Raw genomic sequence first — 50654 nt, 5'->3', positions numbered from 1 at the left:
ACATCTTTATAAAATATCAGTTTTCCGTCCTGCAGGTAAACAACATGACTGGTGATATCATCGAGGTCGCTCAGCACGTGCGAGGTGATCAGGATCAGCTTACCATTATTCCGTTCTTTAACGATCTTATCCTTTAACAACTCGCTTGACAGGGGATCGAGCCCTGCCGTGGGCTCGTCCAATATCAGTATATCCGGTTTAAACAAAAATGCCAGGCAAGCGCTTACCTTTTGCCTTGTGCCGCCAGAAAGGTTACGCATGGTTTTGTGTTGAATGGAAGCTATCCCAAAACTTTCGATCAGCTCTTCATCGTAAGCCTCCCGGTCGGCCCTGATCTCCTTCAGCATATTGATCACCTGTTTGATGGTCATATTTTCCGGATAGCGGCCTATTTGCGGCATATATCCGATACTTGAACGGTAAGCATAGTGAGTTTTTACTTCTTCATTATTGATCTTGATGGTTCCACTTTCAGGTATAACCAAACCCAATATAGACTTGATCAGCGTGGTTTTGCCAGACCCATTCGGTCCTAATAACGAAACCGTATGCCCGCGGTGAAAATCGAGGCTCAGATTGTCCAGCGCCTTAAATTTCCCGAAGGATTTAGTGAGGTTGGTGATAGAGATCATAGTTTTATTTTTTTCATCATGGGGTGATCGTCCTTCAATTTATCAGGGATGATGGTGGGCATTACCTTTTCTACCTGGTCCATGATATCGGTAAGCAGGCTATGGTAAAGGATCATGGCAGACGGGATCTTTTCCGTTACCACCGAATAAACGCTGACCGGGTAATAAGGAACATCGCCGATATTGTTTTTATCAAGGTCATACCCATCGTATTTATCCCAGTAATTGTTATCAAAAGTATTGAGCATCATAGAGCCGTTGGTAGACATATCAAAAGAATTCCCAATAAAATTATTCCCGGCAAAATTACTGCCGCTACAACTGGCTTGCACACGTGCCGCCCAGCCGTTGTCCTGGAAAAGGTTCTGAATAACAGTTACCCTTGTTGTGCCTTCCATGTGTAGCCCGATCGTGTTTTTTACAAATTGATTACTCTCAATATGGCTGTCGGTAATTTCTTTTAGCAATAAGCCATAGGAGGCCTCTCCCCAGTTATGGAGAAATATATTATGGCGCATGATTACGCCTTTGGAATACATGACGGCCACGCCAGCGCCATTATCCTGGAAAGTATTTTGCGTGTAAATATCATTGTGCGAAAACATGAAATGCAGCCCATAACGTGCATTACCGGATGAGCGGTTACCGGTTATTCTCGAATCGGTAACAAATTCAAAATAGATACCGTCGCGGTGGCCAGATATGGTATTTCCCTGGATCATTAAATGATCGGATTTCCAGGCATGAACGCCGTTTCCTCCATTCAGTTCATCTTTGATATCGCAATGGATGATGTTGTTTTTGATTGTACAGCGAGTTCCATTTTGCAGGTAAATACCAAATGTGGTATTGATGAGCCGGTTATTTTGAATAACCACATCTTTAGCATTGACCACCTTAATGCCCGCCATATCCGTCATGCTCGCCTTTCCGACGTTTTGGATCTGCAATCCTTTAATTTGAACAGCATCACAACGAATAATGAAGATCTGATACTTACTTTCCCCATCGATCAAGGGTGTTCCCATCCCGGTAAGGATCAGTTTTTTGGTGATCATGATGTCGTGTTCTTTATACAAGCCCGCTGTAATTAAAAGGGTGTCCCCATCTTTTGCAGTTGCGATCGCCTTGTGTATACTGTTGAAGCCGGGCTTAACTTGTATAACTGACGCGCGGGTTTCTTCCGGTCTGTAAAAGAGGAGGGCACAAAATGCCAGCAAAAGGATCACTTTTTTCATTTGTTCAACGTTGTCCAGTATAAAACCCCGTGAGGGATAGGAGATGTTACTTTGGCCACCGAGGCATACGCCGCAATATTCCCATTCATCGGCGATCTCAGGTTTTCATCGTGTACGAACGCGGCCTGCTGGGCGTTTAAAAACTGTCCATCCGGGTGTTGGTAGTCTGCCACGAATATGCGGATGCCCGCATCGTTCATATGTTCATCCTTCATGTATTTGATCAGGCAGCTCAAATCATCGAATTTGAATGCCTTACCCTTGCTTGTCAGTAGTTCCGCAGCGAACCTTTTATCCATGATCGTCATGCGGCAGTGCTGACAGCCTTCATGACCGTAATTGATCGGGGCGAATTGCTGTTCACAAGCCGATAGCGAGATCACTGCGATGATTAGCGTTAAAAAGATCAACTTCCTCATTTTGTGTTATTTTTTTTCCATTCATAAAAAGTGATCACGACCAGTAACACACCGGCGCCGATATAAAACCAGCCCGCGATATCCGGCTGCGACAAAACCTCAAAGTTTAATAACTTTTTATAACCGAATAAAGGCGGCTGATAGGACATGCCCGGGACTTTAATGGGTGCAGCAGGATCAAGGTTGTGTCCGTAGTTATATTCCCATTTATAAAAATCATAAAAAGAAAAAATGGCGATAAACGTGAATAGGAAAGTCCAGATATAATAACCGATCTTACGGTTCAAAAGCAGTACGACAATACCCAGGCCCATAAATATCAGGAGTGCAGCAGGCAGATAAATAAATTCAAGAAAATCGCTCTTATGTATCGTTTTCATACCAATATAGTGATTCAAACCATTAATGATATCAACGTCGCCTTTGACGTCATTGATCCATATTTTCATGGATAATCCTCCAGGATATTGTGGCGCGCGAAGATCGATCCGCCACATCGGAAATATCCAGAGTGTAGCCAGAAAAAGGATCACGAATAAGATACTCGCTTTACCGGCAATGGTTAATTTTTTCATTTTTTGGTTGAATAAAAAATGGCAATGCCGTATATACGGCACTGCCATTCTATGTTTAAAACTATTTAGATGCGGTTTCTGGTGTTACCACGCCGGTGCCAAATTTAAGCGGCACATTAGCCCCTTTTGGAGATACCCTCAGGTAACCCGACATCTCCTGGTGAAGCGCGGAGCAAAAGTCGGTGCAATAGAAAGGATATATCCCTTGTTTGTTAGCATTGAACTTTATTGAAAGCGTTTCACCCGGCATGATTAAAAGATCAGCGGTTGGTGAGTTCTTAACTGCGAAGCCATGAGGTACATCCCAATCCTGTTCAAGGTTGGTAACGTGGAAATAAACCTCGTCTCCTACAAACACACCTTCTATATTGTCAGGGACCAGGTGTGATCTGATAGCGGTCATATAAACGTCCACTCTATTGCCGGTACGAACCACATTAGCTTTCTTTTCGCCCATGGTGACATATTGATTATGGTTTTTATTGATATCGTAGAATTTAACTTGCTGATCTTTTATTACGCTTGCAGGTATAGCTTGCCCGTAGTGTGGCTCTCCAATAGTTGGAAAGTCAAGCAACAGTTGCATTTTATCCCCTGTAATATCAAAAAGCTGGGCGGATTGACACAACTCGGGACCTGTTGGTAGATATCTGTCTTTCGTGATCTTGTTATAGGCCACCATGTATTTACCATAAGGTTTTCTGGTATCGCCCCCTGGTACCATCAAGTGGCCGGTTGAATAGAAAGTTGGCGTGCGATCCAGTACCTTAAGGTCGCTAAGTCTCCATTTTACAATTTCGGATGATAAAAACATAGAGGTATATGCATTTCCTTTGTCGTCAAACTCGGTGTGCAGTGGGCCAAGGCCCGGTTTTTTTACTTCACCATGCAATGCAGCTTCGTACTTGATCACCGGGATGCCATAATAATTGCCTTCAAACTGTTTATCATGTATGGCTTTAATTATTTTAGTAAACGAAAGCACGGGGATTAAAGCTGCTAATTTACCACTGCCGACAATGTATTCTCCGGTTGGGTCAACATCGGTACCGTGAGGGGATTTTGGACAAGGTATCATATAAACCATACCAGGGCAATCTTTCGGATCTAATACCAAAACTTCCTTTTCCATTACCGATGTAGCGGTTTGCCTATCCTCGTCAAAAGTATTATGAGCATATTCTGTTGCCATTTTGTGGCCTTTACCAGCTTTAGCGTATTCTTCCGCTTTTTTCCAGTTTACCGCAACAATAAAATCTTTATCTTTTTGAGACGCATTTACTTCGAGCAATGTATACGCTTGTTCTGTATTATAGCAAGAGAAGAAAAACCAATCATGTGAAGGCCCTTTTCCGGCATGGCTCAGGTCAAGATTCATTCCTGGCAATACGATCTGGAAAGCGATCTTCATGTGCCCGTTGTTTTTATCGACACTTATAAATGAAGCTGTACTTTTAAAATTCTTTTTAAAAGAACTTATCGGCACATCTGCATTACCTAAAGGGACTGAAAAGCGTGTCCCTGCTACCAGGTATTCCGTATTCTCGGTAATAAAAGGAGAAGAGTGATTACCTGCGCTATTTGGTATCTGCAGGATCTCCGTCGTTTTAAAAGATTTCAGGTCGATCCTGGCGACACGGGGCGTATTGTTTGCATTGGCAAATAACCAGCGTCCATCGTAATTCCCATTGGTTTGGGATAGTTCAAGGTGATGCTGGTCATCCCAAGGGACAGGACCGTTTGTTGTGTTCAGCATAGCCTTGGTTTCCTCGCTGTACCCGTAGCCATTTTCTGGAAAAACAGAAAAAACAGGTATGACTTTTAATAGTCGTCCTGAAGGAAGCCCGTACACAGAAACCTGGCCGCTAAATCCACCGGAGACAAAATTGTAGAATTCATCATATTTGCCTGGAGCTACGTACACTTTTTGTGCGGCATCGCCCGCTACAGCGGAGTCCGTTGTTTTCATTTTACAGCTTTGCAGGGAAGCAACCAATGCAACCGAGCCAAGCGTTAATAGGAGTTTATTCATGATATTAACTTTAATGTAAGGTGGTTTATTTTTTACCGTCGTTATTCCGCATAAATTCCAGGATATGCCTCGCATCATCATCGCTTAAGTGCTGATTTGGCATACGGACCATACATTTTTCCAGCATGGCCTGCGCCTCCGGATCTTTGTCGATCATTTCATCGGTGTTGGTCACAAAATTCATGATCCATTCAGGTTGTCTCCTGTCCGTAACACCTTTCCATCCGGGGCCAACGAGTTTCTCATCGGTCAGTTTGTGACAACTACCGCATTTTACATCGAAGATCGCTTTACCCTGTCCGATCATAGCCTGATCAAGCGGGTGCGTAAGTTTTACATCGGTAAATTTTCCTGTTCCCTTAGGATTACCGGCAGCAGGTGCCGCAGCTTTGTCGGGAGTAGCGGCCGTTGTGGCTTCGCTGGATGATCCGTCGGAGCCGTTGCCCGGCCCGCAGCTGTAAATAAATAAAGTAGTTATAACCGCTATAACTGCTGTTGCTAATGTGAGCTTTTTGTTCATCATTTTGTTTTTGATTTTTGATGGATACTTTATTTGTTTGATACTTTAAAGGTTTCTACCATCAAGCGATCTTTATAGCTGGTTAACAGGCAAGAGCGCTTACTCATAGATCCGATAATTATTTAAGACAAAAGTGTCTTTAATAGCCTGGACGAAGATTGATACGGCTCACTTAAATAGATGATGCTAATCATTTTTATGAGATACATTTAAAGATAATTTTGTCTTTAATATGTTTTAAATCATATATCATTCGATCTGGACATGATCTGTAAAAATTGTAATAAACGCATGAGAAATATTTTAGCCATATTTTTAATAGCCGCAGGCTTATCATCTTGCACCAACGATAAAGCGGTTGAGAAGGCAATTGTGGTAAACGTGGAGGCAGATGAACAGGAAGAAAAGGGCCAAAGCCAGGAATTGACATTGAATAACGGAAACAAATGGAAAATTGACCGATCCACACATAACAACGTTGTGAACCTGCAGAACATTCTTAACGCATTTACCGAGGATGGTTCCCGGCCTTTGAGTGATTATCAGGAAGTACAACTTGATCTTAAAAACGGGATTGATAAGATGATCAAAGAATGTCATATGACAGGGCCGGATCACGAAGTTTTACATCATTGGTTAAAGCCCTTGATCAACAAAGTAGCCGATCTGAAGAAAGCAAACACGGTTGCTGATGCATCCAGGTCATTAAAAAACATCAGGGCACAGGTCAAATTGAACGCTCAATACTTTGAGTACAACTAAATCAGCGAAAGCTTTTATTTTGAACTTTTATGAAATTAAAATTGAGATGGTAAAAACATATAAATTATTGGGAGGTGCTGTTTTTGCTGATATGGGCGCAATGCCAAAATCGCGTGGCCATCATTCCTTCTCAGGGACATGTCAGTCTGATGATGTAAACACAGACAATATTCGGTTATTTTGATAACTTTAAGTATCATAGTCATATCTAACAGCCGCTATCTTCAAGGGTGACTTGGCATTAAAAAACATTAAATTGAGGTATAGGTTTATAATTATAAGGAGGTAAAGCAATGTCAAAAAGCAAATTACTACGAATGGACAACGTCCTTATCGTCGTCAACGATCTGGAAGCCGCGAAAGCCTTCTTTCTTGAACTCGGATTTGAGTTGGAGGGCGAAACAACCGTTGAGGGCCCCTCTGTAGATCGCCTCATCGACCTTCAGAACGTCCGTGCTACCCTCGCGCTAATGCGTACTCCGGACGGCCACGGGCGGATCGAGCTGGACAAGTTCCACACGCCGGAAGCGATCAGAACCGGACCTGAGAAAGTTGCGGTGAACGAGCTCGGAATGCGCCGAATCATGCTCGCTGTCGATGACATTGATGAGGTGGTCGCGCGCCTGCTTGCTCACGGCGCTGAACTGGTAGGCGAAGTGGTGCAATATGAGAACACTTATCGGCTCGCCTACATACGCGGCCCGGAGGGCATCATCGTCGGTTTAAGCGAGCAGCTTAAATAATAAATCAATGACTGATGTTTACCAAAATCCTGCCACCATGTTTTCAAACAAGTCATCAACCTCAGGAAGCAGAGGTTAATGACTATATCCGGATAATTTTTTAAAGTAACTTCAATCGTAGCTAACCAATTTTGAAGAAACTATTTAAACGATAAGTTGTAAAGGGAGGGAAATGCTATGAGAAATATAATAGTCTTATAATGATTGCTTTAGATGGCATAATGCAAGCACCGGGCGGTACTGAAGAAGATACATCAGGCGGTTGAGATTTGGGAAGGTTATTGGACAAATATAAAAAGCAATTCTCCGGGGAATGTTACAGCGGTGTCATAGTACACATGCAATCATTACGTAATTAACTCACATTATACGTTACGTTCATTTATAAGAATACCTAAGTTAATTAATAATCCATGTAATCGTTGCCGGCGAGAATGAGCGGCTTTTTTCTTGCTTAAAATGCTTTATGCTTGTATAATTCACTCCAGGTATGCTATCTTTAAAAATGCAACACCAAGAGTTTGAACCTTCCGAAGAGCTACGGGATACCATAAAGTGCTTTTGGTACAATAGTAAAGATTTTGGGGAGCTACAATCCAGTTTTGAGGTACAACCTGATGGCTACGCCGAAATTATTTTTCATTTTGGAAGCGGCTGTAGTATTTCTCATAATGGGAGTTTGCAGCCATTGCCATCACCGTTTATGATGGGGCTCCTTAATCAGCCTGCTATTTTTTACGCCAGAAACCGTTTAGAAATTATTGGTATCAGATGCTTTCCGTGGACGGTGTTCGATTTGCTCGGACTGCCATCTGGTAAAAACGGAGTACGCATATTTGAGCACCCCATCGCCCAACTTCAATCTACATTAAATAAGTGTGTTGAAGCTGGTGAGATAGATGAAGCGCTGGCGAAGGTAAAACAGTATTTTTTGAATGCACAGTTGCATGTTGCCACCAACAGTATGCTATTTAAAGCAGGAGTTGCTATGAGGGAAGCAAACGGCACCATGCCGGTAAGCCAGGTAGCGGCGGCAGCTCATGTTACGATTCGCACATTGGAAAGGAATTTCAAGCAATCATCTGGCCATACGGTTAAAGACGTATCGAGCCTGATTCGCTTTGAGCAGGTGCGAAACCAATTGTGGCTTTATCCAGATTCCAACCTTGCCAGTATAGCTCATGAGTTGGGCTATACGGATCAATCTCACCTAAGCAGGGAATTTAAGCGCTACAGCGGTGCCACACCAGCAGCATTCGCGCGAAAAGCGAAGAAAGGGAAACAGGCTGTAGGCAACGATTTTGTCGCATTTGTACAAGCCTAACGCAAAAGCATTCCAGAAATTTGTGTTTCAATCATTTAATATGAAAGCAACACTTAAAAGTAATAAATACGCGCAACATAGTTCTATTTACGATGTGATCATTTCTGGTGCAGGGCCTGTAGGGCTATTCCTCGCCTGCGAATTGGCATTGGCTAAATGCTCGGTACTGATACTGGAAAAGGCGGAGAGCCCGAACTCACCCCTAAAGCAACTTCCTTTCGGAATACGCGGACTATCGGCGCCTACAATTGAAGCGCTTTATCGCCGTGGATTACTGAACGAACTTGAAATTCATAAACGCCTTAAAAGCCCTCACCAAAATGCCGGGCAAGGGGCGCGTCGGCAGGTAGGGCATTTCGCCGGAATTCCATTTTATGAAGGTGATATTGACACCTCACAATGGAAGTATCGCTTGCCAGGCTCGACTGAAACCAGTTTGATATCTGAAATGCAAGAGCTTGAAACGGTATTTACCCGCCGCGCAGAGGCCTTAGGTGTAGTGATCAGTCGCGGGCTTGCGATCACCAATTTTCATCAAACTACAGATGGAGTAACTGTTCAGTCGGGTAACCAGTCTTTCAATGGTAAATGGCTGGTGGGGTGTGATGGAAGCCGTAGTGTCGTTCGCAAATTAGGTGGTTTTGAATTCGCCGGTACGGAGTCGGAATTTACTGGCTATACTACCCGGGTTGATATTGCTGACCCGGAGAAGCTTAATTCAGGTCGAAACGTGACACCAACAGGCATGTACTTGCAATCGCAGCCCGGTTATTTGATGATGCAGGATTTTGATGCCGGGGCATTTCATAATTCAAAAAAGCCAATTACGCTTGAACACGTACAGCAATTGCTACGCCACATCTCGAACACCGACGTTACTATCAGTGCCCTGCATATTGCAACCACGTGGACCGACCGGGCACGGCAGGTCACAACCTACCGCAACGGCCGGATACTTTTAGCCGGTGATGCCGCGCACATACATTCGCCGTTGGGAGGGCAGGGGCTTAACCTTGGGCTGGGTGATGCCCTAAATTTGGGCTGGAAGCTAGCCGCAACCATACAAAAGAAAGCGCCCGAAGGTTTGTTGGATAGTTACTATACTGAACGACACCCGGTAGGCGTACAGGTTCTGGATTGGTCACGCGCTCAGGTTGATATTATGAAACCAAGCCCGCAGGCGCGCGCGCTTAATGCAATCATCCGTGATTTGATGAATACGCGCGATGGCGCTACTTATATTGCGGGTAGGGTATGGGGTATTTTTACACATTACGATCTGGGTGGTAATCACCCTCTGGTGGGCTACAGCGTTCCCAATTTCGAGTTCGAAAATGGAGCGACAATTGGGGATCTGATGCACAATGGTCAGGCGGTATTGCTTGATTTTGATAACAATGAAGCACTTAAAACTTTGGCGGCTGAATATGGCGATCAAATAAAATATGTTTCGGGCAAGGCCAAAGAACAATTAGGCTTGAACGCTGTACTCATACGGCCTGATGGGATTATCGCCTGGGCTTCTGAGTACAACGAACCTGATAGCAGCGAACTCCAAAAGGCTGCCGCCCGATGGTTTAAAACAAAAACCAGGCAATTGTAGTTACCTGGTTTTTGTTCATTGTAAGATCAATATTACCAGCCCGGGTTTTGATAAGCCTTTTTCTGATCATTACTCATAGCCTGGCCGCTAAGTGTTGTAGCATCTATTTGTATTTGAGGTATAGGTCTTAACTTATCTCTCGGAATAATACTTGTGGCATCTTTGTTAAATAGTTTGGTTCTGTCGTATAAGGTTTCTGTACGCACTAAATCTTCAAACCTGTAAAACTCGCCACATAACTCGCGTGTGCGCTCGTTCAGCATAAAGTGAATAAAGCGGTCGGCGGTAGTAGTTACCGTTGGCGGGTAGTTTTCGCTTGCCGCGTTGGTAGTAAACAAGGTTGTGGTAGCCTGTAAGTTTCCGTAGGTATCGCTCACATCGCCGGGTGTACCGCCGTCAAACATATAAATTTGAGGGTTTTTAAATTCGCCTGCATGGTAGGCTGCCCTTTGGCGTATTTTGTTAATGTAAGTAAGCGCTGTGGTATAATCTGCCTTGCGGCCGTAAGCTTCGGCAGCAATCAGATATGTTTCCGCCAAGCGGGCAATTATACCATTACGTATCCCTCTTTCTTCGTTATAATCACTGGTTAAACGTACGGGATCTAACATTTTTACCAGGGTAAGATACTTGTTGTTATTAAAGCCCTGTAATATTGGCCCGCCAGCGGTTGCCTGGTAATAACGTGCATATACAGTATAGCGGTATTTAGCTATTTGTGAATTTAACAAAGGGTTAGTTTTGCTGTTCGCGATAAATAAGGCCGCGGTGTCGCCGGTTCCAAATTTAAACTGGCCAACCAGCGCGGGCGTTGGCGCATCCGCGGCGGTGAATTTTGGAACACTGGTATTGGTATTGGAATAAAACACCGTACGGAAACTTTTGTAAAAGCGCGAATCGTTTTTCCTGTCAAAAAGATCTATTGTATAATCAGACGGACCTAAACGACGGAAGGGGCGACCGTTAAAGTTATCAGTAGTACGGGCAAGGCCAGGTATGCCCACATCGTATTGGCAAATATAATACTCATGGGTACGGTTACCTGTAGTGCCGTCTAAAGTAAGATCTTTAATAAACTGGGCGGCAAAAATGATTTCTTTACTTGCTTGCGCAGTTTGAAATTTACCGATATCGCCGGCAGGTGTAGCACCATTCTGACCGATAGCCGGAGTAGTAACCTTAGGATAATTTGCAGGGTAAACGCCGTTCCATAAGTTCATATAATCACTTTCTAAAGCATAGGTGCCGCTGTTTATTACCTGCGTAGCGTAATAAGCCGCGCTATCAATATCAGTTGGTTGCTGGCCACGCACATCGGTAACGGCGCTTCCGCGGGTTAAGTAAGCCTTAGCTAAAAAGTGCATGGCTGCCCCCTTGGTTGCCCGGCCCTGATCAGTATTGGTAGCTGACAGGTTATCGGCCGCAAAACGCAGATCGGCAAATATCAGCTTATAAACATCAGCCACCGACGCCCGTGTAAAATCAGTTTGTTTATTTATTGTAGGTTGTGTTACAAGGGGTACACCTGCAAACTGCTGCACTAACTGAAAGTAATAATATCCACGTAAAAATCGTAATTCGGCAATACGCTGGGTTATTTGTGCCGGTGTGCTTAATGTTTTTGATGTGGTGCTTTTAAATAATGGCAACTGTTGAAGACCTATATTGCAACGCCCTATAGCATAGTAGTTGTTTGTCCACAAGCCGTTTAATAAACCCTCGGCCGGGTTATAGCTGGCAGCGTAACTGTTGTAATATTCAAAGTTAAACTGGTCGCCCTCTATAAATTCGTCAGTACCAAAATTGTACAAAGCATAAGCTTGTTCACCCTCAAATTTATTTCGCAACGGTGTATAGGCCGATTTTACCAGGTCTTCAAGCCCTTGGTCAGTAGTATAATAATTCTGCGTGAGCGTACTCACCAGGTCTTCCTGCAGATATTTTTTACATGAGCCTATGCATAAGGCTAACATGATCGTAATAACCGGTATGATATATTTTTTCATTTTCGTTTATCTTTTTTTGTTATCACTTAATTATATACCCGCTTTTATACCAAATACCCAGCTACGGTAGCTAAACGAAGTTGGCCCCGGGTTAGCCGTGCTGCTTGATGGGTACGAGCTTGTGTATTGCACCGATTCCGGATCATAACGTTTATAGTTGCTGAATAGGAAAGGGTTAACTGCGTTAACAGAAAATGTAAGGCTGCGCATTTTGATCTTGTTCAATATCGATTGCGGCACCTTGTACGATAGCAGGATACTTCGCACCCTAACAAACGAGCCATCCCTGAAACCATTGGCTTGCCAATAAAGCGGTATATCGCTGGTTAAGTTAGCTTGCGGATACTCGTTAGATGGGTTTGTTGGTGTCCAATAATTTACGTTGAAGGTTTGATAACGTCCTACCAATGACGGGCGCGGATCACGTATTAAACCGCCGTGACTAATGTAAATAAAGGTGCTTAACTCAAAACCTTTATAGGCGAAGGTGCTGTTAATGCTACCTGTCCATTTTGGGTTGGGTGAACCTAAAAGTACTTTATCAGCCTCGGTTATGGTTGTATCGCCATTGGTATCTTGTACACGTATGCGGCCCGGTTGCAGGGCGGTGTTAGCTTTATTCCCTGTTTTTTTCCAATAGTAGTCATACAATATTCCGCCGGGCTGCGCATCGCTGTTTTGGAATATACCTTGAGAAGTATAATCATAGTACGACCTGATAGGCGCGCCCAGGAACCAGCCACTCGGTATATTGTTGGAACCTGTTGGATCTAAGTAAACAATGGCTTCCTTATTGCTTGAGAATACAAAATCGGTTGTCCATTTAAATTTGCCTGTATTAATGTTTACAGTTGATAGAGCGATCTCTACACCACGATTCCTAACCTGGCCAACGTTAACGGTTATACCGCTATAGCCTGTAGCATCGGGGAGTTTTTGAACCTGTATCTCGTTAGAGTTTGATTCATAAACATCAATAGATCCCGATACCCTGCCTTTAAACAAACTGTAATCTATACCCAAATTTTTAGTGGTTGTTTTTTCCCATTCCAGATCGGGCAATGGTAAACCGGTAGCACTCGGTGCATATCCTTGCGCCGGTGTGGCACCAAAATTATAATAGGTAATGGTTAAAGGGCCGTTGGTTGTATAAGCCGGTATCCCCGCGTTACCAACCGAGCCTATACCACCGCGAATTTTTAATTGGTCAATAAAATTAACTTTCTTTAAAAAGTCTTCCTGATCTATACGCCAGGCTATTGATCCCGACGGGAATGATTTGCCCTGATGCTCGGCAGAGAGTACTGATGAACCGTCGTACCTTTCGGCTACGGTTAAAATATATTTTCCGTTGTATGAGTATATCAACCTGCCTAAAAATGATGCCTGTTGTGATTGTATAAACCCGCCGGTATAAGTAACCACACCGGTGGCGTTGTTCTGTAAGGAATACCATTTTTGAGTTTCGTAAGCAAGGCTTGCTGCCGAAGCGTTTGAAGTTTCTACCCTGCTTTTTATTAATTCCTGCACAGCAGTGGCAGTTATATCATGCTTTTTTGCAATGGTAGTATTGTACGATAACTGGTTCTGCAATGTCCAGGTGAGCCCCGAAGACGTTGCATACGATGCCGTAGCCGCTCCGCCAGCCCGGGACGAAGAGATGGCACCACTAAAAATACCTACACGTGTGTTAAGTACATCAGCACCAAAGGTTGTTTTAAAAGTTAAACCTTTAACGGGGTTTATTTGAGCATAAACGTTGCTCAGCAAATGGCTATTACGTGTTTCGTTCAACAGGCTGTTCGCATCATTCAATGGGTTGATGATGTTACTATCGTTTCCGGGGAAAAGCACGAAGTTGCCGTTAGCATCATAAGGCTCGGCCAGGGGTAATTGGCCCGACGCGGCACCATAAACGTCTGATCCTTTATTTTGAATAGCATTTGAATAGCTTAGGTTACCCCCTGCCGAAAAGTAACTTACAGGCTTGTAGTTCATGCTGTTTGATAGGCTGTAACGGGTATAATCCTGGCCGGGTTCAATACCTTTTTGCGTTAGGTAACCTAAAGAAAATGCATTGGTAAATTTTTCGGATCCACCGGTGATCGATAGGTTGTGGCTTTGTGTAATACCGGTTCTTATGGCATCTTTTTGCCAATCGTATGTTGGTATTTTTGATGCATCAAAAACCGGAATATCATTTAATACCGGGTAACCTAAACTTACAAGCAAGGCTTTTTCGGCATCAGTTGTGGGGCGGGTAACTACGTCAAATATGTTATTGGCCGGGTCGTACTTGGTGAAAGTGTATCCCGCCATAATTTTGGCCAAGATGTTCGGATCGGCACCAAAAAGCTTATAATCCGACGCCGGGTCCGCAAAATATCGTTGTGCTGTACTGGTTGTACTCAGGCCCGAATTGTACGATTTGCCGCCAATGTAGGCATCTCTTTTAAATTGTGTATAGGTTGGGCCATCAAATATATCCAGTTTCCTTAATATATTATCCGCTGATGTGCTTCCGGCATAGTCAACCGTTATTTTGCCGTTCTTTCCTTTTTTGGTAGTTACCTGTATAACACCGTTGGCGCCTCTCGAACCATAAATTGCTGTAGCAGATGCATCCTTCAATACGTCTACCGATTCGATATCAAGTGGGTTAATGTCATCAATGCTATACGTTACGGGTACTCCATCTACCACAAATAACGGATCGTTGCCAGCCGTTAAGGACCGGCTACCCCTAATGCGGATTGCCGAGCCCGAACCTGGCGTAAAACTGGTTGGCGACGAAACTAAGCCAGGTGTTTGCCCCTGTAAGGCTGAACTTAAGTTTGTAGCCGGTATTTTGTCCATTTTTTGTACATCAACCGATGATATGGCGCTTGTAACATCGCCGCGGCGTTGCGTGCCATATCCAATTACTACTACTTCGGTAAGCGATTTTGGCTCAGGTATTAATTGAACGTTTACTACCAGTTTTGCACCGGCAACAATTTCCTGCACTTTATACCCCACAAAACTAAATACAAGTGTATTAGTGTGACTCGCGTCGGGAATGGTTAGTTTGTACTGACCGTCAATATCGGTAACCGTTACTGATGTTGTTCCTTTAAGTTTTACACTTACCCCGGGCAGCGGACTGCCGGTTTCGTCGGTAACTTTACCTGTAATTGTAGCTGGCGGTATAGGTTTTTCGGCTTCAAGTGTGCTTTTAGGTTTGATCAGAATGGTTTTATCAAATATTTGATAAGTGAACGGCTGATTAGCAAAACACTCAGTTAAAACTTTCTCCAGCGGAAGATTCACTGCTTCTATGGATACCTTTTTGGTTTTTTGTAATAATTCGTCAGAGTACAAAAAGTTGTAATTGATCTGCTTATTAATTTGCCGGAATATTTTTTGTAATGATGCGTTCTTCTCGGATAGGCTCACTGTTTGCGAGTAAGAAGTAGCGCTTACATGAATGCTGAATGCAATAAGTATAACAGCGGTAAGTTTCATAATTAAGAGTGGTCTAAACACCGGCCCCGTTTTTCGGGGAAAACATTCGTTGTAAAAATTAAAATCCATACTTTTACTTCATATAGGTTAAATAATCAATTGGTTAGTTATCGCATACGCCAGCTATTGATCTATATTTCAACCGGAGGCGCTCCAACGCTTCCGGCTTTTTTATCAAAGCTTTATTTGTTATTTGAATTTGCTTTTTCTTTTTAAGTGCTTATTTGGTCACAGTAACTTTGCGGCCATCAATGCTAAAATGAACCCCTCCTGTTAGTTCGAGCATATTTAGTATTTGTGAAATATTGTTTGATCGGGAAATGCTGCCAGAAAAGTGGATCTGCGGAATAGGGTCTTTATATTCCACGTCTACATTGTACCAACGGGCAACCTCGCGCATTACACTCTCAATGCCTTCGCTGTCAAACACAAAAAGATCATCTTTCCAGGCCACTATTTCTTTTACATCAATAGTGTTTATTCTGATGTTTTTTGAGTTTGCCATAATGCTGGCTTGCTGGCCAGGTACAATAAGCTTGCTATGTTGTTTATTGAATATTTTTACCGAACCTTCCAGCAGGGTGGTTTTTTCGGCGCCTTCGTTTTTGTAGGCTTCCACATTAAAGTGAGTACCTAATACCTGTACTATAGAGTTATTGGCAAACACCTTAAATGGTTTGTGTTTATCTTTAGCTACCTCAAAATATCCTTCGCCCGTTAAGTAAACCCGGCGCTCATGTTTGCTGAATGCTACAGGGAACTTTAACGAAGATTCGGAATTGAGCCAAACCAAACTTCCATCGGGTAGCTCTACTTTATATTTACCGCCTTTGGGTGTGGTGATGGTATTGAACTGATGATTGCTAACTTGTTGGATACCCGCAACCGATTTATAGGTAAGCAAACCATGCTCTGAAATAATCTTTAAGTTTCCATAAGTTTTAACCATACCAGATGACTGGCCGTTAACATTCATTACCGAACCATCTGCCAGAATAAGTTTGGCCTTTTCGGAGCCTGGGGGAACATCGTTTTTAAACCGGCTTTTTTTAGTAACCGCTGTTTGTGGGTTTAAAACTGTGATAGGCTTAAGCTTATACCAAACACCGCCTGCAGCCAAAGCCATCAATAATACAGCTGCATATTTCCATTTCTGAATAAGTAAGTATACCTGATTGGCAAACGATGTTTTTTGACCTCGTAAAACAATATTTTGCCATGCATCTTTTTGATCAATAGCCGAGAAAAAATCAAGGTCGGTTTGCACCAGGCGCTCATCCTGTAGCTTTTCCAGCAGGTGCATGTTTTCAGGGCTTTCTTTTAGCCATGCATTCAGCTTAATTTCTTCAGTTACTGATAATTCGCCTTTTAGTTGCTTTAAAATAAGCACTGCATATTCGTACGCTTCGTAATTATTCTCCATGAAATATATTTAGGCGTGCCGGGGCACATCAACTGGTTATAACATAAAGACACGCTGATGTAACAAAAGGGTGACAAGAAAATAAAATAAATAATTGTTAACCGGGCGGTTAAACTATAGGTGAGTGATTGTAGCCAAAAGCAGTACAAACAATTCGGGCTTTAATTGCCCCCTGAGCACTTTTAGGGCCCGTTGCTTTTGAGTTTTTACGGTATTTACAGATATGCCCAACATATCTGCAATTTGGTTGTTTTTCATTTCCTCCAGATAGCTCATCCGGAATATTTGCTGGCAACTACCCGGCAGTTGAGCAATAGCCACATGAATTTCGGCCATTACTTCTGAGCGGATAATAGAATGAAAAACGGCTTCTTCAACCGGGGTACTATTTAAACTATTGATATGTTGCTCGGCTACCTTGTTATGCCTGATCACGTTAAGTGTGGCATTTTTTACTGTACTGTACAAAAAATTTTTAATAGCAACAGGATTGCTGGAAACAACATCGCAGTGATCCCAAAATTTAACAAAGGCATCCTGAACAATGTCTTCGGCTTGGGTTTTATCGTGGGTTATCTGATACGAAAAATACACTAAACGATTATAATACTCGTTAAATGCGGTTTTTACGTCCGCCTGAATACAGGTTTGACCAGAATTGTTTACCATTGGCAAGGAGTATAATTTTAGGTGTTAAACATCCTGATCGGCGATCGGGATATATTAACATTTATTAAATATAATCGGAATTATAAATATCAAAACAAAAATACCCCATGCCAACCCGGTCTGTCCTGTATTGAAAAGCCTACACATCGATACGGGGGCGTCTTGGTTAGTATTGAGCAGGAATGTACAGGACAGATGTAGTGTTTTTTTTCGTCAATTTAGACAATCAATTAGAAGCCGATCACCGGCTATACCAATATAAACTTATCAATACCAATGAATAAATCAATTATTAAAAAGCATTGTAAAGGCGCATTTATACTTTTTGGTTGTGCCTTACTATTACAAATTACCACTAAGCCGTTACAGGCGCAAAGCACACCGGCAAAAGGTAATGATGTAACCACACCACTGCATTTGCTAAAACCAGCGTATGTTACACCTTATGGCGAAACTAAGCAAGCCGACGTAAAAGCGGTACTTGATCTCATTTACAATTATCTGAATACCGCCACGCCGTATGAATTGGAAGATTCGAAAACCAAACAGCCTGTTACCGATATAACTAAACTGAACGCCACAAGCATATTTAAACCCGGCGACTTCAGGCTCATTAGTTATGAATGGGGTATTACCTATACTGGTATGCTTGAAGCAGGCGCTGCCACCGGCGACCCTAAATTCACGGCTTACACAACTAACCGGATGAAGTTTTTAAACGATGCCGTTAATGGATTTAAAACCTATTTGAAAGCATCGCCGCAAACCATTACACCGGTGCGTTCGGTATTGGAACCGCATGCGTTGGATGATGCAGGTTCGATGGCTGCTGCCATGATCAAAACCATGAGGTCGGGTACATCAAAAGTAAATCTAAGGCCCATGATAGATAATTACATCAACTACATTATGACCAAAGAATTCCGTTTGAGTGATGGTACATTTGCTCGGAACCGCCCGCTGCCAAACACTTTATGGCTCGACGATTTATACATGAGTTTACCCGCTTTGGTGCAAATGGGTGCCCTTACCGGCGATCACAAATATTTTGACGAAGCGATTAAACAGTACCAGTTATTCTCGAAACGCATGTTCAATCCGGAACGGGGGCTTTACATGCATGGTTGGGTTCAGGATATGGATCCGCACCCTCAATTTCACTGGGCAAGGGCAAATGGCTGGGCATTCTTAACCAAGATAGAACTGCTTGACGCGCTTCCGCAAGATCATCCGGCACGGGCCGAAATACTGGCTATGCTAAAGAAACATGCCGCAGGCCTTGCACAACGCCAGGATGCCACAGGCTTTTGGCATCAATTGCTGGATAGGAACGATTCCTTTTTAGAAACATCGGCTACAGCCATATATGCTTACTGTTACGCACGTGCCATTAACAAAGGTTGGTTAGATGCCAAAGCCTATGGCCCGGCGGCATTACTGGCCTGGAACGCCGTTAGTACCAAAGTAAACAGCCAGGGGCAGGTTGAGGGTACTGTAGTAGGCACTGGCATGGGCTTCGATCCGGCATTTTACTGCTACCGCCCGGTAAATGTGTTTGCGGCTCATGGTTATGGCCCAACATTGCTGGCTGGCGCCGAAATTTACCGCATGCTCAAAGATCACCCTTTTGTGATCAACGATAGCGCGGTGCAAATGAATAAATAACCCTCGGGCTAACCAAACAAAACAAAACCATGAAAAATATTATACTGATTGCCGGTTTGCTTTTATGTGGCGCAACCGTAAGCGCGCAAATCGGCAGGCGTTTCCCATCGGAGCGAAAAGTTGTGAAAGATCCGGTAACGGGTACCATGCTTACCTTTTTAACCAGTACGCCTACGGGCGATTCCAAAATTTACCAAACCCATAACCAGTGGACCTCTGATCTGAAATGGCTCATCTACAGAACCGGGCGTGTAAAAGGCGAGGCTATGGCAGTGAACGAAGAAACCGGCGAAATGGTGCAGGTAACCGAAGGTGGATACGTAGGTATGCTAAACGTTGCCCGCAAAAGCATGAAACTGTATTTTATGCGCAAGGTGGGTGGTACGTTGTCTGATAATGAAGCTAATGGGCCACTGGAAATTGTGGAAGTTGACCTGGCTAAATTATTTGTGGATAGTAAAGCGGGCAAGGTACAGGCCGCCAATGTTTATCAGCGCGTTTGCGGAACCCCTGATGCAAAAATAGGTGCCGGTGGTGATATGGCTCTGGACGGGGCGGAAGAATGGGTTTACTTTCGTATTGGTAAGGAAGAAGCAGCAAGAAGGCTTGCACCGGGAACTAAAATAGATTCGGCTTTTGGGCCGCGGCATATGGGTGCAGGGCCTTCGGGAATTGCCGCCATGAATATTAAAACGGGCCAGGTTAAGCATGTTGTGGCTGTTCCATTTCAGGTGGGCCATATCCAGACTAATCCGTGGATGCCCGGCGAAATTATTTTTTGTTGGGAAACGGGCGGTAAATCGCCGCAGCGTACATGGATAGTTAATGCCGATGGCAGCGGATTGCGCCCCCTATACCCTGAAGCGGATTATGAGTGGGTAACGCACGAAGCTGTAATTACTAAAGATGAGGTGGCATTCGCGTTAATGGGGCATCGGCAAATACCCGGAACGACTACAAAGGTTGCAGCCGGAACACCAGTAAGTGGAGTTAACCCTGGCCAGGAAGCGGCGTGGGGCCCAGCTGGCACGCGCGAAAAGCCTACAGGGTTGGGCATCGTCAATATCCGCACAAGGGAAATAACCATTGTTGGCCAAACTTCATCGGGTAGTGGGTTGTGGCATGTAAGCGGATCGGCCGATGGGCGTTTTGCTGTGGGTGATGATTTTGAGCGTAATTTATATTTAATAGACCGCCACACCCATGAAATGATTTTGCTAACTACGGGGCACAAACCTACCGCGACAGATCATATCCATCCAACTTTTAGTCCGGATGGTACACGGATCGAGATCCAGTCGGCAATGCTTTCAGCAGATGATCATTCCATGAATATTTGTATCGTTCCTGTGCCGGAGAGTTGGTTGAAGCGGGTTTACACCAAGTGAACGTAATCGTAAACCAATAATTACCAACTAAAATTTAACCATATGAGTTTATTAAAATCAATAATCGGTACCACAAATAAAGCGCTATACTTAAGCCTGGTTTTAACATTTTTTTGTTTTAATAAAGTATCAGCGCAAAAACCTGTAGATTTCTTCCCCAAAAAAGATCTGATGCCTATCGGTTCATATTATTATCCTGAGCAATGGCCGCATCAATATTGGGCTCGGGACATTAAAAAAATGGCCGAAGTTGGTTTTGATTTTACGCATTTTGGCGAGTTTGCCTGGGCATTTATTGAACCCGAGGAAGGTAAATTTGATTTTAAATGGTTGGATGAAGCGGTAGAGCTTGCACATCAAAATGGCATCAAGGTAATTATGTGTACCTCATCGCCAACGCCGCCCCTTTGGCTGGAGCAAAAACACCCCGAAATTTTAATGGTGAACGAATATGGTGTTACCATGCAGCATGGCTCAAGGCAGCAATGCAGTTGGTCGAGCCCGGTTTATCGCGAATATGTTTCTAAAATGGTAGAAGCACTTGCTAAACACTATGCTAACGACAAACGTATCTGGGGTTGGCAACTGGATAACGAACCATCGCATTATGGCCAATACGATTACAGTGCGGCCGCGCAAACCCGCTATCAGCAATGGCTGAAAAACAAATATAAAAGTATCGACACCTTAAATAAAACCTGGGGTACGGCGTTTTGGAGCATCCGCTATAGCGACTTTACCCAAATTCGCTGCCCTAATGGAAAGGAACTGATTGCGCAGCCAAACCCGCATTCCGTACTCGATTTTAAACGTTTCTCGGCAGATGAGGCGAACGATTTTTTGGGTATGCAATATGGCATTCTGCGCAAGCATATCCTGCCGGAGCAATGGATAACTACCAACCTGATGCCCGAACATGTTGATGTTGACCCGACTAAGATAACCAGTCTGGATTTTGTGACTTACACCAAGTACCTGGTTGCAGGTTATGATAAAGGTATAGGTGCACAGGGTTTCAGGATGGGCTCGGCAACGAGTATTGCCTTTGCTAATGATTTGTTCAGGCCGCTTAACGGAATAACCGGCGTGATGGAGTTGCAGCCGGGGCAGGTTAATTGGGGCAAGTTTAATTCGCAAACCATGCCTGGCGTGGTCCGCATGTGGATATGGCACGCTTTCGCGGGAGGTAATAAGTTTGTGTGCAACTACCGTTTTAAGCAACCTTTAACCGGAGGCGAACAATATCACTATGGTATTATCAGCACCGATGGTGTTACGCCGAGCAGAAGCGGATTGGAGTATATCAAGGTCATCAACGAATTAAAATCAATAAAAAAAGAATATGACCCCAATGCCAAAATGCCGAAGGAATATCAATCCCGGTTAACGGCTGTATTATACAATCCGGATAACCGCTGGGAGGAGGATAATCAACCTCAAACCAACCAATGGAATTTTATGGGGCATTTAATGCGCTACTATGGCGCGTTAAAAGAATTGAATGCTCCGGTTGATGTTATAACCGAGGATAAGGATTTTTCTAAATACCCGGTGATGATTGCTCCGGCATATGAGTTGCTTGATGCTAAATTGGTTGAACGCTGGAGACAATATGCCGAAAATGGTGGACATCTGGTGCTGACATGCCGTACCGGGCAAAAGGATCGAAATGCCAAACTTTGGGAAATGAAGTTTGCCGAACCAATTTATCAATTGATAGGAGCAAAAATTTCGTTTTTTGATATGCTGCCTGATACCACACAGGGCACCATTAAAATGGGATTGAAGAACTACAAATGGAACAATTGGGCCGATGTGATAGAACCTATGCCGGGCACCCAGGTTTGGGCAACCTATACCAACCAGTACTATGCAGGTAATGCTGCCATTATTCATCATAAACTTGGCAAAGGCACTGTAACTTACATAGGACCTGATACTGATGATGGCGCTTTGGAAAAAGCAGCTTTGCAACGGGTGTATCAGCAGGCTGGAATACCTACGCTAAACCTGCCGAAGGGCGTGATATTGGAATGGCGCGATGGCTTTTGGGTAGGAGTTAATTATTCGGATAAGGCTTATACAGTATCGGTCCCGCCAACTGGCAAAGTGCTGGTCGGAAAAACACTGCTTGAACCAGCGGGAGTGCTTGTATGGAAGGAATAGGATATAGGTTTCTTTCAGGTCATTTTGTCGAACTAAAAATTATCTTTATAAATGCTTTATAGACTATTACTGATATGCTTGCTGCTATCATCGTGCGCTGCAAACCGCATGGTAGAAACTGATCTTTATTTTGGGATGTCGAAGCCAGACGGTGGCTCGGTTACCGATAAAGAATGGGAGAGCTTTAGAGAGAACTACATCGTCACTGCCTTTAAACAGGGGAGCACAATAATTAATGCTTCGGGAAGTTGGCTTGATCCGGTAAGTAGAAAACAGGTTACCGAAGCAAGTCACCTGGTTATTTACCTGCATAAAAAATCAAAAGCTGTTTCTAAGCAAATAGATAGTCTGCGTAAGCAATATCAAACCCAGTTCCAGCAGCAATCCGTTTTGAGGGTTGATAAAAAAGTAACTGTCGCTTTTTAATGTTGCGCAGCTTTGAGTTGCAATTTTTCTGACAGTAGTTTACTTACCGGCCCTGCATAACCATCACCAACAACACGCCCGTCAATTTTGGTTACCGGGAGTATATTTTTTGTTGAACTGGTAATAAAGGCCTCCTTACAGTTTTTCAGATCGTCAAGTGTGATATCCCTGTGCTGTAATAGGTTAAGGCCACCAGCAATTTCAAGCACATGTTTCCTGATAATACCCTTCAATAAATTTTCTCGTGTGGTAACAACATGGCCGCTTTGGTCAATAATAAAAAAGTTAGCCCGGGGGCATTCGCTAACTATGCCATTGTTGTGATACAATACATCATCGGCACCTTTTTCTTTAATAACCGGCTGTAGCCAAACGGCCATCAAATAATCTAAAGTTTTAGCATACGATAGTTGCCGTTGATACTGATGAGTGATCAAACTAATGCCTTCCAAACTGATTTGTTTGCTCAATATCATTTCGGTTTGGGTGATGATCATGTTAGGCTTGGCTATACCATAACCATCGGGCGAGTAACCACCTGTAAGGGTGATGCGTATGCCCGAATCGGCTATACCGTTCTTTTCTATCAGTTTCAGCAAAAGTGTTTTCAATTCTTCACGACTTAGATCAACAGTTAAGTGCATAGCGGCAGCCGAATTATAAAAGCGATCCAGATGATCTTCAAGAAAAACAGGCCGCCCATCTATCGTTTTAAAAAAATCGAAAATGCCATATCCCCTTTGTATAGCCAGGTCTGTAATTAAAACAGAGGCTGTTTCGGCTGGTAAAAACTCCTGGTTAACTATGGTGAACTTGCTCATGGTTGATAAAATTAATGCCGGTATTTACACTATCCTATTACAAATATATTGGAGTTTAGTATGCCTTTTGTAATACCGAAGCCAAAAAATCCAGATCGGCAGGGGTATGCAAGGCGCTCAATACAATACGCTTTAATGTTTTTCCTTTCGGATCAGGATAAGCAAATGACGAGATCAGGATACCTGATTCAAAAAAGATGTTCTCGTTAATATCCGTAGGGAGTATAAAAGATGGCAGTCCGGCGCTATGTTGTATGCCCGGCATCGCCTTTATACAGTTTTCAAAATAGCTGATATTGCTCAATAATTTATGCCTTTGCCGATGGTAAATGTGCTGCCCTTTATTAAAAGCGAATATTTGTGCCGGTGAAGATGGAGTAACGCCCGAATACTCAGGCGTGTGCTTAAATTTAGCCACCCAATTTTTCGAGGCACTTATGGCGCCACCAGAAATACCGTAAGCCTTAGATAGCGAGTAGCTAAACAAATACTCAACGTTGTTGCTCTGCGGCACCAACCCACTCGCGCCGCTTCCGTTTTCGCCGATAAGGCCGATGCCATGTGAATCATCTATTACGGTGACAATTTTACTACTGGCATCATTCAAAAAAGAAAAATTATTAATAGTTGATGTTAACGGATTTACCGAATCGCTGGCAATGGTTAACGGTGTATCCGATCGGGATTGTTCTGTTATCCAATTACCCCAATCTTCAAAATCGGCAACGGCTGGTTTGTGCTGAAGTATGGCAGGGTGAGAGTCCGGCGCATTGTGTACAAAATTTTGATGATATGATGTAGCAACACGGCCCGCGATAAAACCTGATGGTAATAATATGGTATCCTCGCTGCCGGTTAGTTCAGAAAGTATGGCTTCGCACTCTTCGTAAACGGCCAGGCGGGTGTTTGATATTCTTGATGATGGGTAGAGCCAGCCATACCTATCCGTACCCTCTAAAATCAGTTCAATAAATTCGGCATCGGCATTAACACCTAAATAATTATAGCCCGAAAAAAACAGATATTCTTTACCGTTCACACTGGTGGTGCGGCTCGGCTTACGGTCTAAATACAGGTTGTCAAATTGTTGATCCATTGCCTTATTTAATGATTATATGCTCCAGCTTATCTAAATAGGTTTGGTCAACATCGGCGCCAATGCCTGGCGCATCGGTAATTTCCAGTTCCATGCCCTTGTATTTAAAGCCGCCGATAACCGGGTCGGCCAGTTGCCCAAGCAGGCAGGTATCCAGGTCAAAATACTTAAGGTTTGTAAACGCCATAGCAAAATGTACGTTGGCGGTTAAAGCCAACCGGCTCTCCATCATGCTACCCAGCATACATTCTACGCCTTGTTGTTCGGCAACCTGGTTTATCAGGATGGCCTCGTTTATCCCGCCGCTTTTGGCAAATTTAATATTAATGTATTTAGCCGCCTTATTCCGGATGATGCGTTGCGCATCGCGATGGGTATAAACGCTTTCATCGGCCATAATGGCTATAGGCGATAGTTTGCCAAGTTGGGGTAAAAGCTCGTCGTTATAAGTACGCATGGGTTGCTCGCACCAGGCTATGTTAAATTTGGCCAGTTCGGTAAGTGTGTAAACAGCTTCATCAAATGTCCAGCCCTGGTTGGCATCAACACGTACCTGTGTTTCGGGACGTATTGCTTTGCGGATGTGTGCCATCCGCTCAATATCAGCTTCGGGTTTTTTACCCAGTTTTACCTTGATGATATTGAAACCTTGCTGCTCAAATTTCGCTGCCGATGCTGCCATGTTTTCCGGCGTGTCTATCCCGATGGTAACATCGGTTATTATCCTTCTTTTTTTGCCGCCTAAAAACTGGTAGAGGGGCTGGTTAGCCTGTTTGGCTGCTATATCATACAACAGCATATCGAAAGCGCTTTTTATGGTGTAATTGCCAGCGGTGTATAAATGCATTTCCGCAAGGCGGGCTTCAATATCGCTGGCATCTTTACCTTTCCATATGGTGGCAAAATCTTTAGCCATTTCGTAGCCCGTAGCTTGTGTTTCACCTACGATCATCGGAAATGCGGAGCACTCGCCCAATCCGGTTATCCCTGCATCTGTATGCGCGCGAACCAATATGTTTTGCGCAAACTCCATGGTACCGGTGGCAATAGTGAAAGGTTCTATCGGGATGGAATATTTATAGATCTCGAAGGCGGTAAATTTCATGGCATTGTTATTTAGATAGCAATTTTCTTTTTAAAAATTCGGCTGTAGCCTCGCTTACGGTTAACGCGTTTGAGTACTTCATCCAATGGTGTGTATCATCCGGGATAGACAGGTACTCAAACGGAATACCTTTGGATTCTAACCTTCGGGTTAAATCAACGGTTTGAGTAAATTGTACATTACGGTCGTCATCGGCATGGATGAGTAACACAGGTGATGTCCAGGTGCTAACCCAGGCCGCGGGTGATGACTGAAATGCTATTTTAGTAGCCAAGGCAGCATCGGGTGCTGATTCCGGGATACCCGAGCTTGCTTTAAGCCAGTTATTCACACCATGTATATCAACCCCGGCAGCAAACAATTTGGAATCATGGGCGAGGCCCAATCCCGTTAAAAAACCACCGTATGACCCGCCATAAATGCCAATGCGTGTGCCATCAATTTGTGGCTGCGTTGCTAGCCATTGGCCAGCAGTTTTAATATCCTGGTATTCTGATGCGCCTTTTGCACCCGCATTTGCAGGCTTGTTAAACTCGTAGCCGTAGCCAACCCCGGTACGGTAATTTACCGATAGCACATCAAACCCCAAACTTACCAAATATTGGTTAAGGGCATAATCTATTGAGTAATAATCCATAAAGTGCCAGCCTAACACCATTTGCCTTTGCGGGCCACCATGTATATAAACAATAGCCGGCCTTTTGCCTTTTACGCCGGCGGGTTCAAACAATTGCGCGTGTACTTCGGTACCATCTGGCGCATTAAATATAACTTGTTTGGGGATAGCTAATTGCCTGGGAAAGTTCGCCGGGATCAATTCTTCGCCTATCAATTTAAAATTTTTGCTGCGCAATTGCATGTGAGCAGGTATGAGTGGCCTTTGCGCTGTTGAACTTAAAAAAACAACCGCCGCGCTATTTTCGGTAATAACCGGATAAGCTTCTATACCATTGCCGGATGTGAGCATTTGCATATCCGGCTTATCTGCAGATACACGAGCTAAATGCCTGCGGTCAATATCTTGTTTATCGGTGCCTGTGTTCGCGCTAAAAACGATGAACTTTTTATCATCACTAAATTCAATTTGCTCCACCATGAAATTGCCTGGAGTAAGTAATGTAGCTTGACCACCGCTTGCCGGCAGAGAATACAAGTGAGGCCAGCCATCCTGATAAGATATAAATACGATGCGGTTACCCGCAGCCCAGTTAAGGTTTACGCCGCCATCTGTTGTGGGGATTGATCCGGCCAGGGTTTTAGGTGCTTCCCATAATCGGGTTGATTTGCCGCTGGCAACGTTTGCTGTCCAGATGGCCCAGGGTAAATGCTTCCGGGTGAGTATAGAATCGGGCTCGCCACCTGTGCCTGGTGTGCGTACAAAAGCGATCTGGCTGCCATCAGCCGACCAGCGAGGCGATGCATCTTTTGAAAAGGAGGGAGCCAGCCATTGGATGGGCGTTGCCGTATCTGTAAATATGCCAATGAATGCATGATCAACCCTTGAGGATACAAAGGCCAGCTTATCGCCATTTGGCGACCATTGTAAACTGCCGTTGTTACCACGTGTGCTAAACATGGGCTTTGCTGCTGCTGATCCATTTATCGGTGCCAACCAAACCTGCCCACTTTTAACAAAGGCTACATTATCGCTTTTGGGCGAGATGACCGGGTAATCACCTTCGCCAAGCAGATGTGGTTCACCACCGGCAAATGGGATGGTCCAAACTTGCACCTTGGTTCCAGCCGGGTCAAATCCCGGATTTACCGGAACACCGCCCTCGCTTGAACTATGATCGCCACCTCTAACATACACAAGTGATCGCCCATTGGCAGATATGGACAAGCTGGTTATCTCCTGGCCATCGTCAGTACTATAATGGCTTAACTGTACCGCATTATAATATGGGCCGGTAGCAACGTAAATATTGCGTAAACCTTTTTGGTTTACCGCCCATGCAATTTTTGATTGCTGTGCACAGGATGTTAACTCTGTAGGGAAAGGATAGCTCAACACTTCGTCAAGCTTAAACTTTTGCGCGCTTACACGGTTAATGAGCAGTAAAAGAATAAAAATGCAAAGGAAATTTTTTTTCGTAATAATATATCTCATATATTGCATAATATTTCAATTAGTTTTAGTTGCTTTCACTTTTAACTAATATGCAGCTAACTTATTCAAATTAGCTTTTTAAAGCATTGTTTTTTTGTAAAAAATGCTTTACTGTATTTGTTCTGATACCCGGTTTACTAAGCGCCATTTCAAGGCCGATCAATAACGACAACGAATGCCCCCTAATTTACAATTACTGATTAGTGATAATTAGTTTAATGCCATTTGAATTAATTACTCATTAATTCAGAGAAATCGCCCTTTTCCTATTTAAACTAATATATGTCCGTATTAATCACATTTTCAACACAAAAACTTATGAAGAAAATTGTTACTCTCGCATTATTATCGTTCTTATTGCTCTTTGGCCCCAATGTGATGGCCCAGGGTATTGAAATTACGGGTAAGGTTGTTGATGCTACAGACGGATCGGTGTTGCCTGGCGTTACCGTATCTGTTAAGGGTACAGCAACCGCTATAGCCACAGATTCGAATGGCGGCTATCGTATCAAAGCTCCCGCTGATGCTACCCTGGTATTTAATTTTATTGGTTATACCAGGCAGGAGGTAGCTGTAAAAAACCAAACCACTATCAATGTTAAACTGGTAACCGAAGCAAACCTTTTAAATGAGGTTACTGTAAATACCGGTTTAGGTATTGCCAGGGAAGAACGTTCGTTGGGCTATGCGGCTCAGGGCGTTAACTCAGGCGATCTTAATGCAAATCACCAGTCTAACGTGGTTAATGCTTTGCAGGGTAAAGTTGCTGGCGTTACCATTACCAGTACAGGTGGTGGCCCGGGGCAGGGTGCTAACATTAAAATAAGGGGTGTTAACTCTATTGATATCTCCCGGGATAACCAACCTTTATTTGTGGTTGATGGTATTTTGATCGACAACAGCACATCAAACATAGGTGCGTATGGTACATCAGCCGCTGGTACAACTGCCAGCAATAGTTATAATGAAAGATCGGTAACCAACCGTGCATCTGATATTAATCCTGAAGACATCGAAACTATTAACGTTTTAAAAGGTGGTGCCGCAACGGCGCTTTATGGTTTACGTGGTGCCAATGGTGTAATTGTTATTACAACTAAAAAAGGTAGCGGAAACGGGGTGCAAATTAATTTCAGTAGTTTATATGGCTTTGAAAACCCCGATAAACTACCTGCTGTACAATCAGAGTACACGGCAGGTATTTTGGGTGTTTACACTCCGATAGGCCTCGGACCTGCATGGGGCCCAACCGTAGCCGAAGCCATAGCTATCGATCCAACTCATCCGGCTCAACTTTATAACAACTATAAGCAAGCTTACCAAACAGGTCACCAGGCGCGTAATACGGTAACTATTGCCGGCGGGAGCGATATTGCAAGGGTATATTCGTCAATATCTTATTTAAAACAATCAGGTATGCTGCCTTTTACTGATGATAAAAATATATCTGCAAGGTTAAATGCCGATATTAAACTCAGTCCGAAATTGCGAGGTAGCCTAAACCTAAGTTTTACCAACTCTGGCGGTTTAAAATATGATGCAGATCGTTTTGGCGAAAGTTTAGCTTATTTCTCGCCTCGTTGGGATGTAAGTAATTTTATGAATCCCGATGGTACGCAAGTATGGACAGGTACAAACAACCCTATATTTGGCGCAGCCACCAACCAGTATAAAGATAATGTTAACCGCGTAATTGGTGGCATGACCTATACTTATTCGCCTTTTAAATGGCTCGACCTAAGCTATAGGTTAGGTATTGATACTTATAACTTAACCAGTTTGCGTACTGCACCGGCGGCATCAAATTTACCCAACGAACATACTTATGATAACGGTTTAGGTTTTGTTGGCGAGTATGGTACCAAGTTTCGTACGTTAACATCTACATTGATAGCTACTTTCACGCATAAAATAACCAATGATTTGAATGCGACTGTACGGATAGGGCAAGATATTTATGATAAGCGGCAAGTAGATAACGGCGTTACCGGAACAAATTTGGCGGTTTATAATTATTTTAATCTGAAAAATGCTCAAACGCTTATCAATCCTGTAGATAATTTAACTGAGTATCACCTAAGCGGTGTTTTTGGCGAAGCCGATTTTGATTATAAAAAATACCTGTATCTTACTTTAACTTTAAGAAACGATATTACCTCAACCTTGCCTGCCAATAACAGGAGCTTTTACTACCCGTCGGCAAGTTTATCTTATGTGTTTTCTGATAATTTCAAAATGCCCGAATGGATCTCTTTTGGTAAACTAAGAGCATCATACGCCCAGTTAGGTAAAGATGCCGATCCATACAGTTTTACCAACGGATTTGCAGCGTATACAAACCTTGCAGCTAGTTCTACAGGTACTACCCGTAGCTCTACATTAGGGAACGCTACATTAAAGCCCGAATTTACCAATACTTATGAAGGTGGTTTAGAAATGAGTTTCCTGAATAAACGGATAGGTTTTGATGTTACATACTACTACTCGTTAAGTAAAGATCAGATCATTCGTGCTGATGTATCATCGGCCACGGGTTATGTGCAAGCTTATATTAATGCAGGCACTATGCGCAATAGGGGTATAGAGTTGATATTAAAAGGCTCACCTGTTAGATCTAAAACTTTTAACTGGGATGCCAGCGTAAATTTCTCGGCTAACCAAAACCTGGTACTAACACTTCCCGAAGGTCTTACATCAATTCCATACGGTGGTTCAAGTGGTGGTTATTTAAATTCTCCGGCTACCTTAAAACTTATTGCAGGGCAGCCATATGGTAATATTTACGGTACAGTTTGGCAACGTTATTATGGTAGTGATGCGGAAAACGCGACTTTTACCGATAAAAACAGACCGATGTTAATTGGCGCTAACGGTTTCCCTGTTTTGGCCCCTGCTTCAACTCAAAAATTATTAGGTAATTCGCAACCAAAATGGATAGGTAGTTTTAGCAATACATTTAGTTATAAAAATTTCAGCCTAACAGCATTGTTTGATGCCCGCTGGGGATTTCAACGGTTTAATCGTTTAGATAACTTCTTTGCTGCCTTTGGTATTGCCGATTACACCAGTGATCGTCGCCAGTTTAAAGTATTTGATGGGGTTACCGCTAACGGCCAGCCAAATACAAAATCGGTTTATTTAGGCCAGGCTGTTGGGCCCGATGGTGTTAACTATGGCGAGGGTTATTATAGAACATATTACAGAGCCATATCCGAACCTTTTGTTGAAGATGCATCATGGATACGTTTGCGTGCGGCAACTTTAGCTTACTCTATACCTGCTAAATACTTACCTAAAGGTTTACGCAGCACTACAGCTTCGGTAACGGGCAATAACCTTTGGCTCCATACCAAATATTATGGTCTTGATCCGGAATCTGTTTCTTCGGATAGCGGTAGTAACGTTGACGGTTTTTCGGGTTTTACTTATCCTGCTGCGAGGCAAGTTATATTCACACTTAATGTTGGATTTTAATATTACAGACAATGAAAAAATTAAATAAATATATTACGATCGCATTCATTGCAGCAGCTACGCTTGTATTTCCTGGCTGTAAACACTATTACGACCTTGATGTTAATCCAAATTACGTTCCAGATCCGCCACTGTCGGTAATGCTAACTACGGCTACCTATAAAGCAGGTATAAACAGTTACAATGTGGGTAGCGCCGTAGCGCCGTATGTGCAATATATTGCTAACCCTACTGCAAGTGCTGCATCGGATACCTATCAGCAAGTGGATTTTACCGGTACATGGGACGCTTTGTATTTTGCCATGGCCGATGTTACTGATATGAAAACCAAGGCCATCGCCCAAAACTCAAGCGAGTATATTGGGGTGGCTGATGTGCTTTTATCTTACCAGCTAAGTTTGGTTAATGATTTATGGGGAGCAGCGCCATTTAGTGATGCATTTAACCCTAAACAGTTATTTCCGAAATACGATTCGGAGCAAACCGTGTATGCTACCAGCTTGAGTCTGATAAACGAAGCCATTACGCAGTTAACTAAAACAGATGCCGTAATTAAGCTAGTGGGTACCAGCGATTTTATTCATGCGGGTTCGCGTATCGCGTGGCTTAAAACAGCTTATGCTTTAAAAGCACGCTTGCTTAATAAAGTAAGTAAAACAGCTACTTATGATCCTGCTGCTGTTTTAACAGCTTTAAGCAGTTCGTATGCCAGTAATGCTGATGATGCGGGTATGGCCTCTTTTCCCCTCAATAATCCATGGGCAAATGTGGCTACTGCTAATGCAGGTAATAGTTTAGGCGGGTGGCTGTCTGAGCAATTGATAGATGCCATGAATGGAACAACTTATGGCATAGTTGACCCGCGTCTCCGCAAATTAACCGATTCAACCGTAAACAAGGTCTATATTGGCACAACAAACGGTGCGGGTAACAAAGGGCCTGCTAATAATACGGTTAAGGATGAATGTTATGTTTCTATAAGCTCACCCTGGACAAGCAAAACTTCGCCACTGTTATTAGTAACTTATGCCGAAACTAAATTTATTGAAGCCGAAGCTAACTTGCGCATTAATACAACAGCCAGTCGTCTAACGGCTTACACTGCTTACCTTGCAGGTATCAATGCCAATATGGATAAGTTACAAGTACCTCCTGCAGCTATTGTTCTTGCAACAGGTCTTCCGAATCCGCGCATGGCGTACATGACAAATGCATCAGTAGGGGCCGCAGCTTTAACTTTAGATTTAATATTCAAAGAAAAGTACATTGCAACCTACCTTAACCCCGAAGCATGGAATGATGCCCGCCGGTACGATTATAAGTACAAAGATTTTACCTTGCCGGTGAATGCTGTATTGACAGACTTTATCCGCCGGTTAGCTTACCCCCCTGCGGAAAGAAGTAAGAATGGTGCGAATGTTCCGCCGCCTGTTCCATTAACGGATAGGATCTTTTGGGATAAATAATCGCTTTTATAAGGGATGTTCTGTAAAGAGCATCCCTTAGTCATAAAACTAAGTTTAATCACGGTTCAGTTTTTAAATTATACATACTTGCATAGTTTATTAGAATAAGCATATAACATGGTAAAATTTTACAGATTTTAGGTTATATCATACAATAAAGGAATTTAGTCAGCAAGTAAATTTATAATGCCAATTATATCGTTGCCTTTCGTTAAATAAACAGCATATCCCGTAGGGAGATTTTAATGCACTGGCGTAAGCATTGGTTGCAAACAGAGTTTTTTGTTGATCTACCTATATGATGTTAAACTATGTTGATTTGAGTGAGAGCGATCTGCTGGTTCTGCTAAAGAAACGGGATCATCGGGCTTTTACCGAGCTGTATGAGCGAACATGGCAATCACTTTTTAAAATTGCTTATCAAAGGCTTAAGGACAAAGAAACATGTAAAGATATTGTTCACGATGTTTTTGCCGACCTATGGAATAAAAGTGATGTAAAAGAAATAGGATCGTTGCTTCCTTATCTGCACACTGCGGTTAGATATAAAATATACAGCTGGCTGGCCAAAGGAAACCAATCAGCAAACTTCATAGAACCATTTGAGCATATGGCTGTATCATCTGTGGGCGCGGATAGCTGGTACGAATTAAAAGAACTGGAAAACCTGGTTAGCCTTTGGATAAAAACTTTACCCAAAAAACGCCGCGAGATTTTCTATCTGAAGTATATGGATAACCTATCCAGTAAAGCCATCAGCCAAAAACTTAATATATCACAAAAAACGGTTCAAAATCAGCTTTTAACCGCTTTTAATGGTTTGCAACTTTATGTGAGCCATTATCTTCCCCTCCTTTTAATAGCCTACGGGTTGCTGTAAAATGCATACTTAAATTTTTTCAAATTTTTTTTAGGAGAATTTAAAATTCTGCAGACTATACTATTAAAGGCGCCGAAGCCTGGTATAAACCATTATAAACATTTACTAATTGATAAAGCTATAAACAGGATACCTGTATTGGCTTTTCGTATGATTCAATGAAGATAAAAGGTCATCATAATAAGCAATTGCAACAACTTGCCAAAAAGGTGTTGAATGGTAGCGCGTCTGAATCGGAGATCAGTTATCTTAAGGCATATTATGATCTTTTTGATAATCATAATGAGGCAGAATTGAGCGACACGGATGCAGAAGGGATTAACCGAGACATAAAGGCCAGATTGCTGGCAAGTACCCACCAACAACCGTTTAAGCAAACGAAAATTATAACCCTCCCACGTATTGCAGCTGTACTTGGCCTGTTTTTAATGGCGTTGGTATGTGTTTATAAATATAGGAAAGGCGGCCCGGATAAAGTAACTATAGCTGTTATAAAGCCAAAGGCTCAACCAATAGCTTACGGAAGTAATAAAGCTATCCTTACGTTGGCTAATGGTACACAAATTATTTTGGATGGCCGTTCAAAAGGCAAACTTGCAAAAGAGGCGGATGTTGATGTTACCAAAGCAGCAAACGGCGTGCTGACCTACTCAAACGCGCCCAAACCTCGAGGTGTTATGCCGGAAATATTCAACACGATGCAAACACCCCGCGGTGGTATCTATCGCGTTCAACTGCCTGATGGAACCAACGTGTGGCTTAATTCGGCCACAATATTAAGGTATCCCGTTGCTTTTAATGGAAAAGAGCGTAAAGTGACCTTAGATGGTGAGGCTTATTTTGAGGTAGCTCATGATGCTAATCATCCATTTATGGTTAGTACCCAAAATCAAACTGTGGAAGTATTGGGTACTCACTTTAATGTCAATTCTTATTCAGACGATGATATTGCCAAAACAACCTTGCTGGAAGGAAGCGTGCGTATTGCCGCTTTAGGCCTGAACAAATCGGGTATTTTAAAGCCGGGGCAACAAGCCATTATAAACCAGCAGAAGATCAACATCAAAAATATAGATACTCAAAATGCCATTGCCTGGAAAAATGGCTTGTTTGTGTTTGATAACGAGAATATTCAAGCCATAATGAAAAAAATATCCAGATGGTATGATGTTGATGTTGAATATATGGGTGAATTGGATAACATCAGGTTTGGGGGGTCGGTATCCCGGTTCACAGATATACAGCAGCTTTTAAGAAAATTGGAACTTACCAATACAATTCACTTTAAGATAAATGGAAGGAGAATTATTGTTATGAAATGATTTTACAAGATATGAAAAAGCAAAATCGCGGGCGCTTGCAACACCCGTGATATGCTTGCCCAAGGGCAATTGTCAAGAAAAACGTGGTTAAACAATTCACTTAACAATCAAATGTACACATTCAACACTGAATTTCAATGCAGGCGTAATACGCCGCGCTCTTTAAAACCTCTGATTATTATGAAATTAATTATAGCATTGATCATAATAAGTTTATTCCAGGCCTCTGCAATAACGCGCGCCCAAAATGTTACCATATCTGCAAATCCGGCAACGCTGGAGGATATATTTAGTAACCTGCATAAGCAAACAGGTTATAATTTTATTTATAATTCGCTGATGCTTGAAAGCGCTAAACCGGTATATATTGAGGCCACAAACAAACCGCTGAAACAAGTATTGGATTATTGCTTGTCAAACCAATCTTTTACTTACGTGATCGAAGATAAAACTGTGATCATAACTCAAAAAAACAATTTGCCTGTAATGAAGCTGGCTCAGGTGGTAAAGGGTACCGTGGTTGATGCTAAAGGCAATTCTATACCGGGGGTTACAGTAAAGGTTAAAGGCACAAATACGTTAACAAGTACCGATGTTGATGGCGTTTTTACGTTGAGTTTACCAACAGGTAACGAGATACTGGTATTTACTTTTGTGGGTTATCAAAGCCAGGAGGTTTCTGTGGCTGGTAAAACTTTGCTCAAGATAGTTTTAGAAGAGGGTATTTCAAAACTTGATGAGATTGTGGTTGTTGGTTATGGTACAGTTAAAAAACGTGACTTAACAGGTGCGGTATCGTCTGTAAAAGGTGCCGATATTGTCAGTAACCCGGTAAGCAACCCCCTCGAAGCATTGCAGGGCCGTGTTGCAGGTTTGGATGTGCAAAGGAGTAGCGGGCAAGCCGGATCGAGCCCCGCTCTGCTGGTACGTGGTACGCGTTCTTTAAACGCAACCGGTGGCAGCAGCGATCCGTTGTATGTTGTAGATGGAATACAACAAAGCAACGTTGCAGCTCTAAACCCCAACGATATCGAATCTATAGATGTTTTAAAAGACGCTTCGTCAACGGCAATTTATGGTTCACAAGGTGCAAACGGAGTTATTATAGTAACAACTAAAAAAGCAAAAGCCGGCAAAACCCAAATTGATGTAGATAGCTATTACGGTATTAATGGGTTCGCCAAATATCCTAAAGCTTTGCAAGGCGATGCTTGGGTACAGTACCTGAAGGATAGATTTTTCGCAGCTAATTTGAGGCAGCCTACAGATTTTGTAACCGATTTAGGCATAACTACCGCTGCAAAAAATGCCATTGATGCTGGCCAGTATGTAGATTGGGTTAACGAAACCTTGAAAATGGGAAATCAACAAAACCATCATGTGGCTATTCGCGGTGGTTCAGAGAAGGTTCAGGGTTATTTGTCCTTAGGTTTTATTAATGAACAAGGCATTTACCAAGGTGATGAATTAAAAGCGTATAACACCAGAGCTGGCGCTGATGTTCAGTTCAATAAAATAATAAAGGCCGGTGTTCAAAGCAACCTTAACTGGCGAAATGATAATACCACCAACAGTCGTGTTAACAAAGCATTTGGTATAGCACCGCTTGGCTTAGCTTACAATGCCGATGGATCTGTAAATAAATTTCCACTAAGCGACGGAACTGTTAGCCCCATAGCAAATTATGCGCCAGGCGTATTTGTTAACAATACCAAGGACCTGTACCTGGCCATTACACCATACGTTGAATTAACTCCGCTAAAAAATCTGAGTATTCGTTCAAATTTTGGCGTAACATTGGATTATGCACGCAATGGAGCTTTTGATAGCGAAAACTCATATAATGCTCTATCGGTAAACCAACCTTACAAAGAGGCTACTTATGGCACTAATTTTAACTATAACTATATATGGGAAAATATCATTAACTACAATTTTACCTTTAAAATGGACCATGCATTCGCCTTTACGGGTATAACATCGTTACTTAACTTTACAACAGAAAACTCATCGATTTATGCTCAAGGGCTTGATTATGATGCCTTTTTGTATTTTAACCAAGGAGCGGCAACAACAACACGTAGCTCTACCAAATATACAGGGAAAGATTTGGCCTCATTTTCGGGCAGGTTTAATTACAGTTATAAAGGTAAATATCTGTTAACTATTACTGATCGTTTTGACGGTGCTTCGCAATTGGTAAAAAAATGGTCTCAATTTCCTTCGGCAGCTGTGGCCTGGCGCATTAGCGATGAAAACTTCATGGCGAGCACTAAAAACTGGTTGAGCAACCTAAAATTACGTGGCGGTTACGGTGTATCAGGTAACTCAAATATTCCACCATATGTTAGCCAAACTAACGTAGTATCAAACAGTATATCTACACCGGTTACTTTAGGAGGTAGTGCCACCCTACCAATCTATATCTTATCGGCTACGGTTGCTAATCCTGATCTTACCTGGGAAAAATCATACAACACCAATATAGGTTTGGATATCTCGTTGTTTAACGAGAGAGTAAATATTGCCACCGAGGCTTATTACACCAATACTCAAGGAATTTTGTACAATAGAGTTTTGCCATCAACAGCTGGTGGCTTTGATGCTAAAACACCGTACGTTAAATATCAAAACATTGGAACATCTGTTAACCGTGGTTTTGAGGCAACTATTGATGTCAGAGTTATCGCAACGCAAAAATTCAAATGGAATTCGATCGTAACCTACACCCGTACCGACGAAAAATTAACCAGCCTGGATTTAGGTAGTTCAGTAAGTGCCGCTTCGTTGATATCATTAAACTTATTCACCGGTAGCCCTATACACCCAACTTACGATTGGAAAAAAATAGGCATATGGCAAACTGATGAAGCAGTTGAAGCCGCGAAATATAATCTAAGGCCCGGTGATGTTAAATTGCAAACTAATCCCATTCTAACCAATGGCGTATCTGATAACGGTATACACCCTTACACTGCCAATGATAAAACCATTGTTGGTCACCCTAACCCTAACTGGACCATGGGATGGCAAAACACCTTTGTTTACAAAAATTTCGATCTGAATATTTTTGTGAACGCTCGTTATGGTCAAACTATAGTGGCGCAGCTACTGGGCTATTACAATGGTGTTAACCAGCCGGCTTTTTATAACTACTGGACACCCAATAACCCAACCAATGATTTCCCTCAGCCATATCAAAGTAGCACTTCGAGGACAAATAATAATACCGCCTTCATCAGTTCGCTGCCGATAGTTGATGGATCGTATATCAAGATCAAGAATATCACTTTAGGATATACCTTACCGGGAAAAATTGGCAGTAAGGTGGGCATCTCCAAATTAAGATTTTACGGTACGGCTTACAACACATTCATTTACTCAAAAAGTCCATTGTTAAAAAATGTTGATCCCGAAACTGGTGGGTCCGATTCATTCCCACTGTATAAACAAATCGTGTTTGGTATGAACTTATCTTTTTAAATTTTAAATAACACAAAATGAAATCATCATATAAAAAATTAAAGATCGGGCTTATCCTCACTTGTAGTTTGGTAACTTTCTCTTGTAAAAAAGCACTGGAAGAATACAATCCCAGTACAGTTACGGTAGATTTAGCTTATAATAATAAAACGGGTTACGAAGGCCTTATTAACGCCTGCTATACCGATATGTATTTCTTTTACGGAAAGGTGGACTATATAGGCCCATCAGAAATGGGTACCGACCTTTGGGTGAGCTATAGCGGACAGGATAGCGGTTTAACCAACTATGATGCTACACTCATCCCAAGTTACGGAACGTTAAAAACTATTTGGGGCGGATGGTACTCATGCATTAACTTGTGTAATACAGCCATTTACTACGCTCCGTCTGTACAGGGATACGCAACCCCGGCCGATGTAAATGCTAAAGTAGCCGAAGCGTATTTTATGCGCGCCTGGGCATATTTTGGATTGGTGGAGCAATTTGGTGGTGTTGTACTTAAAACAACTCCAACGTCACAAGCGGGTATTGATATAACACCGGTACGCAGTAGCGAAACAGCATTTTATGATCAGATCATATCCGACCTGCAATTTGCCTGTGCTAACCTACCTATGATTCAACCTTTAAAGGGCAGAATTGCCAGAAAAGCTGCTTTTGCCATGCTGGCGAAAGTTTGCCTACAGCGCACACGCCTTGGCGACGTTCAAAAATATGCGGCAATGGCGCTTACCGCCGCTAAAGAATTAATTGACAATCAGGCTAAATATAATTGCGCCCTTTACCAAAGTGATGCAACAGCATCTGGCTTTGCCAAGGTATTCGACGGTAAAAACAACAAAAACAACACTGAATTTTTGTGGGCCCAAACTATTGATTTAACAGGTTTAAATCCTGATGGATTTAACAGAGGCCGTACACGCCAATACTTTTTACCTGACCTAACCGGTAAAGGTGTCGACTGGGGTACAAACGGTACCGGTGTTTTATACGGACGTGCCAATGCTAAACAATATAAGCCGAGCAACTATTTGCTAACCAGCATTTTTGAACCCAACCAAAACACGCCAGATACCCGGTTTGCAAATACTTTTACCTACAAGTATTACGCCAGCGCCGCCAAAACCATTACAGCGGCAATTGCTACTGCTTATCAAAAAGATCCATCAGTAGTTGGTAAAACTATACCTACATCAACTGCCTTTTATAGCGGCCCCGATTATTTTTTAGCGGCTGGTACTACGTTTGAAGGCGAGATCAATACAGTTAATGATGCGGCGCTTTCTATCTTTACACCAAACTGGACCATACCTGTAGCTACTAAAAAAACGCTGCCATACATGGTAGCCGATCCGAGCGATTTGTTTGACCCTGCCACCGGGAATTATAAAGTTGCATCCAGCTTTCCTAATGATGTTGACTACAGCGGTATTTTCCCTGCGTTGAAAAAATTTTCGAGCAAAATGTACGTATATACCAACCAAGATTGGATGGGAGATTTCCCTATTATCCGTTTAGGTGAAGTTTACCTAATAGCCGCTGAAGCCGCTTTGTTAAACAATAATGATCAGTTTACCGCAGCGCAATATGTAAACGTTATCCGCGCCAGGGCTGCTATAACCAGTCGCCAATCAGAAATGGTTGTTTTGCCTGGGCAGATGACAGTACGCTACATACTTAACGAAAGAGCCCGTGAGTTAGCTGGTGAACATACCCGCTGGTATGATTTAAAACGCACCGGATTTTTAACCAAAGCTTATTTGCAGGCAACAAACCCTACCGTTGCTGTAAACTTTGATGCTGCTAAGCATACTGTTCGCCCAATACCACAGTCGTTTTTGGATGCCATAGTTAATGCTAAAGATTTTGGAACAAATGGATATTAATAATACCTCATTGTAGCCAATTGTATATCAAGATTATACAGGGTGATTGGTTTCCCTGTATTAGTTTCATATTTGGTTACAAAGCCCGCGATAATTGCGGGCTTTGCCTTTTATTATTTATTGTAGCGGATGGCTGTATACAATTCGTTTGGTTTTTGGGAGTGAATTTTTGAATAAAAATATCTCAATTACAATGGTTAATTTTACGGCATGAAACACGAAGATGTAGTTGCCGCGCTTAAAGTTATTGCAGATACAGGTATTGCTACAGGTTTAAGTAAGGATGATTTGCAAGACTTAAAAGCATATAACCTGATTGATGAAGATAAAGGTGATAAGGCCACAAAATACACCACCTTTTTGTTAACTAAAAAGGGCCGGGTAATGTTGAAGGCTAATACGAAAGATAAACCAGCTTAACTTTTTTTAACAAGCCACCTCCAAACCGATAACGGAATAATTCACTATTTTTGTTTTGTGAAAAAAGTACACCTGCTAATTCTTAAAGCTTTTATAAGGCCCTTTGTTGTTACCTTTTTCATTGTAATGTTTGTGTTGCTGATGCTGTTTCTATGGAAATACATTGACGACCTGATAGGCAAGGGTTTTGAGTGGTATACCATTCTCGATCTGATGATGTATGCCTCGGCTACCAATGTGGCTATGGCGCTACCGCTTTCTGTGTTGCTCTCTTCTATCATGACCTATGGTACGCTTGGCGAAAACTATGAGTTGGTTGCCATTAAATCTGCCGGTATATCGTTGGGCAGGGCATTGTACCCTATGATCATCGTTGTGGTTGGCTTGAGTATTTCGGCATTTATATTTTCGGATTATATGTTGCCGGTGGCCAATTTGAAGTTTTACTCGCTTTTGTATGATGCCCGTAAGCAAAAGTCGGCATCCTTAGTTAAAGAGGGGGTGTTTAACAATAGCTTTCCGGGCTATTCTATCAGGGTAACCAAAAAGGAACAAGATGCCGAAGGACAATTGCTGCGTGGCATACTGATCTATGAACGGCCTTTAAACGGTGGCAGCAACAATGTTATTTTTGCCCAGCAGGGCCGTATGTTCCGCTCACGCGATAATAAGTTTTTGATATTGAAGCTTAAGGACGGGATCCGCTATATTGAGGACGCCGGTAATAGCGGATATAATGCAAGGCAAACTTTTACCCGAATGCGTTTTACAGAAACTATTACCAAGATGGATCTTTCGGGATTTGGATTCAACCGCACGCCCGAAAAGGATTTTAGCAATAGCTTTTTAATGCTGAGTTCAAAACAGCTAATCTATTCGCGAGATTCGGTATTGAAAAATGTAAAGCGCGATGAGAATGAAAACATAGCTTTAATTAAGCCTTATATCAAATACTTAATTATACCGCATAAGCCATTTCCGCATATTATCCCGGTTATCAAAAAACAGGGTTTATTGGCTACAGTTGAGGGTAATTATGATAAGCAATTAGCTACCCTAAATAACGCTATAGGCGAAGTAAGATCTATCAAAGATGTTGTAAAGCCGCGTATTGTTACCTATAACGAAAACCAGAGTATAATAAGGCGGTACTTAGTAGAGTATCAAAAGAAATTTACCTTATCGGCAGCTTGTTTGGTGCTGTTTTTAATTGGTGCTCCCTTAGGTGCTATTATACGTAAAGGCGGTTTGGGTTTGCCGGTTGTTATCTCGGTGATCTTCTTTTTGATCTATTATATCATCGCCACTATTGGCGAAAAATCGGCCAAGGATGGGAGTGTGTCACCATTTTTTGGTACCTGGATAGCTATTTTTGTATTAACGCCTATCGGTTTGTTCTTATCCTACAAATCAGCAAACGATTCGGTATTGTTTGATATGGAGTTATATAAACGCTTTTTTATAAGTCTGTTTAAGAAGAAAACGACTGATGATTTGCCCCCGGATTGATTTTACAATATACCGACCACTAAATTTACTTTGTTGGTTAACTTTGTGCCAATGTGCTACGTATAGTATTTAAATGATGATGCTATAATTCCACATTATTTATACCCAAACGTATGTTAAATACTATAACAGAAGCAATTGAAGATATAAAAGCCGGTAAAATTATCATTGTAGTTGATGATGATGACCGCGAAAACGAAGGCGATTTTTTAACCGCCGCCCGCCACGCAACCCCGGAAGCTATAAACTTTATGGCCAAATATGGCCGCGGATTAATTTGCGCCCCTATTACCGCCGCCCGCGCCAAAGAATTAGAACTGGGGCAGATGGTGAGCCATAATACCACATCGCACGAAACTAACTTTACCGTATCTGTTGATTTGATAGAAGGTTGTACAACCGGTATATCGGCCACAGATCGCTCAAAAACTACCCTGGCGTTGATCGATCCGGCTACTAAGCCAGAGGATTTGGGCAGGCCGGGACATATATTCCCGTTGATTGCTAAGGATGGTGGTGTGCTGCGCCGTGCGGGGCATACCGAGGCCGCTGTAGACTTAGCCGTTATGGCAGGTTTGGAGCCGGCAGGATTGATATGTGAGATAATGAAGGATGATGGTGAGATGGCCCGTTTGCCGGATCTGCTGGAAATGGCGAAAGAGTTTGACATGAAGATAGTTTCGGTTAAAGATCTGATCGCTTACCGTTTGACTAATGAAAGCATGATCCGTAAGGAAGTATCGGTTAAACTACCTACCGAGTGGGGCGTGTTTGATATGGTTGCTTATACCCAATTGGATACCGGCGAAAATCATTTAGCTTTAGTAAAAGGTACCTGGGAACCCAATGAGCCAGTTTTGGTTAGGGTACATAGCTCGTGCGTTACCGGAGATATTTTTGGCTCATGCCGTTGCGATTGCGGCCCGCAGTTGCATAAGGCTATGGAGATGATTGACAAGGAAGGCAAAGGCGCTATTATTTATATGAACCAGGAAGGCCGGGGTATTGGCCTGGTGAATAAACTGAAAGCTTATAATTTGCAAGAAAATGGCTTTGATACTGTTGATGCTAATTTAGAGCTTGGCTTTAAAATGGACCAGCGTGATTATGGTATCGGTGCGCAGATCATCCGGAGCTTGAATATTACTAAGATGCGTTTGATGACCAACAACCCAAAGAAACGTGCCGGTTTAATAGGTTACGGTTTGGAAGTGGTTGAAAATGTACCTATGGAAATTGTACCAAACCCGCATAACGTAGCTTACCTTGAAACCAAGCGTGATAGGATGGGCCATGTAATTTTACAACAACACTAATTATTCTTCGTTCTTATCGTCAAGAACGGCAGGGTTACTGGTAGGCGGCGGATCGTCTTGTTTCCTTGCGGGAGAGGTTTTCCGGCGGAATATATTGCGGAAGAACTCGCCAAAAGTATCAAAATCACGGCGGTATATTAACCCCAAGCCATTAACATACTGCACGTTTAATTGCTGGGTAATTGTTGGCGCCGATGTGTTTAACACCCTGTACGAATATGTGCCCAATAAGCTGCCATCTTGCTTAATCAAATACTGAATGCCAAAATCCTTGGTCAGATCGGCAAAGTTGGAGCTGAACAGGTATTGATTAGTAGCCCCTAAAGCTTCAGAAGATGCGGTAGGATTATATAAACTACCGTTAATCAACAAACGATCATGGAAAAAGTGTAACGAGGCGCTGGCATCTGTTGTTGAGCGGATGTTGAGATCGAAATACTTGAGGTTTGATTGGGCTATAAAAGTGTTGAGCTTGTTAAATAGAAACTCACTTGCTGCAGATGTTGCGGTTTGGCTCACCACATTATTGGCCCCTGATGAGAACCTGCGCTGCACAATTAAACTTACGGCTTGTAAACTGCTGTTAGTTGGATCGTTTAAATAGGTACCCAATTCATCTTTAATTGATGGCTCGGTAGGGAAGTTGAAATCAAAATCAAATTGCGGCGCAGCCAGTGTTTTGGATAACTTAAGTATGGCTTGTACCAATGCTTGTTGATGCCCTTTAGGGGACTGCACACCGGCGGCAGTATATAAGTCGGCAATATCAGTACGTACCTCGTATATGGCGTTTAAATTAATTTCGGCGTTAGCTGGGTTGCCCGTCCAGCGAATGGTACCGCCCTGATTCACGGTAAAGTTCTTCGTAATAAAATCCTTGGCAGTAAACTCAAACTTTCCGGTAGATATTAAAAAGTCGCCATACATATCAAAATCGCCAAAACTGTTTATCTTGAGTTTTAGGCCCTGTGCCGTTCCACTTCCTGTAAGGAGGCCATAGTCGGTATAAATTTTAACAATCGTTTTTTCATCTGCAGATAATTCAAAATTTAAGGTGACACCCTTAAACGCATTTTCTTTTTTTACAGCCTGCGCGGTATCTTTTGAACTTACAAAGCGTATAAAATCGTATTCGGCCGCTTTACTTGATGTATTTAGAGGGATATTGAATATGGTTCCATCTTCGGTTTTGGCTTTGATATCGATCTGCATATTATCAATAGGGCCAACAAAACTAAAATTGCCGGTACCAAAAGCAGTACCATAATAAAGGCGATTATCCTTAAACGTGGTTTTTAAGGCCAGCATCTTTTCAGCTTTGAGCTTAACATCAAGTTCAGGGTTTGACAGATCAGTTAGATCTACTGTTCCATTTGCGGTGCCTTTGCCGCCATAATTATCACGCAGCACCAGGTCTTTAATATTCACCACGCTGTTTTCTACCGTAACCTTATCGTTAATAACATACGGTGTTTTTAAGTAGTTTACAGTTACACCTGTGTTTACAAAGGTGAGGCTACCATTTAACATCGGTTTTGAGAGGGTTCCGGTTAGCTTAATATCTGATGATAGTGTTCCTTTCAAGTCGGATACCAGGCTTTTTACGAATGGATCGAGAATAATGGCCTCGGTTTGGTTCATCTTTAAATTGAAATCGAGACTGTTATCGGTAGCTGCAAGGTTATAAGTACCTTCGGCCTTAAGGGTTTGCAAACCGCGATTAATAATGTTTAAGTCGGTATTGAGCAACTTATTTTCGTTATCAAGCTTGGTTAAAAACTTTACATCGCCAATCAATGTTTTGTTGAACATCAGCGAATCTATTTTAATATCAGAATCAAAGCCAGGTTTTGTGGTTAACGTGGATAATTTAACATCGCCATTAAGGGAGCCTTTAAGCGTGATACCCGAAGGCTTGCTTAATTGGTTAAGGGTAGCCATGTTAAACTTGCTGAAATTAACATTCAGGATATCTTTAGGATCGGGCGAGATGAAACCATCAATTTTTACTTTTTGCAATTGATTGGACATACCGAAGCCTATGATCTGCGTGCGGCCGCCGCTTAAGAATTTGAAACTAACCTGATCTTCAAGCTTCCATACTTTGTGCTCCAGGATAATATCTGACGGGAGGAGTTTTAATTGAGCCGTAGTATCCTTACTAAACTCAACGAGGCCGTATAGATCGAGCTGGTTGGTGGCATTTTTATCGGATAACTTAATGTTGAAGTTCAGGCTGTCTTTTTTGAGAAAGTTGGTTATGTTGATGTCTTTAACAAACAAACTGTCCGTTAAGTCAACCCTTTTGAGTGAGATGTTAAGATTGAGCAGATCATTTGTGGTGCTTTCGTCAATAATCAGATCGTGAAAAACAATTTTATCATATTTTATTGTTTTAACCCCTCCTGTAATTATGGCTGTTTTTTCTACCGAATTAAATTTCCCGGTAAAATTAGCCGTGTCCAGTAATTTAAGTTTAGGCTCAAACATAGTACTTACCGCATCCAAATTTTTAACCTTTAAATTAAATTCAAAGTTTTGAGGATTAAATGCCGCAATGTCTATTTTTAAAGAAGGGATATATTTTTTGGCTATAGCTTTAAAATATGCAGGCAATGAGGCCAGGTCATAATCGCCTTTAAGGCGGCCCTCGGCTATGTCTGATTTTAATACCAATTGGCGGTCGTTACCTGTTCCGTCGGCGGCAAAATAGATGGAGTCAACCTGAATTTTTTGTCCGGCCTTGTCTATTTTAATACCTTGTAACAAGATGCTACCTATAATGTTATTGATGCTGTTACCTGTAAAATTGCTTTTTATTTTGGCATCAATAGTTACCGAATCCTGGTATAGTTTCAACTCGTTTAAGCGGGCGCCTTTTATGTCGGCGGTGAAATTAAACTGTGGTAGTTGCTGGTTCAGGTTTACGTCGCCGGCAAAATTGAGGTTAATGTTATGATCGTTTATGGTAACCTTACCATCAAATTTCTTTTTCAGGAAGGTGCCATTAACAGCCAGGTTTTTGTAACGATAACCCTTAAAATCGAAGTAAGTTAATTTGGCATCCAACTGTTCGGTTAGCTGTTTCATATCCGTACCGCGGCCCTTAACGTTAGCAGTTAGGGTGGTGCGGCCCAATATATCCTGATCTACTAAATCGCCCAAATCAAAATCATAGGTGCTTATCTTACCGGTATAGCTGGGTACATTGGCCTTGTCAAATTTTAAGTTGATGTCGGATGTAAAGCGGCCTAACCTGGTTTTAAATTCGCCGTAAGCGATAAAATCGTTTTGGAAACCAGTGAACTGGCCTTTGAAGTTAACGTTGCCAAACTTGGCGATGATAGCTGGAACCTGCCTGTTTTTTACGCCTGTAAAGCGGCTATACAATAGGTCGATGTCTTTTTTGTTGGTAGCAATTTGCTCAAATTTTAATTCGAGGAAGGTTTTATCCCAATCGGGGAGGCCCTTTAAATTGAAATCGCCTTTGATATAAGTGGCTTGCCCGGTGGTAATGGTGAGATCTTTTGCTTTTAGGTTATTCACCAAACCTTTGATGTGGCCGTTCACACCCAAGTCGAAAAAGGTATGGGTTAAGCTGTTGGTAAAGTAAGCGATATCTAATGATGAGATCTGCGAGTCTTTAAAATCGGCATCCATAGCAACACTGTTCTCAAAATCGCTAAAGTCATCAAAAGAGTTGAAGCGCATTTTAAAGTAATCTTTAAAATTGGATCGGTTGGTTTGTATGAATAGCTTGGTGAGGACGATCTGATTGGTGTCGATCACGGCATTGGCTACAAAATGTTTAATGTTAAGACCGCTTCTTTCGTTCAGGGTAAGATCATGGATGTTAGCTTTAAACAGGTGCTTTTTCAGATCGATATCTGTTAAAGTTGTACTGAGGTTTCTGACATCGATATTGTTAAAGTTTACCTGTGGGCCGCTTTCGTCTTTACTTAAATAATTTTTATAACGGAAGTGGAAGTTATTGATCACCAGTTTTTCGAAATCAATTGTCCAGGGTTGGCCTTTTACCTTTACGGTATCTTTTGATTTGAAGTGATTGATGATAAACGACAGATTGGATGTGCTATCGGTTAGTTTTTTGAGATAGAAAGAGCCATTATCCAGTTGGATAATTTTAAAATCGAGCACTTTTTGTTTGATGCTGCTAAAAATGTGGAAGTTGGCCAGCTCAACAGTTAGTTTTGGCGTGCTTAGGATGGTGTCTTTCTGCCGGTCTAAAACATAAAAACCTTCTAACTCGACACCGCTGAATGGTTTGATGTACAGGCTTTTAATAGCTACCGTTGTGCCTAACTCTTTGGAAAGATAATGCGTAGCTTTTTTAGCCGCCCAGGTTTGTACGGGTTTAAAGCGTAATGCCAGCAAAGTGCCGCCTATTATTAATATAAGCACCAGCAGTATCCATAGCGTTATTTTGAGTACTTTTTTAATAACTTTGCAGCGTTAAAATTTTTATGCCAGTAATATTAGGAATAGAATCTTCGTGTGATGATACCTCGGCCGCAATTAGTGTTGATGGGGTGATCATGAGCAATGTTGTTGCAAATCAATCCATCCATGCGGCTTATGGCGGCGTTGTGCCCGAACTGGCTTCACGCGTACATCAGCAAAATATTATTCCGGCAGTACAACAGGCACTACTTAACGCAAAAGTAAGCAAAAATGATATTGATGCGGTAGCTTTTACGCGCGGACCCGGACTTTTAGGTTCACTTTTAGTGGGCGTATCGTTCGCGAAGGCTTTCGCGCTGGCGCAAAACCTGCCGCTGATAGAGGTTAATCATATGCAGGCGCACGTATTGGCACATTTTATTGATGAGCCTAAGCCGAAATTTCCGTTTATGTGTTTGACCGTGAGCGGCGGGCACACGCAAATTATTTTAGTTAAAGATTATTTTGACATGGAAATCATCGGCCAAACGATGGACGACGCGGCTGGCGAAGCGATGGATAAGACGAGCAAGATATTGGGTTTGCCTTATCCCGGTGGGCCGCTGATTGATAAGCACGCGCGTTTGGGTAACCGGGAAGCATTCAAATTTCCGGAGCCAAATATACCGGCCTATGATTTTAGCTTTAGCGGATTAAAAACTTCAATACTTTACTTTATCCGTGACAACGTAGCTGCTGACCCTGATTTTTTGACGAACCGGATGGATGATATTTGCGCGTCGGTTGAGTATCGTATCGTAACTATCTTACTTAATAAATTAAAGAAGGCCGCTTTGGCTTATGGGATAAAAGATATCGCTTTGGCAGGAGGGGTATCTGCCAATACTGGCTTACGACAAGGCTTAACTGAATTATGCCAAAAAATGGGTTGGAATTGTTTTATACCACAGTTTCAATACTGTACTGATAATGCCGGAATGATTGCCATTGCCGGGCATTATAAATATCTGAATAATGATTTTGTTGGGCAGAATGTTGCGCCTTTAGCACGCATGCCTTTTAATTAATATAGCTTATGCCATTTGCTTCGATTGTTTTTTGGGCCGTTTTTGTAGTGCCGTTGGTGATATTTTTAGTATGGTTAATGCGCCAGGACAAAAAGAAAGGCATAACGGGACTGGTTGTAATGGCCGTATTGATCATTGTTGCCGTAGCGTACATGTATTTGATGACACACGGCGAGTAAACCCCCTAACCCCCTAAAGGGGGAATTTGAAACCAAAAGTTTTTGATGTTTGAAGTAAGAAACTGCGACACCACGAGTTATTGTCAATAACTCTAACTCCCGGTTGTAGTTTTATTTTGATGATTTAGTTTTCGTGCTCGGCGAAGGTTAGTACATAGCCATTGTTGTCTTTTATCGAAAATTCGGTAGCGCCGTAAAAAGTTTTTTCGAGGCCTTGCAGTACGGTTACTTTGTTTTTGATCTCATCGAAAAAGGCTCGTATATCCTTTACATTAATGTATAATAAAAGTGAAGCCCCGTTTGTGCGCTGTATATCCGGTAACGTGTCAGCCAAGCTTTCGAAGGTTTGGAACATGAAGGTTACTTTATCGTTGACCATCATGGCCCATACATAATCCGGCCCTTCTTCTGGAACGCTCATGGTGAGGGAGAAGCCTAATGTTTTGTAGAATTCGATGGTTTCGGTAATGTTGTTTGTGAAGATGTTGGGAGATATTGATTCCATAATACGGTTCATTTATTGCTAGTAAAATTAGTATTTTTATTGATAAATGCAAATTTATCTGCATAGGGGATCTGCATAGTTCCCGCTCAATTGCCGCGGCGGCTGTTGCTTTTGAGCCCAAAAGTAACCAAAAGGCTTGTCAGCAAAAAAGCTTCTTTGCCCTGCCCGTCCGGCAGGCGGGCGCACAGGCATTTGCGCACAAGTGGCAAGAACTCACGGGCTGATGCCTTTTCCTAAAAGGCAACACAGGTCTTCGCTATGAAAAGTCAAAATGCCCTTCCTACCGCACAGCCCACCACGTTCTTCCCGCTTTGGCCGAAGCTCCTTTGCTGACGAAAACGGTAAAGACAAAGAATAATAGATAAAAGTTATTTCTAAAATAGAAATGCCTGAGGCATTAAAAAACATCCGCGACATTATCGTTGAAAGCGACGGTGTGATGATTGCAAGGGGAGATTTAGGTGTGGAAGTTCCGGTAGAGCAGGTTCCGATCAT

At 42.4% G+C, this 50654-nt stretch carries 35 protein-coding genes and 1 pseudogene; 20 read left to right on the top strand and 16 right to left on the bottom strand.

Annotated elements, in window-relative coordinates:
• From ABIN91_RS00520 to ABIN91_RS00495, 6 genes are all read right to left on the bottom strand, one after another.
• Window positions 1–632: ABC transporter ATP-binding protein (locus ABIN91_RS00520; protein ID WP_348047306.1), on the bottom strand; the 632-nt coding region annotated here is incomplete at its 3' end.
• A complete protein-coding gene (gene nosD, locus ABIN91_RS00515) occupies window positions 629–1870 on the bottom strand; it encodes a nitrous oxide reductase family maturation protein NosD (RefSeq protein ID WP_348047304.1) in 1242 nt (413 codons plus the stop codon). The genes ABIN91_RS00520 and nosD, both read right to left, overlap by 4 nt.
• A complete protein-coding gene (locus ABIN91_RS00510) occupies window positions 1867–2289 on the bottom strand; it encodes a nitrous oxide reductase accessory protein NosL (RefSeq protein ID WP_348047302.1) in 423 nt (140 codons plus the stop codon). The genes nosD and ABIN91_RS00510 overlap by 4 nt, the downstream gene beginning before the upstream one ends.
• Window positions 2286–2864, bottom strand: a complete 579-nt coding sequence (locus tag ABIN91_RS00505; RefSeq protein WP_348047300.1) for a hypothetical protein — start codon at window positions 2862–2864, stop codon at window positions 2286–2288. The genes ABIN91_RS00510 and ABIN91_RS00505 overlap by 4 nt, the downstream gene beginning before the upstream one ends.
• Window positions 2865–2925: 61 nt before the next feature.
• A complete protein-coding gene (gene nosZ / locus ABIN91_RS00500) occupies window positions 2926–4896 on the bottom strand; it encodes a Sec-dependent nitrous-oxide reductase (protein ID WP_348047298.1) in 1971 nt (656 codons plus the stop codon).
• 25 nt (window positions 4897–4921) lie between these two features.
• A complete protein-coding gene (locus tag ABIN91_RS00495) occupies window positions 4922–5419 on the bottom strand; it encodes a c-type cytochrome (protein WP_348047296.1) in 498 nt (165 codons plus the stop codon).
• A 288-nt stretch (window positions 5420–5707) separates the two neighbouring features.
• Here ABIN91_RS00495 and ABIN91_RS00490 point away from each other — a divergent pair, with 288 nt between their 5' ends.
• From ABIN91_RS00490 to ABIN91_RS00475, 4 genes are all read left to right on the top strand, one after another.
• Complete coding sequence (locus ABIN91_RS00490) at window positions 5708–6178, top strand: hypothetical protein (protein ID WP_348047294.1); 471 nt, start codon at window positions 5708–5710, stop codon at window positions 6176–6178.
• 293 nt (window positions 6179–6471) lie between these two features.
• Window positions 6472–6921 (top strand): VOC family protein, encoded by a 450-nt coding sequence (locus ABIN91_RS00485; protein WP_348047292.1) that lies wholly within the window; start codon window positions 6472–6474, stop codon window positions 6919–6921.
• Window positions 6922–7426: 505 nt separating this feature from the next.
• Complete coding sequence (locus ABIN91_RS00480; protein ID WP_348047290.1) at window positions 7427–8245, top strand: helix-turn-helix domain-containing protein; 819 nt, start codon at window positions 7427–7429, stop codon at window positions 8243–8245.
• Window positions 8246–8285: 40 nt separating this feature from the next.
• Window positions 8286–9848, top strand: a complete 1563-nt coding sequence (locus ABIN91_RS00475) for an FAD-dependent monooxygenase (protein WP_348047288.1) — start codon at window positions 8286–8288, stop codon at window positions 9846–9848.
• A gap of 32 nt (window positions 9849–9880) precedes the next feature.
• On the opposite strand, the gene ABIN91_RS00470 is transcribed toward ABIN91_RS00475, so the two are convergent.
• The 4 genes from ABIN91_RS00470 to ABIN91_RS00455 all read right to left on the bottom strand — a co-directional run bounded on the left by ABIN91_RS00470 (window position 9881) and on the right by ABIN91_RS00455 (window position 17450).
• Window positions 9881–11854: a RagB/SusD family nutrient uptake outer membrane protein gene (locus ABIN91_RS00470; protein WP_348047286.1), complete on the bottom strand. Its 1974-nt coding sequence runs from the start codon at window positions 11852–11854 to the stop codon at window positions 9881–9883.
• A gap of 30 nt (window positions 11855–11884) precedes the next feature.
• On the bottom strand, window positions 11885–15358 hold the full coding sequence (locus tag ABIN91_RS00465; RefSeq protein WP_348047284.1) for a TonB-dependent receptor: 3474 nt from the start codon (window positions 15356–15358) through the stop codon (window positions 11885–11887).
• Between the two features lie 220 nt (window positions 15359–15578).
• Window positions 15579–16781, bottom strand: coding sequence for a FecR domain-containing protein (locus tag ABIN91_RS00460; RefSeq protein WP_348047282.1), 1203 nt, complete (start codon window positions 16779–16781; stop codon window positions 15579–15581).
• A gap of 114 nt (window positions 16782–16895) precedes the next feature.
• Window positions 16896–17450, bottom strand: coding sequence for an RNA polymerase sigma-70 factor (locus ABIN91_RS00455; RefSeq protein ID WP_348047280.1), 555 nt, complete (start codon window positions 17448–17450; stop codon window positions 16896–16898).
• Between the two features lie 276 nt (window positions 17451–17726).
• Between ABIN91_RS00455 and ABIN91_RS00450 the strand changes: the two genes are divergently transcribed.
• The 4 genes from ABIN91_RS00450 to ABIN91_RS00435 are packed head-to-tail and all read left to right on the top strand — an operon-like array spanning window position 17727 to window position 23095.
• On the top strand, window positions 17727–19115 hold the full coding sequence (locus ABIN91_RS00450; RefSeq protein ID WP_348047278.1) for a glycoside hydrolase family 88 protein: 1389 nt from the start codon (window positions 17727–17729) through the stop codon (window positions 19113–19115).
• A 29-nt stretch (window positions 19116–19144) separates the two neighbouring features.
• Complete coding sequence (locus ABIN91_RS00445; RefSeq protein ID WP_348047276.1) at window positions 19145–20503, top strand: hypothetical protein; 1359 nt, start codon at window positions 19145–19147, stop codon at window positions 20501–20503.
• Window positions 20504–20545: 42 nt separating this feature from the next.
• Window positions 20546–22669, top strand: coding sequence for a beta-galactosidase (locus ABIN91_RS00440; RefSeq protein WP_348047274.1), 2124 nt, complete (start codon window positions 20546–20548; stop codon window positions 22667–22669).
• 51 nt (window positions 22670–22720) lie between these two features.
• A complete protein-coding gene (locus ABIN91_RS00435) occupies window positions 22721–23095 on the top strand; it encodes a DUF3574 domain-containing protein (protein WP_348047272.1) in 375 nt (124 codons plus the stop codon).
• Here ABIN91_RS00435 and ABIN91_RS00430 read toward each other — a convergent pair.
• From ABIN91_RS00430 to ABIN91_RS00415, 4 genes are read right to left on the bottom strand one after another with little or no spacing between them, the layout of a single operon-like run.
• Entirely contained in the window at window positions 23092–23916 is an 825-nt protein-coding gene (locus ABIN91_RS00430; protein WP_348047270.1) for an aminotransferase class IV, read from the bottom strand. The genes ABIN91_RS00435 and ABIN91_RS00430 overlap by 4 nt on opposite strands.
• 55 nt (window positions 23917–23971) lie before the next feature.
• Entirely contained in the window at window positions 23972–25012 is a 1041-nt protein-coding gene (locus tag ABIN91_RS00425) for an aminotransferase class I/II-fold pyridoxal phosphate-dependent enzyme (protein ID WP_348047268.1), read from the bottom strand.
• Window positions 25013–25016: 4 nt separating this feature from the next.
• Window positions 25017–26117 (bottom strand): dipeptide epimerase, encoded by a 1101-nt coding sequence (locus ABIN91_RS00420; RefSeq protein ID WP_348047266.1) that lies wholly within the window; start codon window positions 26115–26117, stop codon window positions 25017–25019.
• Between the two features lie 7 nt (window positions 26118–26124).
• Window positions 26125–28227 (bottom strand): prolyl oligopeptidase family serine peptidase, encoded by a 2103-nt coding sequence (locus ABIN91_RS00415; RefSeq protein WP_348047264.1) that lies wholly within the window; start codon window positions 28225–28227, stop codon window positions 26125–26127.
• Window positions 28228–28545: 318 nt separating this feature from the next.
• Between ABIN91_RS00415 and ABIN91_RS00410 the strand changes: the two genes are divergently transcribed.
• The 9 genes from ABIN91_RS00410 to ABIN91_RS00370 all read left to right on the top strand — a co-directional run bounded on the left by ABIN91_RS00410 (window position 28546) and on the right by ABIN91_RS00370 (window position 43986).
• A complete protein-coding gene (locus tag ABIN91_RS00410) occupies window positions 28546–31701 on the top strand; it encodes a SusC/RagA family TonB-linked outer membrane protein (protein WP_348047262.1) in 3156 nt (1051 codons plus the stop codon).
• An 11-nt stretch (window positions 31702–31712) separates the two neighbouring features.
• Complete coding sequence (locus tag ABIN91_RS00405) at window positions 31713–33167, top strand: SusD/RagB family nutrient-binding outer membrane lipoprotein (RefSeq protein WP_348047260.1); 1455 nt, start codon at window positions 31713–31715, stop codon at window positions 33165–33167.
• Window positions 33168–33465: 298 nt separating this feature from the next.
• Complete coding sequence (locus tag ABIN91_RS00400) at window positions 33466–34047, top strand: sigma-70 family RNA polymerase sigma factor (protein WP_348047258.1); 582 nt, start codon at window positions 33466–33468, stop codon at window positions 34045–34047.
• 158 nt (window positions 34048–34205) lie between these two features.
• Window positions 34206–35369 (top strand): FecR domain-containing protein, encoded by a 1164-nt coding sequence (locus tag ABIN91_RS00395; RefSeq protein ID WP_348047256.1) that lies wholly within the window; start codon window positions 34206–34208, stop codon window positions 35367–35369.
• A 180-nt stretch (window positions 35370–35549) separates the two neighbouring features.
• Window positions 35550–38852, top strand: a complete 3303-nt coding sequence (locus ABIN91_RS00390) for a TonB-dependent receptor (protein WP_348047254.1) — start codon at window positions 35550–35552, stop codon at window positions 38850–38852.
• Window positions 38853–38869: 17 nt separating this feature from the next.
• Window positions 38870–40741 (top strand): RagB/SusD family nutrient uptake outer membrane protein, encoded by a 1872-nt coding sequence (locus tag ABIN91_RS00385; protein ID WP_348047253.1) that lies wholly within the window; start codon window positions 38870–38872, stop codon window positions 40739–40741.
• Between the two features lie 210 nt (window positions 40742–40951).
• Window positions 40952–41161, top strand: a complete 210-nt coding sequence (locus tag ABIN91_RS00380; RefSeq protein ID WP_348047251.1) for a hypothetical protein — start codon at window positions 40952–40954, stop codon at window positions 41159–41161.
• A 57-nt stretch (window positions 41162–41218) separates the two neighbouring features.
• Window positions 41219–42670, top strand: coding sequence for an LptF/LptG family permease (locus ABIN91_RS00375; protein ID WP_348047249.1), 1452 nt, complete (start codon window positions 41219–41221; stop codon window positions 42668–42670).
• A 113-nt stretch (window positions 42671–42783) separates the two neighbouring features.
• On the top strand, window positions 42784–43986 hold the full coding sequence (locus tag ABIN91_RS00370) for a bifunctional 3,4-dihydroxy-2-butanone-4-phosphate synthase/GTP cyclohydrolase II (protein ID WP_348047247.1): 1203 nt from the start codon (window positions 42784–42786) through the stop codon (window positions 43984–43986).
• Here the strand turns inward: ABIN91_RS00370 and ABIN91_RS00365 are convergent, their stop codons facing one another.
• Window positions 43987–48408, bottom strand: a complete 4422-nt coding sequence (locus tag ABIN91_RS00365; RefSeq protein ID WP_348047245.1) for a translocation/assembly module TamB domain-containing protein — start codon at window positions 48406–48408, stop codon at window positions 43987–43989. It lies immediately after the preceding gene.
• Window positions 48409–48470: 62 nt separating this feature from the next.
• On the opposite strand from ABIN91_RS00365, the gene tsaD reads away from it, so the two are divergent.
• Both tsaD and ABIN91_RS00355 read left to right on the top strand, forming a co-directional pair.
• The gene (gene tsaD, locus ABIN91_RS00360; protein WP_348047243.1) at window positions 48471–49475 is read left to right on the top strand and encodes a tRNA (adenosine(37)-N6)-threonylcarbamoyltransferase complex transferase subunit TsaD; all 1005 of its coding nucleotides are present in this window, start codon (window positions 48471–48473) and stop codon (window positions 49473–49475) included.
• A gap of 8 nt (window positions 49476–49483) precedes the next feature.
• Window positions 49484–49654 (top strand): hypothetical protein, encoded by a 171-nt coding sequence (locus ABIN91_RS00355; protein ID WP_348047241.1) that lies wholly within the window; start codon window positions 49484–49486, stop codon window positions 49652–49654.
• A gap of 124 nt (window positions 49655–49778) precedes the next feature.
• Here ABIN91_RS00355 and ABIN91_RS00350 read toward each other — a convergent pair whose 3' ends face one another.
• Window positions 49779–50159 (bottom strand): VOC family protein, encoded by a 381-nt coding sequence (locus ABIN91_RS00350; RefSeq protein WP_348047239.1) that lies wholly within the window; start codon window positions 50157–50159, stop codon window positions 49779–49781.
• Between the two features lie 364 nt (window positions 50160–50523).
• Here ABIN91_RS00350 and ABIN91_RS00345 point away from each other — a divergent pair.
• Window positions 50524–50654: pseudogene (locus ABIN91_RS00345) on the top strand (pyruvate kinase); the annotation flags it as partial.

The sequence above is a fragment of the Mucilaginibacter sp. genome (assembly GCF_039921305.1).
Taxonomy (GTDB): Bacteria; Bacteroidota; Bacteroidia; order Sphingobacteriales; family Sphingobacteriaceae; genus Mucilaginibacter.
The sequence above is the reverse complement of the archived record's forward strand: the minus strand, read 5'-3'. Positions and strand labels throughout refer to the sequence as shown.

Coding starts and splice junctions, on each gene's coding strand:
- nosD (WP_348047304.1), bottom strand. CDS start 1,870: ATGAAAAAAGTGATCCTTTTGCTGGCATTTTGTGCCCTCCTCTTTTAC.
- ABIN91_RS00510 (WP_348047302.1), bottom strand. CDS start 2,289: ATGAGGAAGTTGATCTTTTTAACGCTAATCATCGCAGTGATCTCGCTA.
- ABIN91_RS00505 (WP_348047300.1), bottom strand. CDS start 2,864: ATGAAAAAATTAACCATTGCCGGTAAAGCGAGTATCTTATTCGTGATC.
- nosZ (WP_348047298.1), bottom strand. CDS start 4,896: ATGAATAAACTCCTATTAACGCTTGGCTCGGTTGCATTGGTTGCTTCC.
- ABIN91_RS00495 (WP_348047296.1), bottom strand. CDS start 5,419: ATGATGAACAAAAAGCTCACATTAGCAACAGCAGTTATAGCGGTTATA.
- ABIN91_RS00490 (WP_348047294.1), top strand. CDS start 5,708: ATGAGAAATATTTTAGCCATATTTTTAATAGCCGCAGGCTTATCATCT.
- ABIN91_RS00485 (WP_348047292.1), top strand. CDS start 6,472: ATGTCAAAAAGCAAATTACTACGAATGGACAACGTCCTTATCGTCGTC.
- ABIN91_RS00480 (WP_348047290.1), top strand. CDS start 7,427: ATGCAACACCAAGAGTTTGAACCTTCCGAAGAGCTACGGGATACCATA.
- ABIN91_RS00475 (WP_348047288.1), top strand. CDS start 8,286: ATGAAAGCAACACTTAAAAGTAATAAATACGCGCAACATAGTTCTATT.
- ABIN91_RS00470 (WP_348047286.1), bottom strand. CDS start 11,854: ATGAAAAAATATATCATACCGGTTATTACGATCATGTTAGCCTTATGC.
- ABIN91_RS00465 (WP_348047284.1), bottom strand. CDS start 15,358: ATGAAACTTACCGCTGTTATACTTATTGCATTCAGCATTCATGTAAGC.
- ABIN91_RS00460 (WP_348047282.1), bottom strand. CDS start 16,781: ATGGAGAATAATTACGAAGCGTACGAATATGCAGTGCTTATTTTAAAG.
- ABIN91_RS00455 (WP_348047280.1), bottom strand. CDS start 17,450: ATGGTAAACAATTCTGGTCAAACCTGTATTCAGGCGGACGTAAAAACC.
- ABIN91_RS00450 (WP_348047278.1), top strand. CDS start 17,727: ATGAATAAATCAATTATTAAAAAGCATTGTAAAGGCGCATTTATACTT.
- ABIN91_RS00445 (WP_348047276.1), top strand. CDS start 19,145: ATGAAAAATATTATACTGATTGCCGGTTTGCTTTTATGTGGCGCAACC.
- ABIN91_RS00440 (WP_348047274.1), top strand. CDS start 20,546: ATGAGTTTATTAAAATCAATAATCGGTACCACAAATAAAGCGCTATAC.
- ABIN91_RS00435 (WP_348047272.1), top strand. CDS start 22,721: ATGCTTTATAGACTATTACTGATATGCTTGCTGCTATCATCGTGCGCT.
- ABIN91_RS00430 (WP_348047270.1), bottom strand. CDS start 23,916: ATGAGCAAGTTCACCATAGTTAACCAGGAGTTTTTACCAGCCGAAACA.
- ABIN91_RS00425 (WP_348047268.1), bottom strand. CDS start 25,012: ATGGATCAACAATTTGACAACCTGTATTTAGACCGTAAGCCGAGCCGC.
- ABIN91_RS00420 (WP_348047266.1), bottom strand. CDS start 26,117: ATGAAATTTACCGCCTTCGAGATCTATAAATATTCCATCCCGATAGAA.
- ABIN91_RS00415 (WP_348047264.1), bottom strand. CDS start 28,227: ATGAGATATATTATTACGAAAAAAAATTTCCTTTGCATTTTTATTCTT.
- ABIN91_RS00410 (WP_348047262.1), top strand. CDS start 28,546: ATGAAGAAAATTGTTACTCTCGCATTATTATCGTTCTTATTGCTCTTT.
- ABIN91_RS00405 (WP_348047260.1), top strand. CDS start 31,713: ATGAAAAAATTAAATAAATATATTACGATCGCATTCATTGCAGCAGCT.
- ABIN91_RS00400 (WP_348047258.1), top strand. CDS start 33,466: ATGATGTTAAACTATGTTGATTTGAGTGAGAGCGATCTGCTGGTTCTG.
- ABIN91_RS00395 (WP_348047256.1), top strand. CDS start 34,206: ATGAAGATAAAAGGTCATCATAATAAGCAATTGCAACAACTTGCCAAA.
- ABIN91_RS00390 (WP_348047254.1), top strand. CDS start 35,550: ATGAAATTAATTATAGCATTGATCATAATAAGTTTATTCCAGGCCTCT.
- ABIN91_RS00385 (WP_348047253.1), top strand. CDS start 38,870: ATGAAATCATCATATAAAAAATTAAAGATCGGGCTTATCCTCACTTGT.
- ABIN91_RS00380 (WP_348047251.1), top strand. CDS start 40,952: ATGAAACACGAAGATGTAGTTGCCGCGCTTAAAGTTATTGCAGATACA.
- ABIN91_RS00370 (WP_348047247.1), top strand. CDS start 42,784: ATGTTAAATACTATAACAGAAGCAATTGAAGATATAAAAGCCGGTAAA.
- tsaD (WP_348047243.1), top strand. CDS start 48,471: ATGCCAGTAATATTAGGAATAGAATCTTCGTGTGATGATACCTCGGCC.
- ABIN91_RS00355 (WP_348047241.1), top strand. CDS start 49,484: ATGCCATTTGCTTCGATTGTTTTTTGGGCCGTTTTTGTAGTGCCGTTG.
- ABIN91_RS00350 (WP_348047239.1), bottom strand. CDS start 50,159: ATGGAATCAATATCTCCCAACATCTTCACAAACAACATTACCGAAACC.